Source organism: Janthinobacterium sp. AD80, from assembly GCF_002878455.1.
Classification (GTDB): domain Bacteria; phylum Pseudomonadota; class Gammaproteobacteria; order Burkholderiales; family Burkholderiaceae_D; genus Janthinobacterium.
Window position 1 is genome coordinate 1 of record NZ_NRDQ01000097.1, and the last position, 47,846, is coordinate 47,846.

A 47,846-nucleotide genomic window follows, 5' to 3' on the forward strand; every position below is an offset into this window, starting at 1 on the left:
GCCCAGCATCACGTCGAGCGCATGCAGTGCCACCTCGCGCGCCGTGTCCAGGCCGGGCACGGCGGCGCGCGCCAGCGCCAGCGACGCTTCGGCCTGCCGCAGCGCCGGCTCGTTCAGCAACCCCTTGCCATGCAACAGCGTGGCGATCTCCAGCAGCGCCGCGTCGGTGTCGACCTGGCGGCGCGCCAGATCGAGCCGCGCCTGCAGGCCCTGGATGGCCAGGTACAGGTCGGCCGTTTGCGCCGCCACGGCCAGGCGCGTGGCGGCCCATGCCGCGTCGCTCGCTTCATAATCGGCACGCGCCGCTTCGCGCTCGCGCCGCAGGCCGCCGAACAGGTCGAGTTCCCACGATGCCTGCAGGTTCAGTTCGCGCGCGCTGCCGGCGCGCTGGTAGCCTGGCGTGGCATTCAAGACCTGGCCCAGCGGCGTTTGCACCGACTGGTAGGCGCGCGCCGCCTGGCCGTCCACGCTGGCCGACGGCAGCAGCGCGGCGTCGGCCGCACCGGTGGCCGCGCGCGCCTGCGTGACCCTGGCCTGTGCCTGCGCCAGGTCGAGGTTTTGCGCCAGCGCCACCGTCACCAGACGGGTCAGGCGCGGGTCGCCAAAGCTGGTCCACCATTGCCGCAGTTCGGCGGCGTCGCTGGCCTGGCGCGCGCCAAGCGCCGCCTGGTGCCGGTACTGCGCCGCTTGCGGCAGTTCGGGCCGGCGGTAGTCGGCACCGGCGGTGCAGCCAGCGGCAGCCAGGCTGGCGGCGATCAGAATGAAGGGGAGGCGCGGGCGGGGCAGTGGCATGATGGCTTTCCAGTTCAAAAGAGAATAAAGTGTGACTATAATACATTTTGGTCACTTATTGTGCATTCTGGCGCGGCGCGTTAAGCTGTCGCCATGAATTCCACCACACCTGCTACACCCAGCCCTGCGCGCGGCCCCGCCGGCCATGACGTGCGCGACCAGATTGTGGCCGCCGCCACCGAGTATTTCAGCCTCTACGGCTATGAGAAGACGACCGTTTCCGACCTGGCCAGGGCGATCGGCTTTTCCAAGGCCTATATCTACAAGTTTTTCGAATCCAAGCAAGCCATCGGCGAGCATATCTGCGGCAACTGCCTGCGCCAGATCGAAACCGAGGTGAGGGCGGCGGTGGCGGCGGCCGGCCAGCCGCCCGAGCAGCTGAGGCGCATGTTCAGGGCCAGCGTCGAGTCCAGCCTGCGGCTATTTTTTCAGGACCGCAAGCTGTACGACATCGCCGCCTCGGCCGCCACCGAACGCTGGCCCGCCGTGCTGGCCTATGAGCTGGCAATGGGCGCCTTGCTGCAGGATATCTTGCAGCAGGGGCGCAAGACAGGCGACTTCGAACGCAAGACGCCGCTCGACGAGACCGCCAGCGCCATCTACCTGGTGATGCGCCCCTACGTCAATCCCTTGCTGCTGCAACATGGCGTCGACAGCAGCGATACGGCCGTGGTGCAGCTGTCCAGCCTGGTGTTGCGCAGTTTGTCGCCATAGCCGCTTGCATGATAAGTGACGATTGACTTAATTGGTCACTAGTACCAGAATGAGAACCCTGATCACTCGTTCATGGGATTCTTATGCGCTGGCGCCGCCTCGCTTCATCTGTTGTTATCTCCTCTTTACCCCTGGTATTGGGCGCTTGCGCCGACAAGACGCAGGCCGATCCGCGCACGGCGACGCCGCTGGTGCGGGCCGTCGCGGTGCAGGGCGCCGAATCTGGCGCGCGCAGCTTTACGGGCGTGGTCACGCCGCGCGTGCAGAGCGATCTCGGTTTTCGCGTGGCCGGCAAGGTCAGCGAACGCCTGGTCGACGCTGGCCAGGCCGTGCGCCGTGGCCAGCCCTTGCTGCGCCTGGACGCCGACGATCTGCAACTGCTGGCGCAGGCGCGCCAGGAGGCCGTCACGGCCGACAGCGCCCGCGCGCGTCAGGCGGCGGACGAAGAAGCGCGCTACCGCGACCTGCGCGGCACGGGCGCCATCTCGGCATCCGGTTACGACCAGGTGAAGGCAGCCGCTGACGCGGCAGCCGCCCGGCTCAAGGCCTCGGAAGCCGAGGCGGCGGTGGCGCGCAATGCGCTGCGCTACTCGGTGCTGCTGGCCGATGCCGACGGCGTCGTGATGGAGACGCTGGCCGAACCTGGCCAGGTGGTCGCGGCCGGGCAGTCGGTGGTGCGCCTGGCCCATGACGGCCGGCGCGAAGCGGCCATCCAGCTGCCGGAAACCTTGCGTCCGGCGCTCGGTTCCACCGCCCAGGCTACCTTGTTCGGCAGGCCGGGAGCCAGCGTGCCGGCCACCTTGCGCCAGCTGTCGCAGACGGCGGACCGGCAAACGCGCACTTTCGAGGCGCGCTATGTGCTCGACGCGGCGCTGTCAAGCGCGCCGCTGGGCGCCACCGTCACCTTGCGCCTGGCCGGCGCCCAAGCCGCCGGCGACAGCGTGCAAGTGCCGCTGGCGGCGCTGCATGATGCAGGCAAGGGGCAGGGCGTGTGGGTGATCGCCGGAGAGCCGGCGCAGGTCAGCTGGCGGCCCGTCAAGGTCAGCCGGCTGCACGAGGACGGCGCCGACGTCAGCGGCCTGAAGGCGGGCGAGCGCATCGTCGCGCTGGGCGCCCACCTGCTGCATCAGGACGAGCGGGTCAGGGTTGAAACGGCGCCGGTCGTGCCGCTGGCCGCCGGCGCGGGAGCGCGTCCATGAGCGCGGCCCGCTTCAACCTGTCCGCGCTGGCCGTGCGCGAACGTTCCGTCACCCTGTTCCTGATCTGCCTCATTTCCCTGGCCGGCCTGCTGTCGTTCTTCAAGCTGGGGCGCGCGGAAGACCCGGCATTCACGGTCAAGGTGATGACGATAGTCACCGCCTGGCCCGGCGCCAGCGCGCGCGAAATGCAGGACCAGGTGGCCGAAAAAATTGAAAAGCGGCTGCAGGAACTGCGCTGGTATGAGCGCGCCGAAACCTACACCACGCCTGGCCTGGCCTTTACCACCCTGACCCTGCTCGACAGCACGCCACCGGACCAGGTGCAGGCCGAGTTTTACCAGGCACGCAAGAAGGCGGGCGACGAGGCGGCCAATTTGCCGGCCGGCGTGATCGGTCCGATGATCAACGACGAATACGCCGACGTCACGTTTGCCCTGTATGCGCTGAAAGCCAAGGGCGAGCCGCAGCGCCTGCTGGTGCGCGAGGCGGAAACGCTGCGCCAGCGGCTGCTGCACGTGCCGGGCGTAAAAAAGGTCAATATCATCGGCGAGCAGGCCGAACGCATCTACGTCGAGTTTTCGCAGGAGCGCCTGGCCACCTTGGGCGTGCGGGCGCAGGACGTGTTCGCCGCGCTGAACGGCCAGAACGCCTTGACGCCGGCCGGCTCGGTCGACACGCGCGGGCCGCAGGTGTTCATCCGCCTTGACGGCGCGCTCGACGCGCTGCAAAAGATCCGCGACACGCCCGTGGCGGCGCAGGGGCGCACCCTGGCCCTGTCCGATATCGCCACCGTGCGCCGTGGCCAGGAAGACCCGGCCAGTTTCCTGGTGCGCAATGGCGGCGAGCCGGCGCTGCTCCTGGGCGTGGTCATGCGCGACGGCTGGAACGGGCTGGACCTGGGCAAGGCGCTGGACCGCGAAGTGACGGCCATCGGCACCGCCATGCCGCTGGGCATGAGCCTGGCCAAGGTCACCGACCAGGCCGTCAATATCGGCGCGGCCGTCGACGAATTCATGCTCAAGTTCCTCGCCGCGCTGCTGGTGGTGATGCTGGTGTGCTTTGTCAGCATGGGCTGGCGGGTCGGCATCGTGGTGGCCGCCGCCGTGCCATTGACCCTGGCCGCGATGTTCATCGTGATGGCGGCCACCGGCAAGAACTTCGACCGCATCACCCTTGGTTCATTGATCCTGGGCCTGGGCCTGCTGGTGGACGACGCCATCATCGCCATTGAAATGATGGTGGTGAAAATGGAAGAGGGCTACAGCCGCATCGCCGCCTCCGCCCATGCCTGGAGCCACACGGCCGCGCCCATGCTGGCCGGCACCCTGGTGACGGCCGTCGGCTTCATGCCCAACGGCTTTGCCCGCTCCAGCGCCGGCGAGTACACCAGCAATATGTTCTGGATCGTCGGCATCGCGCTGATCGCCTCGTGGGTGGTGGCGGTGGTGTTCACTCCCTACCTGGGCGTGAAACTGCTGCCGGAACTGAAACACGTCGCCGGCGGCCACGCTGCGCTGTACGACACGCCGCGCTACCAGCGTTTTCGCCGCTTGCTGGGACGTGTGATCGCCCGCAAATGGCTGGTGTTTTCCACCGTGATCGGCCTGTTCGTGCTGGCCGTGCTGGGCATGGCCGTCGTCAAGAAGCAGTTTTTCCCCATCTCCGACCGTCCTGAAGTGCTGGTCGAAGTGCAGCTGCCGTATGGCAGCGCGATCGGCCAGACCAGCGGCGCGGCGGCCAGGGTGGAAGCGTGGCTGGCGCGCCAGCCCGAGGCGAAGATCGTCACGGCCTATGTGGGCCAGGGCGCGCCGCGCTTTTACCTGGCGATGGGGCCGGAATTGCCCGACCCGTCGTTCGCCAAGATCGTCGTGCGCACCGACAGCCAGCAGGCGCGCGACGCCTTGAAGCAGCGTTTGCGCGTGGCGGTGGCCGCCGGACTGGCGCCCGAAGCGCGCGTGCGCGTGACGCAGCTGGTGTTCGGCCCGTACTCGCCGTTTCCCGTCGCCTACCGGGTCAGCGGCCCGGATTCCGAGGTATTGCGCGGCATCGCCGGCCAGGTGCAAGCCGTGATGCAGGCCAGCCCGCTGATGCGTACGGTCAATACCGACTGGGGCACGCGCACGCCTACCCTGCATTTCAGCCTGCAGCAGGAGCGCCTGCAGGCGATGGGCCTGACGTCCGCCGCCGTGGCGCAGCAACTGCAGTTCCTGCTGCGCGGCGTGCCTGTCACCGCCATGCGCGAAGATATCCGCACGGTGCAGGTGGTGGCGCGCGCGGCCGGTGACGTGCGGCTGGACCCGGCGCGCATCGCCGACCTGACCCTGGCCGGCGCGAATGGCGAGCGCATCGCGCTGTCGCAGGTGGGCAGCGTGGAAGTGCGTTCGGAAGAACCGGTGCTGCGCCGGCGCGACCGCCAGCCGACCATCACCGTGCGCGGCGATATCGCCGACGGCCTGCAGCCACCGGACGTCTCGGGCGCCATTACGGCGCAGCTGCAAGCCATCATCGACAAGCTGCCGGCCGGCTACCGCATCGAGCAGGCCGGCTCCATCGAGGAATCGGCGAAGGCGACGCAAGCCATGCTGCCGCTGTTCCCCATCATGCTGGCGCTGACCCTGCTGATGATCATCCTGCAGGTACGGTCGATCTCGGCGATGGTGATGGTGTTCCTGACCAGCCCGTTGGGCCTGATCGGCGTGGTGCCCACCTTGCTGCTGTTCCAGCAGCCGTTCGGCATCAATGCGCTGGTCGGCCTGATCGCGCTGTCGGGCATTTTGATGCGCAACACGCTGATCCTGATCGGCCAGATCCATCAGAACGAGGCGGCCGGGCTGGCGCCGTTCGACGCCGTGCTGGAAGCGACCGTGCAGCGCGCGCGGCCCGTGATCCTCACGGCGCTGGCGGCCATGCTGGCCTTCATCCCGCTGACCCATTCGGTTTTCTGGGGTACCCTGGCCTACACCCTGATCGGCGGCACGTTTGCCGGCACGGTGCTGACTTTGGTCTTTCTACCGGCCATGTATGCGATCTGGTTCCGCATACGGCCGCAGGCAAGGGCTGTGCCGCTGGTTTAATCTGGTGCGGCAGGGTCGGCAGCGGCGTGCGCCAGGCGTGCGCGCCGCAGTTCGGCCCACTCGATCAGCGCCTGCATCGACGGCCCCAGTGCATGGCCGATCTCGCTCAATGCATATTCCACCCTGGGCGGCACCTGCGCGTAGACCTTGCGCACGACGATGCCGTCCTTTTCCAGCTGCTTGAGCTGCTGGATCAGCATTTTCTGGTTGACTTCCTCGATCAGCCGCTCCAGGTCGGAAAAGCGCAAGGGCGCCTTGGCCGCAAACAGCTGGCACAGGATGATGATCTTCCATTTGCCTTCGAGTACGCGCAGGGTCTCGGTGGTAGCGTCGGCCCAGTCGCGGCGATTCTGCGGATCGCTACAATTCCATTCCCGTTGTTCTGCCATGATATGTGGGTTACTTACTTTTCGGTGGGTACTTCCCATTATTGCATAAGGCTCCTAAAATCGCAGCATAGTGCACAACGCGGAGGTCATGAATATGAAGATAGGTATTATTGGAACGGGAAATATCGGTGCAACCCTGGCGCGCAAGCTGCTGGCCGCCGGCCATGAGGTGAGGGTGGCCAATTCCGGCGGCGTCAAAGGCGTGCAAAGTCTGGCCGACGACATCGGCGCGGTACCGGCCGATGTGCATGGCGCCGTCGACGGCGTGGACGTGGTGGTGCTGGCCATACCACTGCCGGCCATGGCCAGCCTGCCTGCTGGCCTGTTCGACGCCGTGCCGCCGCAGGTCACGGTGATCGACACCAGCAATTACTATCCAGGCATGCGTGACGCGGCGATTGCGCAGATCGATGCGGGAATGGCCGAAAGTGCCTGGGTGTCGGCCCAGCTGGGGCGTCCGGTGGTCAAGGCCTTCAACAATGTGCTGGCGCATACGCTGGCCGCGCTGGGCCAGCCTGCAGGCACGCCGGGCCGCCTCTCGGTTGCCGTCGCCGGAGATGACGCGATGGCCGTGCAGACGGCGAGGACTTTGGTGGAGCAGGCCGGATTTGACGCGGTCGACGGTGGCACCCTGGCGCAGTCCTGGCGTCAGCAACCTTGCACGCCAGCCTACTGCTGCGACCTTGATGCGCCCGCCATGGCCAGGGCGCTTGCCGCGGCGGTCCCGGGCAAGGCGGCGGCGATCCGCGAGCAGATGCCGGCGCAGTTCGCCAAGCTGGGCGCGCATGCCAGCCATGACGACATCGTCGCCATGAACCGGCGACTGAACGTCGTCTAGGCCCCGGTCGCATCCTGCCGGTAGCGTGCCGGCGGCAGTTCGAACTGGTTCTTGAAGAAGCGGGTGAACGCGCTTTGCGAGGAAAAGCCCAGGCGGTCGCCGATTTCCGCCACGCTCATGCTGGTTTCGCGCAGCAGGCGGCGCGATTCGCGGCTCTTGGCGCGCAGTTCCAGCGCGCGGAACGAGGTCTGCTCCTGCTGCAGCTGGCGCTGCAAGGTCCAGCGGTTCATCGCCAGGCCGTCGCACAGGGCCGGCAGCAGCGAAGCGCCGTCCGCGTCCGCCTGCTGGCCCAGCAAATCGATGATGGCCTGCTCGACGCGGGCGGAAAACAGCTGCGCCCCCTGCAGCTTTTGCAATTGCCCTTGCGCGTGGCGCAGCGCGTGCGGCGCCAGCATGGCGTTGAACTGGGCGAAGGGCAGGTCCAGTCCCGGCGCGTCAAACACCAGGGTGTTGCGCGCCTGGCCAAATTCGGCGGCGGCGCCGAAGCATTCCGAAATGGCCGGCGCAAAGCGCGGCGCCTTGCCGCGGAAACTGGCGCGAAAAGCCGTCGGCGTGCCCGCGTCATAGGCGCGCGTCACCAATGACAGCATGCGGAAATTGGCCAGCGCCTGCATGGCGCCGCCCAGCGGGCAGAACTCGGACAGGTATTCGATCTCGACGCGCGTGCCGCTTTCACTCATCAGCATGAAATCAAATTCGCCGATCAGGCCGCGCAAGTGCAGCAGCTCGTGCAGGGCGCTGCGCAGCGTCGGACGGTTGAAGCAGACGTGGGCGATGCCGGAAAAATGCGCGAACCAGTGAGTCACGTCGAGGTCGAGGATGCCGCGGTGCGGCGGCAGATGCTGGGCGTAGACCGTCATGCGGCGGTGCCGCTCGGCGTTGATGCGCCCGCCGGGTTCCGTGAGCTGCGCCGGCGTGATGCCCGTGTGGCGGAAAAAGTCGGCGGGATCGTGCCCATCGGCCTGCATGGCGCGCGCGTAGTTTTGCGCGATCCGGTTCGAAACCGTGCGCGTATCGGGTTTGTGCAAGGTGTGTCTCCTGCTTGTTGTAGTAATTTTTCACAAATATTAGCACTTTGTAGGAAAGTGTTGGTTGTCGTGCCGTCTAACCAAAAATTGTTTTCGCGGGTATAAAACGCGTGCTGCGCAGTCAAGAAACTCACGCATTCTCACGCTATATTGATTTCGGGCTGGCCCTGATGCCACCCGGATACCTACAAAAACAGTCTTGGAGATCATGATGAATTGCACAATGAAACCGATGGCCCGCGTGGTCGCGGGCTGCGTCGCCACGCTTGCCCTGGCCGCCTGCGGCAACGACACCGTCAGCGTGGATTACACGCAGCCCGTGTTCGGCGCCACCACTTACAGCCAGCTCAAGGTCGACGGCTATACTTTCAAGGACATGAACCGCAACGGCAAGATCGACCCGTATGAGGATTGGCGTTTGTCCGCCGAAGCGCGCGCCGACGATCTGCTGTCGCGCATGAGCCTGGACGAAAAAGCCGGCCTGATGATGCATGGCACGGCGCCCACCGTGGCCGATCCCACCGGCATCGGCCAGGGCGGCGCGTATGATCTGGCGGCCCTGCAGGACCTGATCGTCAAGCAGTACGTCAACACTTTCATTACCCGCATGGCGGGCGACGCGGCCAATATGGCGGCGCAGTACAACAAGGTGCAGGCTCTGAGTGAGACGTCGCGCCATGGCATCCCCGTGTCCATCAGCACGGATCCGCGCCACCATTTCCAGTACACGGTGGGCGCCAGCGCCGGTACCCAGGGCTTTTCGCAGTGGCCGGAAACCCTGGGCCTGGCGGCCATCGGCGACGATGCGCTGGTGCGACGCTTCGGCGACATCGCGCGCCAGGAATACCTGGCCGTCGGCATCACGCAGGCGCTGTCGCCTCAGGCGGATCTCGCCACCGAGCCGCGCTGGTCGCGCATCAACGGCACCTTCGGCGAGGACGCGGACCTGACCAAGCGCATGGTGCAGCACTATATCGAGGGCTTCCAGGATGGCAACACGGGCCTGCATGACGGCAGCGTGGTGGCCGTCGTCAAGCACTGGGTCGGCTACGGCGCGACGAAAGAAGGTTACGATGGCCACAATTACTATGGCCGCTACATGACTTACCCGGGCAACAACTTCGCCTACCACGTCAAACCGTTCGAAGGCGCGTTCACGGCCAAGGCGGCCTCCGTCATGCCGACCTATGCGCTGCCGGACGGGAACATCACCATCGACGGCATCACCCTGGAGCAAGTGGCGGCCGGCTTCAGCAAGACCATGCTGACGGATCTGCTGCGCGGCAAATACGGGTTTGAGGGCGTTATCCTGTCCGACTGGGGCATCACCTCCGACTGCGATGCCAACTGCCGCAACGGCACCGCACCTGGTGTCGCGCCGTCCTTCATGGGCTTTGGTACGCCGTGGGGCATGGAAGACGCCACCAAGGCCGAGCGTTATGTCAAGGCCGTCACGGCGGGGATGGACCAGTTTGGCGGCGTGACGGAAGCGCCCTACCTGACGCAAGCCGTGCAGCGCGGCCAGCTGACGGAAGCGCGCATCAACGCTTCGGCGCGGCGCATCCTGGTGCAGAAATTCAAGCAGGGCCTGTTCGAACATCCGTTTGTCGATACGGCCAAGGCGGCGGCCACCGTGGGCAAGGCGGAATTCGTCGAGGCGGGCCTGGATGCGCAGCGTCGTTCGCTGGTCCTGCTGGAGAACAAGGACAAGGTCTTGCCGCTGGCGGCCAGCGTCAAGAAGGTCTACCTGTACGGTATCGATCCTGCCGTGGCCAAGCAATACGGCTACACCGTGGTGGCGACGCCGCAGGAAGCCGACGTGGCCCTGCTGCGCGTGGCGGCGCCTTTCGAGATCCTGCACCCGAACTACATCTTCGGCAGCATGCAGCATGAAGGTCGCCTGAACTATGTCGACGGCGACGCCGACTACGAGGCAATCAAGAACGCGGCGAAATTCGCGCCGAAGACGGTGGTTACCGTCTACCTGGACCGCCCGGCCATCCTCGGCAACGTGCAGGACAAGGCCAGCGCCATCGTCGCCAACTTTGGCGTCAGCGACGGCGCGCTGTTCGATGTCCTGACGGGCAAGGCCAAGCCGCAAGGCAAGCTGCCGTTCGAACTGCCGTCGTCAATGGCCGAAGTGCAGGTGCAGAAATCGGACGTGCCGTATGACACGGCGCATCCGCTGTACAAGTTCGGTTACGGCTTGGGGTACTAAGCCGTCCCTGCCATCAACGCAGGGAAATCCAGCTGCGCTCCTGCGCGGAGCGCAGCGCCGCATCGATCAGCCGGTCGACTTCGTAGCCGTCGCGGAAGGTGGGCCAGACCGGTTCGCCGCTGGCGATCGCGTGCAGAAAATCGCGTGCCTCGATGACGATCTGCTCGTTGTAGCCAGTGCCGTGCCCCGCGCCCTGGGAAAATGCCAGGTAGTCGGGGTGGGCAGGGCCCATCAGCAGGCGCTGGAAGCCCTGGCGCTGCGCGGGGCGGCCGGCGTCGTACAGCCATAATGCATTCTGCTCTTCCTGGTCGAAGGCAATCGCGCCTTTGGTTCCCGTGATGCGGTAGGTATAGCCCATCTTGCGCCCGGCCGCCACGCGGCTGAAGGTCAGGGCACCCAGCGCGCCGCTGGCAAAGCGCAGCATCAGATTCCCTTGGTCGTCATTTTCCACCGCTTCCATGCCGTGCCGGCCCTGGCGCTGCGCATGCACCGTGTTCATGTCCGCCACCAGCGCATCGACGGGGCCGCCCAGGCGCAGGGCCAGATTGAGCAGGTGCGAGCCGACGTCGGCCAGCGCGCCGGCGCGCGTTGCCGTGGCTTCCCGCGTGCGCCACGAAGCGGGCGCGCGCGGGTCGTGCAGATAGTCTTCCACGTGTTCGGCGGCGACGTGGATGATCTCGCCGATTTCGCCCGAGGCGATGATTTGCCTGGCCAGCTGGCTGGCCGGCGTGCGGATGTAGTTGTAGCCGACCATATTGGCCACGCCCGCCGCTTCCGCCGCCTGCGCCAGCAGCAAGGATTCGGCGGCCGTCATGCCCAGCGGCTTTTCGCAGAAGACGGGCTTGCCCAGGGCCAGGGCGGCCAGCACGATGTCCTTGTGCGTGGCAGGCGGCGTGGCGACGATGACGGCGCCAATGGCGCGATCATTGACCAGCGCGCGCCAGTCGCCGGTGGAGCGCTGCCAGCCCAGTTCCTGCGCGCTGCGCGCCGCGCCTTCGGCGCTGCTGGTGCTGATGCAGGCGCACACGGGATTGAGGGCCGTAGGGAAAATGCTGCGCACGGCCTTGTAGGCGATGGTGTGGGCCTTGCCCATGTAGCCGGCGCCGATCAGGCCGATGTTGATGTCTTGCATGTGGAGTCTCCGGGAGTGTGCGGGATGGAATCAGGCTTGCTGGCGCCAGGCGTGGCTGTCCAGCGCATCGGCCAGGCGCGCGGCAGGCCATTGCTGCTCCAGCGCCTGCAGCATGCGCTGCTGCTGCGTGGGCGGCGCCATGCCGTCAATGGGCTGGTCGCGGTCCAGGTTGCTGGGGAAGGCATAGCCTTCGGCGCAGGCGGCCACCGCGTGCGCCATGCCTTCGGCTGACAGCGATCCCTGTGCGCGCAAGGCTTGGAGCGCGGGATACAGGGCGGCGCTCATGGCGCGGCGGTCCAGCGCTTCCATGGCGCGGCCGAACGGCGACGACACTTGCAGCAGGTTGGCCATGCGGCGGATATCGGACGAGCGGTTATGCCCGGCCGCATGGAACAGGGCGGGGTTGAAGAACACGGCGTCGCCCTTGGACAGCGGCAGCTGCACGCAATGCTGTGCGAAATAGTCGCGGAAGGGGCGCTGCTGCCAGGCCAGGAAGCCGGCCCGGTAGCGCTGTGAACCTGGCAGGTAGAGCGTCGGGCCTGATTCCAGCGGCATGTCGCAGTGGGCGACGGCGCCCTGCAGGGTGAGCATGGCGGACATCTGGTGCACGGGCGCCGGGTAGGCGGCACAGGCGGCGGCGTTCTGGAAGCCCAGGTGGTAGTCGCGGTGCGGCGCCTGGGCCGCTCCGCCCGGATTGACGACATTGACTTGCGCCGTCATCTGGTAGGCCGGTCCCAGCCACGCCTGCGCTATCCAGGCGAAGACGGGATTGCTGTAATAGCGCGCGAAAACTTCCGGGGCACGCAGGCAGAGCTTTTGCTGGGCGTTCCAGATGCGGTCATTCGCGCCCGGCTTGGCGAAATGGTCGCCGCCCGCCTGGCCGCTGGCATGCTGCTCGGCGATCAGGGCGCGAAACACGCCGCTTGCCTGTTCCAGCGTCGCGAGATCATCGACGGCGCCTTGCAATACGATGACGCCGGGGCCGTCCATCAGGGCCTTGCCCCATTCGGCCTGCAGCAAGCGCAGCGCGGCGGGGCTGGCGGCCAGCGCGCGTACGGCGCCGCAGTCGTACACGAGGATATTTTCCTGCACCGCGGCGGCGTGCGGATAATCGGCCAGCGCGGTGCGCTGGCTGACTGTGGCGATGAAGTCTGGCAGGTCGCAGCTTTCCGGTGTCAGCCAATAAGGGGCAGGCGGCGCTGTGCCGGCGTCGGTGGTGTGCATGCGGTGTCTCCTGATGTGGATGTTTTTCATGAATGATGTTGTAGAATCAGTATAAGCATGAAAAGCCGCATTTTTCATCAGAAAAACCATCAGAAAACCATCAATTCCATGCCCGTAAAGGGGACACCCAATGACCCATCCCTTTCCCGTCAAGGTCGTGGCGCTGCAGGCCGGCGTCAGCGTGGCCACCGTCGACCGCGTCATCAAACAGCGCGGCGGCGTGCATGCGAACACGGTGCGCCGCGTCACGCAGGCGCTCGACGAACTGGCGCGGCAAAGCACCCAGGTGGGCCTGTCCGGCAAAAAATTCATGTTCGACGTGCTGATGGTGGCGCCGCGCCGGTTTACGGACGCCGTGCGCGCCGCGCTGGAAGCGCAACTGCCATCGTTGCAGCCGGCCGTGCTGCGTTCGCGCTTTCACCTGCACGAAACGCTGGAAGTGCAGGGCATCGTGGAACAGCTGGAACGCATCCGCAAGAACGGCAGCCACGGCGTGCTGCTGAAAGCGCCCGACTTGCCGCCGGTGGCCGAGGCGGTGAACAGGCTGGCGGCGGCCGGCATTCCCGTGGTGACCCTGGTGACGGATTTGCCCGCTTGCGCGCGGCGCGCCTACGTGGGCATGGACAACCGCGCGGCGGGCGAGACGGCCGCCTACCTGCTTGGCCAGTGGCTGGGCGCTACGCGAAAAAAACAGCAGGTGCTGGTGACCCTGAGCAGCAACCGCTTTCACGGTGAAGAAGAGCGCGAGATCGGCTTTCGCCGCGCGCTGCGCGAACGGTACCGGCATGTGAGCATCGTCGAAGTGAGCGAAGGCCATGGCATCGACGGCGCCACAGGCGCGCTGGTGCGCCAGGCCCTGGCCGCCCATCCGGGCATCGCCGCCGTGTATTCCATCGGCGGCGGCAATGCCGCCATCGTGCAGGCGTTCGCCGGCGCGGGGCGCCACTGCCAGGTCTTCATCGGCCATGACCTCGATGCGGACAACCTGGCCCTGCTCACCTCGGGCGCCATACACGCCGTGCTGCACCATGACCTGGGCCAGGACATGCGCCGCGCATGCCAGGAATTGCTGCGCGCGCAGGGCGCGCTGCCGCCACTGGCGCAGCCCGCGCCGCTGTCGGCCATCCAGGTCGTCACGCCCTGGAATCTGCCGCCGCTGAACTGAGTGAATTGACAGTCGGGCAAGGCTGGCCGATACTCGTCGCTTCGCTCATCGCTCACCTCAGGAAGGAATCCCCCCGATGTCCGTCATCCCGAAATTGCATCAGACCGTGCTTGCCGCCTTGCTCTCCACCGCGTTTGCCATGCCCGCCATGGCTGTTGCTCCCGCCGTCCCGTCCACCGCCAGCGCAGCGTCCGCCTGGGTCGAGGCGAGCAACCGCAACGCGGCCATCGTGCTGGCGGCGCAGGCGCAGTTTTCGCCTGAAGACGCTTCCGACACGGGCCTGGCGCAATACGATGGCCTGGCCGCCGACCTGGGGCCGAAGATCACCGAGCGCCATGTGGCGGCCATGCAGAAGGCGCGCGCGCAATTGCAGCAAAAGCTGGAACTGGAACGCGACGAACGCATACGCCAGGACCTGGAAATCCTGATCGGCGCCGTCGACCAGGAAATCATGGGCACGCAGCTGGAAGCCAAATACACGCTGCCGTGGGTCGATGTGCCGCAAATGGTCTTTGGCAGCATGCAAAGCCTGCTGCAGGAGCAGCGCCCGGCCGCGCGCCGCGCCAAGGCGCTGGAACGCCTGCAGCGCTACGTGGGCCAGTACCCCGGCAGCACGCCGATCACGCAGCAGGCCAAGGCGCGCTTCACGGAAAAGATCGGCAAGCCTGGCCTGGCGGGACCCGTGCGGCTGCGGGTGGAGCAGTCGCTGGAAAATGTGCCGACGTATATCGCCGGCATCCGCAAGCTGTTTGCCGACATGAAGATCACGGGTGCGGAAAGCGCGCTGGCGGCCATGGAACAGCAATTGAACGAGTACGCGGCGTGGGAAAAGCAGGTGGTGCTGCCGCTGTCGCGCACGGATTTCCGCATGGCCCCCGAGCTGTACGCGTTCCGCCTGAAGCAGGTGGGCATTGACATCGAGCCGCGCGCGCTGGTGGAACGGGCGGAAGTGGCCTACCTGGAAACGCGCGCCGCCATGCAGGCGCTGGCGCCCGTGGTGGCGGCCAAGCTGGCGCTGAAGGGCGTCGACGGCACGGACTACCGCCAGGTGCTGCGCGCGCTGAAAAGTGATTCCATTCCCAACGAGCAGCTCGAGGCGCACTACAAGGGCGTCAACACGCAGCTCGAAGAGCGCATCCGCGCGCAGCGCGTGGTCGACGTGCCGCAGCGCGCCATGACCATGCGCCTGGCCTCGGCGGCCGAATCGGCGGCCCAGCCGGCGCCGCATATGCGTCCGCCTCCGCTGATCGGCAACACGGGAGAGCACGGCCAGTTCGTCCTCCCCGTCAGCAATCCGACCAGCAGCGGCAAGGGCGAGGCATATGACGATTTCAATTTCGCCGGCGCCGCCTGGACCCTGAGCGCGCACGAGGGCCGTCCCGGCCACGAACTGCAGTTCAGCGCCATGGTGGAGCGGGGCGTGTCGCAGGCGCGCAGCCTGTATGCGTTCAACAGCGTCAACGTGGAAGGCTGGGCCCTGTACGCGGAAGCGGAAATGATTCCGTACGAGCCGGCCGAAGGCCAGTTCATCGCGCTGCAGTTCCGCATGCTGCGCGCGGCGCGCGCCATGCTCGATCCGATGCTGAACCTGGGGCAGGTCACGCGCGAAGAGGCGGGACGCATCCTGACGGATGAAGTGATGCTGTCGAAGCCGATGGCGCGCCAGGAACTGGACCGCTACACCTTCAACATGCCGGGCCAGGCGGGCAGCTATTTCTATGGCTACACGCGCATCCTGCAGCTGCGCGCGGAAACGGAGCTGGCGCTGGGCGACAAATTCGACCGCCTGGCGTTCAACAACTTCCTGCTGGGCCAGGGCTTGCTGCCGCCGGAACTGCTGGCCAAGGCCGTGCGCGAGCATTTCATCCCCGAGCAGAAAAAAGCCAGGGGCTGATTGACGCCACGCCACGCCACGCCACGCCGCAGCCATGGCCGCGCCGTTGACGCGACAGCGTGAACGTGGCGGCCAGGCGGTGCGGGATCGCCCTTGACTGGCGGGCCGGTGCCTTGCGCGGCGCCGTTTGCATGTCGCGCCACGGCTGCCTGCCATTTCACCCCGGCGAGCCGTATAATTACGCTAATTTTCTGGCCACTCCGGGAGTTCCGCTTGCAGTTACCGATCCGTTATCCGAACATGCCGCAACTGCTGCTGAAGGCCCGCGAGAACCTGCTGCAGCATTTTCGGCCCATCCTCAATCACTTCGGCGTGACGGAGCAGCAGTGGCGCATCATGCGCGCGCTCAATGAAAGCCCCACCCTGGAACCGCGCGAACTGTGCGACATCTGCCAGATCTCCAGCCCCAGCATGAGCGGCATCCTGGCGCGCATGGAAGAAATCGGCCTGATCGGGCGCAGCAAGTTCGAGGGCGACCAGCGCCGCCGCAAGGTGCACCTGTCGGAAGCGGGCGCCAGCCTGCTTTTGCAGATGGGCAAGCTGATCGACTTGCAGTACGCCAGCCTGGAAGAAGCCTACGGCAAGCAGGTATTCGACGACATGCGCCGCGCGCTCGACGCCTTTATCGCCCTGGAAACCCTGCCGGTGGCGCCCGCCATCCTGCGCTGAGCGGCCGTTCCCGCTTACCTTATACCTACCGTCCCGCCCGCCATGCGCGTGTTTTTTTGACACGTGCCGCGGCCGATTTTTTCACGCCTGTTTTTCTTCTTGCCGCGTCCTGCGGGGCTTGTGCGCACACGCCTGCAAGTTTTGCTATAAGACCAAGGGATGTTTTGCTATAAGACTATGCTTGCCAGTAACTCACTTACATGTGAGTAAATAAGCGTATAATTCACCTCACTTGATCTAAATCAAGAAGAAAAGCGGAAGCACCGGTCCTTGCACCGGGCGGCACCGCGGCGCCCCAGCCGGTATTTTGCCTTCCTGGTGGAAATACATGCCGGGCGTACAATAAAACAGGAAAGTCAGGAAAAAAATGAAAATTACTTGCATGCGCGCCGTCGCGCTGGCCGTCTCCACGCTCATCGGCGCAAACGTTTGCGCCCAAAGCAATGTCACCATTTACGGCGTTGTCGACGCGGCCACGGCCTACGCCAGCAATCAGGGCGGCAACTCGAATACCTATATGCGCAGCGGCAGCTTGTCTGCCAGTAAAATCGGTTTCCAGGGCGTGGAAGACCTGGGCGGCGACCTGAAGGCGTTGTTCCTGCTGGAAAACGGCTTTGAAAGTGACACGGGCGCGATGAGCTCGGCAGGTTCCCTGTTCAACCGCCAGGCTTATGTGGGCCTGCAATCGAACGCCTACGGCACCCTGACGGCCGGCCGCCAGTACACGCCGTACTACCTGCTGGTCGGTTCCCTCGCGTCGAGCAACATCCTGACGGGCGCCACCGGTGCCCACCCTGGCGATATCGATGGCCTGGACACGACTGTGCGCATCAGCAATTCCCTGACCTACAGCATGCCCGCATGGCGCGGCCTGCAGGCGAGCGCGCAGTACGGCTTTGGCGAAGCGGCTGACGGCAATGCCGTCGGCAGCAGCTTCAGCGCCGCTGTCAAGTACAGTGCCGCGCCGGCCGAATTCGCGCTCGGCTACCTGAAACTGAAAAACGGCGAAAACAATACCAGCATGATGGCTTGCTGCAGCCAGGGCGGCTGGAACAGCAAGGCTTCGGGCAGCTTCGGCATCTCCGCCATCAACCAGGGCTATGCCTCGGCCGAGAGCGTGCAGTTCATTGCCGCCAGCGCGCGCTACACCATGGGCAAGTGGATGGTGGGCGCCAATGCCAGCAACGTGCAGTACCAGGCCGGTACCCGCTCGTCGTTCCGTGACACGGCCATCTTCAACACGGCCGGCCTGATCTCCAGCTACCAGCTGACGCCGCAATGGTTCCTGGCAGCCGGCTACAGCGACACCTTCGCCAGCCACGCCAACGGCATTACCGACCGCGCGCGCTACCGCCAGCTGTCGTTCGAGCAGAACTACGCGCTGTCCAAGCGCACGGCGATCTACCTGATCGAAGCGCGCCAGCTGGCGCGCGGCCAGACCCTGGGCCAGGACGGCGGCATCGTCGGCGCCGTTGCCTCGGTCGGCGATTCGCAGAACGGCACGCCGTCGTCGAACGGCGGCCAGACGGTGGTGATGGTCGGTCTCAAGCACTCTTTCTGAACGGTTGCTGAACTCACGGGAGCTTCAATTGGACGCTACACATAACAAGGCGGGCCGCGGCCCTCTGAACCCCGGCCGCCGCATGGTGCTGGCCGGCTTGCTGTCGGCTTCGGCCGCGGCGCTGATCCCCTGGGCACTGGCCGAGCCGGTCGCCGATGCGGAGCAGGGCGCCTTTTTGGGCGTGTCGGCCATGCTGGTCGGACGTCAGGTGCTCGACCCGGCGCTGGCCAAGCGCCTGTACGACGCACTGGTGGCGCAGGACGCCGCCTTCCCGGCGAATGTGCGTGCGCTGCTGTCGCTGATCAATGCGCAGGGCTTGCAGGCCGCCGGCCTGCAGCAGGCACTGGACGCGCTCGATCCGGCCCAGTCGCCGCTGGCGGCCTTGCCGCGCCAGATCGCCAGCGCCTGGTACCTGGGCATCGTCGGCACGGGCGAGGCGGCCGTCTGCGTCGCCTACGAGCAGGCGCTGAACGCGGCCGTCGTGGCCGACGTGCTGAAGCCTCCCACGTATTCCTACGGCGCCTACGGCAGCTGGGCCAGAAAACCAATTTAAGGAGCCATCATGGCTGAACAACTCTCCGCCGATTACCTGGTGATCGGCTCCGGCATCATTGGCTCCCTGGCCGCGCGCAAGCTGGCGCTGGCCGGTGCCTCGGTGCTGATCCTGGAAGCGGGACCGCGCGTCTCGCGCGGTGAAATCGTCTCGCGCTTCCGCAACACGACGCGCCGCAGCGACTGGATGTCGCCGTATCCGTCCATCGCCACGGCGCCGCACCCGATCTACCAGCCGAAGGACAATGGCTACCTGGTGCAGGCCGGCCCGTATCCGTACCCGGCCGAATACATCCGCCAGTTCGGCGGCACCTCGTGGCACTGGGCCGCGCAGGCGTGGCGCAACGTGCCCAACGATTTCCGCATCCATACCCTGTATGGCGTGGGTGTCGACTGGCCGATCAGCTATGAAGACCTGGAGCCGTTCTACCAGGAAGCGGAAGAAATCATGGGCGTCTCGGGTGCCGAGAACACCGGGTCGCCGCGCAAGCAGCCATTCCCGATGGAACCCGTGACGGAGCCGTACGCCATGCGCCGCATCCGCGAACGCCTCGATCCCTCGTATAAAGTGGTGGGCAACACGGTGGCCCGCAACAGTGTCAGCTACGCCGGCCGCCCGGCTTGCTGCGGCAACAACAGCTGCCAGCCGATCTGCCCCATCGACGCGCAATACCACGGCGGCATCGCCGCGCTGCAGGCGGAAGAGGCGGGCGTCAAGATCGTCTGCAATGCCAACGTCTACAAGCTGGAACACGACGCGCAGGGCCGCATCACGGCCGCGCTGTACTATGACGTCGACAAGAAGAGCCACCGCGTCACGGCCAAGACCTTTATTCTGGCGGCCAACGGCATCGAAAGCCCGCGCTTGCTGCTCGTTTCCGCTTCGGAGAAATACCCGAACGGCCTGGCCAACAGCAGCGACATGGTGGGCCGCAACCTGATGGACCACCCGAGCACCTCGATTACCTTCGACGCCGATGAAGACCTGTGGCTGGGCCGCGGCCCGCAAAGCCCCAACTCCATCAACACCATGCGCGACGGCGATTTCCGCAGCCAGCATTCGCCGTACCGTCTGGACTTCACGAACATTTCGCGCGTCGATGGCGCCACCAGGGAACTGATTGGCAAGGGCGTGTTTGGCGAAGAGTTCGAACAGCAGCTGCGTTTCCGCTCGGCCCGTGAAATGAGCCTGAAAAACGTGCTGGAAGTGCTGCCGAACCCGGAAAACCGCATTGCCCTGAGCAGCGAAAAGGATGCCATGGGCATCCCCAAGCCGCAGGCGCATTATGCGATCGACGAGTACACCAAGCGTGGCCACGAGCGCTCGAAGCAGGATTTCGAGCAGATCGCCAAACTGATGGGCGGCACCAATCTGCGCCACAGCAAGGAAGGCGTGTTCGCCAACAACCAGCATATCTGCGGCACCCTGTCGATGGGTTCCGACCCGGCCAAGGCCGTGTGCGACCAGTGGGGCCGTACCTTCGACCACGCCAACCTGTTCCTGTGCAGCACCGGCGTGCTGCCCACGTCCGGCACTTGCAATTCGACGGAAAACGGCCTGGCCGTGGCGCTGCGCACCGTCAAGCACATCCTCGACGAACAACAGGGAGGAACAGCATGATGACAAGCTTCAGAATGGCGGCGGGCGCCGCCTTGCTGTCCCTGGCCTTGCCAGTGCTCGCTGCCGGCGCATCCACCCCGGACGCGGCGGCGATCCAGCGTGGCCGCTACCTGGCCACGGCCGGCGACTGCATCGCCTGCCACAGCGTGCCTGGCGGCAAACCGATGGCCGGCGGCCTGGCCCTGGCCACGCCGCTGGGCGCCGTCGTCGCCACCAACATCACGCCGTCGAAAACGCATGGCATCGGCAACTACACGCTCAAGCAGTTTTCCGACGCCGTGCGCCATGGCGTGCGCGCCGACGGCGCCAACCTGTACCCGGCCATGCCTTACACGGCCTATGCCAAGGTGACGGACGAGGATACGGCGGCCCTGTATGACTACTTCATGCATGGCGTGGCGGCCGTCGACGCGGCTCCGGCCAAGCAGACTGACTTGCCATTCCCGTTCAACATCCGCCTGTCGATGTCGGGCTGGAACATGCTCTTCCTCGACAAGAAGCCTTTCGTGGCCGATGCCAGCAAGAGCATGGAATGGAACCGCGGCGCCTACCTGGCGCAAGGCCTGGCGCACTGCACCACCTGCCATACGCCGCGCAATGCGCTGATGGCCGAGCAGTTGTCGAAGGAACTGGGCGGCGCCGACCTGGGCACCTGGCATGCGCCGAACATCACGTCGGACATCAACAGCGGCGTGGGCGGCTGGAGCCAGCAGGAACTGGTCGACTACCTGCGCACGGGCCGTACCGCCAACAAGGCGCAGGCGGCGGGACCGATGGCCGAAGCCATCGACCATAGCCTGAAGCACCTGAGCGACGCCGATTTGAACGCCATCGCCCACTACGTCAAGGGCGTGCCGGCCATCCGCGACAAGGCCGACACGAAACCGGTGACGCAATGGGGCAAGGCGGGCGAAGAGCTGAGCAGCATCCGCGGCGTGCCGCTGCCGCAGAACCTGAACAAGATGTCGGGTGCGCAGCTGTACGATGCGCAGTGCGCCAGCTGCCACCAGGCCAAGGGCGAGGGCAGTTTCGACGGCAGCCTGCCGCCGCTGTTCCATAACTCGGTGACGGGCCGCAGCAACAGCAATAACCTGGTGATGGCCATCCTCGACGGCGTGGAACGGCAGGATGGGGGCAGCGGGCACCTGATGCCGGCCTTCCGCCAGACCTTGTCGGACGAGCAGATCGTCACCCTCGGCAATTACGTGCAGAAGATGTACGGCAATCCCGCAATCAAGGTGACGGCGGAACAGGTGACGACCCTGCGCAACGGCGGTCCTGCCTCGAACCTGATCGGCCTGGCCCGCGCCGGTATCATCGTCGGCGTGCTGGTGCTGCTGGCATTGCTGCTGTGGTGGCGCGGACGGCGGCGCAAGGCAGCGTAAGCAACTTGGCAACAAAGCCCTGAAGCAAAGGCTGGGGTCAGACCCGACAGGGTCTGACCCTTTTTTTATGCGGCGAAGCCGCCGTCGATCTTCAGCCCGGCGCCCGTGACGAAGGCCGCTTCCGCGCTGGCCAGGTAAGCCACCATGCCGGCGATTTCATCTGCCGTGCCATGGCGGGGCAGGGCCATCAGGCCGTGCATCAGGTCGGCGAAGTCGCCCGTGGGCGGGTTCATGTCGGTGGCGACGGGGCCCGGTTCCACGTTGTTGATGGTGATGCCGCGTGGGCCCAGGTCGCGCGACAGCCCTTGCGTCAGGCCGCTCAGCGCCGACTTGCTCATGGCGTAGGCGGCAGCGCCGCCAAACGGCATGCGGTGCGCATTCGTGCTGCCGATGTTGATGATGCGTCCGCCCGTCCCCATGTGTGCCACAGCGGCCTTGATGCCGACGAACACGGCGCGCACGTTGACGGCCAGGGTCTTGTCGAAGTCCGCCAGCGAAAAATCGTCGATGGCGCCGGGCAGGAACACGCCCGCGTTGTTGACGAGGATATCGATGCGGCCAAACTGCGCCGCCACCTTGTCGATGGCCGCCGTCAGGGCGCTGGCGTCGGCCGCATCGGCCTGCACGCCCAGGGATTTTCCGCCGTCCGCCTCCACCGTGGCGGCCAGCGCCTGCGCTTCGGCAGCGGAGCTTTGATAGGTGAAGACGACGTTGGCGCCCTGGCTGGCAAGGCGGCGCACGATGGCGGCGCCGATGCCGCGCGAGCCGCCCGTCACAAAGGCGATCTTGTCTTGCAGTGGCAGGGAAGTGCTGGTGTTGGCTTGGGTTTGCATGATGGGCTTTCTGTGTGATGAGTCGAGAAGCTCAGTATCTGCCTTTCATTCCTGCTGCGCTAGCCGTGAATCGCTACAATCACTTTCAACCATTCATATCAAATGAGCGGGTAGAATAGGCGCATGGATGCATTCAATCACTTGCCATCATTCGTGCTGTCGGCCGAGCTGGGCAGTTTTTCCGCCGCCGCGCGCCGCCTGGGCCTGACGCCCGCCGCCGTCAGCAAGAACGTGGCGCGCCTGGAAGCGGGCCTGGGACTGCGGCTGTTCCAGCGCAGCACGCGCAAACTGACCCTGACGGAAGGGGGCGAGCGCTTCCTGCAGCAGATCGGTGGCGCCCTGGCCACCTTGCAGGAAGCGATCGCCGGCGTGGCGGAAGAGGGCGGCCAGCCGGCGGGCATCCTGAAAATCAGCATGGCGCCATCGTTCGGGCGCAGCTATGTGGTGCCCTTGCTGGGCGACTTCATCGCGCGCCATCCGGGTGTGATCCCCGACTGCCATTTCGATAACCGGCAGGTGGATTTGATCGGCGAAGGTTTCGATGTCGCCATCGGCGGCGGCATCGAGCTGACGCCGGGCGTGGTGGCGCGCGAACTGGGCCATGTGCGCATCGTCGCCACGGCGTCGCCCGCCTTCATGCAGGGCAAGGCCATGCCCGCGCATCCGTCGGACCTGGCGCACTTCGACGGCGTGGCGCGCCGCTCGGCCGGCAGCGGCAGATTGCGCAGCTGGATACTGCGCAACGGCCAGGGCGGTGAAGGCGTGGCCGAATGCCGGCCGCGCGCCATCTTCGACGATCCGGAAGCGATGGCGCAGGCGGCCATCATGGGCGTCGGCGTGGCGCTGCTGCCGATGCCGCACGCGCTGGCCCACTTGCGCAGCGGCGTCCTGGTGCGCCTGCTGCCCGGCTGGCATGCCGATTCCGGCCCCTTGTCCGTGTACTATCCCAGCAAGAAGCTGCTGCCCGCGAAGACGCGCGTCTTCGTCGATTTTTTGCTGGAGCAGTTCCGCCAGCGCGATTTCGCCGCGCAGATGCGGCCCGATTAAACGACAAAATTTTCCATGACGAGCAACTACAGCCTGTTTTACACCTTTGATGGCGATGTACCCGCCCGCTTCCGCGAGGCGCGCGTGTTTGGCGCGAACCTCTGGTCGGCCGGCGGCGCGGCCATGACCTGGGGCGAGGAGGCGCGCAGCGGATACGCCAGCGAGGCGCTGGCGCGCGCTGCCTACGTGGCGCATTGCCAGGCCGCCCTCGACGAAGGCTATACGCTGGCGCGCGCCATGCTGATCGACCCGGCCGTGTTCGATTTCGCGCTGCTGCAAAGCCTGGTGACGGACGCCACGCGCCTGGCTGTCGATGCCGTGCGCCGCGCCCATCCCGGCCAGCATATCGACGCTTTCGCGCTGGTCAGCGACGACAGCGCCATGACCATCGGCCCGATGGCGAACAGCCGCGAAGCGCTGGCCGCCTCGGAATACGGCGAAGAGATGCTGTGGAATCCGGCCGAATGGGCGTTTGACGATGGCGGCGCGTATTTCGACAGCGCCTACCGCCTGCTCCTGCAGGCGCATCGCCACTTGCCGTTCGACGTGGATTTCACCACCTTTCGCGCTGGCGTGTTCGAGGCCTGTATCGCGGCCCTGGCGCGGCTGGACGCAGAAGGGGTATTTGGCGCGGGCGCGCAGCGCGATGATTTCGTGTTGCTGTTCGAGGTCAGCGACAGCGCAGCGGTGGAAGGCGCGATGGCGCGATTGAATCCACCCGAGGTGATGGCGCGTTTCGTGCGCTGGATGGCGGACGCTGCATGAGCGGCCAGGTACTGACCGCCGCGCTGCTGCAAGGCGGTGGCAGCAGTCTCCATGGCGGCCGATATGCGATCGCGGGGATGCTCGTTGTGGGGGAGAGTGCAAACCTGGAACTGGCCGATGGGCATTGCCCTGTGCGCCTTGCCATCCACGATGCGGAACTTGCCGGACGCTTGCTGGACCACGTCCCCTGCCATATGGGCGGCGCCTATCTCTATCACGACCCGGTGCGGCTCGTGGCAATCCTGGCGGCCGGTACGGACGGCTGCGTGGCCATCGCGCAGGTCGAATCGGGCATGCTTGAACGTGACGGCCGGTTTTTCCCTTTCTGACCTCGCCCCCTGGCTACACCGCCACCAGCCTCAATAGCGTAATCTCCGCCGGCGCCCCGATGCGTTTCGGCGGGCCCCAGTAACCGGTGCCGCGGCTCACATAAATCCACAGCCGGCCTTGCCGGTGCAGGCCCGCCACATAGGGCTGCTGCAGCGGCACGAAGAGGTTCCAGGGCCAGAATTGGCCGCCGTGCGTGTGGCCGGACAGTTGCAAATCGTAGCCTGCCGCTTCCGCTTCCGGCGCGCTGCGTGGCTGGTGCGCCAGCAGGATGCGGGGAATGCCGGCGGGAGCGCCGGCGATGGCGGCGTGCGGATCGCTCTTCTGGGCCGGGTCGAAACCGGCCGCGTTGAAATCGGTGACGCCGGCCAGGGCCAGGCGCGCGCCGCCGTGTTCCAGCAGCGCGTGTTCGTTCATCAGCACGCGCAAGCCCAGGCGGCGAAATTCCGCCACCCACGGCGCGGCGCCCGAATAATATTCATGGTTGCCCGTGACGAGAAACACGCCGTGGCGCGCGCGCAGCTCGCCCAGCGGCGCCGTATGGCTGGCCAGCTGCGCCACCGTGCCGTCGACCACATCGCCCGTGATGGCGATGATGTCGGCCTGCAGGCTGTTGGCGCGCGCGACGATGGCTTCCACATACGCGCGCTTGATGGTGGCGCCCACGTGGATGTCGCTCAATTGCACGATGCTCAAGCCTTGCAGCGCGGCCGGCAGGCCGGCGATGGGGACCGTCACTTCGCGCACGCGCGCCACGCGGCGGGCGTTGATGAAGCCAACAACGGTCGCCAGCAGGGCCAGAACCAGGACGGCCACGGCGGATGCCTGTGCATGCTGGCGCGCGGCGGGAATCAGCATCAGCAGGGCGCGCAGCACGGTAAGCACGAACAGCGAGGAAAAAAATCCCATGCACAGCGAGCCGGCCCAGCTCAGGCGGTCGGCCAGGCGCGCATCGTTGGTAACGGCGCGGGCGAAGATGGTCATCGGCATCAGCATGGTCGAGGCGAGCAAGACCAGGCCGCCCAGCAGCCAGCCGGCCAGGCCGACAGGCAGCGCCGGCAGCAGGAGCCAGCCCAGCAGGGCGTGCAGGGCGCCCAGTATCATGGTGATGCGCAGCAGGGGCGTGCGGGTTTTCATGTGATCGTTCCAGTGAGGGGGCGCGGCGGCGCAGGCGCTGCGCGGCCAGGGTCGTGTGCCGGACAAGCCGGACGGGCCGGCACTGTTGCCTCGGCCATCTTCCGATTATAGACGACGGCAGGTCAAGCAGCAGGCCCTCGCAGCCCGGCTCACTGCCCGATGTGCAGTCCCAGCGCGGCCAGCTTGCCGAAGTCGACAGGCTTGGCAAAGTGTTCATTGAAGCCCGCCGCCAAAGCCGCCTGGCGGTCGTGTTCCTGGCCATAGCCGGTCAGCGCCACCAGCTGAAATTGCTGCGGGATCGGCAACTGGCGCAGCTTGACCGCCACTTCGTAGCCGCTCATGTCGGGCAGGCCGATGTCGAGGAAGACGATGTCGGGCTTGAATTCCAGGGTGCGCTCGGCCGCCTGCGCGCCCGTGTAGGCCGTGCGTACCGCGTGGCCATACATCTCCAGCAGTTCTGCCAGGGTGTCGGCCGCATCGCGATTGTCGTCGACGACGAGGATGCGCTGGCTGCTGCCGGCCACTGCCGCTTCCGGCACGGTGGCCGGCATCGGCACGTTGGCGACCAGCGGCAGCCGGACTTCGAAGGTGCTGCCCAGGCCCACGCCGGGACTGCTGACGCTGACCTGGCCGCCGTGCAGTTCCACCAGCGTGCGCACCAGCGACAGGCCGATGCCCAGGCCATCCTGCACCCGATCCGGCGAATGGCCGCTTTGCGCGAACAGGCCGAAGATGCTGTCGATGCTGGCGGCGGCGATGCCGATGCCGTTGTCGCTCAGGCGTATGCGCACATTGTCGCCGTCGCGCGCGGCGGCGATGGCAATGCGCCCGCCGGGCGAGGTGAACTTGGCCGCGTTGAGCAGCAGGTTGGCGACAATTTGCGACAGGCGCACGGCGTCGCCGCGAACCCACAGTTCTTCCTTGGGCAAGTCGATGTCGATCGCATGGCCGCGCGCCTCGATGCTGTGCGAACTGGTTTCCAGCGCGCTGCGCACCACGCCTGCCAGGTTCACGCTGTCCCACTGCAGCGAGATCTTGCCTTGCGAAATACGCGACACGTCGAGCAGGTCGTCCACCAGGCGCACCAGGTGGTCCGTGTGGCGCCCGATGGTGCGGCGCGCATTGTCCTGCATGGCCGGCACCACGGGATCGAGCTTGCACAGCAGGGCCAGCGCCGTGCGGATGGGGCCCAGCGGATTGCGCAGCTCGTGCGCCAGGGTGGCGAGGAATTCGTCCTTGCGGCGGTCGACTTCGCGCAGTTCGCGCTCCACCTGGCCCAGGCGCAGCAGCGCCCGCACATTGGCGATCAATTCGTCCGCCTCGATCGGTTCGACCAGGTAGTTGTCGGCGCCGCCGTCAAGGGCGCGGATCTTGTCGGCCGTACCGATGCACGACGCCGACGTCTGCAGCACCAGGATGGTATTCGTTTCGGCGCCGCCCTTGAGCTGGCGGCACACTTCCAGGCCATTGATGTCGGGCAGCTTGACATCGAGCAGGATCAGGTTCGGGCGTTCCTGGCGTGCGCGCAGCAGCGCGTCGCCGCCGTTCGACGCTTCGATCACCTTGAAGCCGGCGCGTTTGAGGATGCGCGACTTGGCGTAGCGTGCGCCGTCGCTGTCATCGACGTTGAGGATCAGAGCATCGCTGTTGTTATCCGGTAGCATGCGCATCATCCCAGTTGGTGGTGCCTTGCGGCGGAGCCGGCTCTTGCCGGTGGTGTGTATTGCCGATCAGCGCGCGCAGGGTGGCCAGCAGTTGCTGGCGCAGCAGGGGCTTGACGTAGTAGGCGTCCGCGCCCAGCGCCAGGCCCTTGCGCTTGTCGTCGATTTCGGTGGCGACGATGATCGGTACCTGGCGCCGCAGCGGATCGTTTTTCAATTCGGCCAGCCAGTGCCAGGCATTTTCGCCATGCAGCAGGATGTCGAGGATGACGGCGGCGGGGCGCTGCTGTTCCCAGCGCTCCTGCGCCTCGCGCACGCTGCGCGCCGCCACCACGCGGAACTCGCTGCCGGCCAAAAATTTTTCATACAGCAGGCGGATGGGCGGATTGTCTTCCACCACCAGCACGGGGATGCGCTGGTCGTTGCCATTGTCGTTGGCCGGCGCGCACGGCGGCAGGCTGCCTTCCGGCGCGTGGTAGCTGGTGGGCAGGACGACGGAAAACAGCGAACCCTGGCCCAGGGTGCTTTCCACCGCCACCGTGCCATTGAGCAGGGTCGCCAGGTTGCGGCACAGGGGCAGGCCCAGGCCCGTTCCCTTGACCTTGCGCTGCATGTGGTTTTCCACCTGGCTGAATTCCTCAAAAATCACCTGCACGTCCTCGGCGGCTATGCCCAGCCCCGTGTCGGACACGGAAAAACGGATCGCATCGCGCTCCGGCAGCGGCGTGGCGCTGACGATGATGGCGCCCGCTTCCGTGAACTTGAGGGCGTTGGAAATGAAGTTGCGCAGGATTTGCGACAGCTTGCCTTCGTCCGTGTGGATGTGCAGCGCCGGGTTGGGGTCGATGAAGGTGAGCGTGAGCGACTCGGACACCAGGAGCGGGCGCAGCATGCCGCGCAGGGCGCTGAACAGGTCTGCCACCTGGAAGCTGTTGGCGTGCACGTCGACCTTGCCCGCCTCGATCTTGGCCAGGTCCAGCAGGTCGTTCACCAGGTCGTTCAGGCTGACGGCGCTTTGCAGGATGAACAGTACCTGTTTTTCCTGCTCCTCCGACAGATCGCCGTCGATGCGGTCAAGCAGCAGCTTGGACAGGGCGCGGATGGAGCTCAGGGGCGTGCGGAATTCATGGCTCATGTTCGACAGGAAGCGCGATTTCATCTGGTCGGCGCGGCGCAGGTGGTCGGCCTTTTCATCGAGTTCCGCGTACAGGGCCACCACGCCGCGGTTGGTGTCTTCCAGTTCGCGCGTCAGCTGCAGCAGGTCGTCCTGGCGCGTTTTCAGTTCGGCCAGGGTGGCCAGCAGCTCGCGGTTCTGCTGCTGCACTTCGGCCAGCGTGATGTCCGATGGCAGCGCCTGCAGGCTGCCGGAGAGGGCGCCGATCTTGCGCCCGTCGAGCAGCGGCGCGTCGCGGGGGAACAGCTTTTGCAGGGTGATGGCCGTGCCTATGCCCGGCACGCTGTGGATATGGCAGCGATCCATCAGGCGCTGTGCGCCGAGGATGCCCAGGCCCATGCCCGTGGGCGAACGGTAGCTGCCGGCCAGTATCTGCTCGAGCTGCGCGATGCCGGGGCCCTGGTCCTCGATGCGGATGCTGAACAGCTGCGGCGCCGTCTGGCCGTCGATGGCGAAATGGATCTTGCCGCTGCCCGCATAGTTGTAGACATTGCGCGCCAGTTCCGACACGGCCGTGGCGATGCGCACCTGGTCCTGCACGCCGAAGCCGCACAGGGCGGAGATCTGCCGCGCGCGCTGGCGCGCCCCCACCACATCGAGTTCGCTGGCGATATTCGCCGTCAATATGCGTTGAGTCATGCTCTTCCTTTCCTCATGCCGTTTCTTGTCCCGTCACGGCTTCGTGTTCTTCATGCTCGCGCAGCACCACCACCGTGATGTCGTCGCGGCCGCGCGCAAAGTCGCGGTACAGCACGGCGGCCACCAGGCTGGGGTGGCATTGCGCCAGGCCCGGATACTGTTCCAGGTCCCAGCGCGTGTGCAGGCCGTCGGTATGCATGACCAGCATGGTGCCCAGCTGCCATGGATAGCGGAATTCCTGCACCTTGCGCAGATTGCTGCCAACGATGCCATTATGCGACAGCAGGTGGCGCCGCTGATGCGCATCGAAGGCGCAGGCGGCGATATTGCCCACGCCGGCGTAGCGCAGTTCGCGGCGCGCGCTATCGATATGCGCCACCGCCATGGCCGCGCCGCGCGTGCCGCGCAGGGCGCCATGGGCCAGTTCGATGAAGGGCGCGGGCAGGGGCGGCAGGCCTGGCGTGCTGTTTTCCAGCAGCGCGCTGGCCGTTTCCGACGCCCTGGCTGCCAGCGGACCGTGGCCCAGGCCATCGGCCACCATCAGGCTCAGTTCATGGCCTTCGCAGACGATATTCCAGGCGTCGCCGCAGACCTGTTCCGATGCCAGCGGCAGGCAGACGGCGCCGATCTGCCAGTTCGGACTGGCGGGAATGCTGCTGCTGGCGTGCGGCCCCCATACCACCATCATCAGCGCCGCGCCCTTGCCGGGCGCCGTGTACAGGTCGAATTCCTGGCTTAGCCGGCGTATCGCGCCCAGCCCCACGCCATACGTGCCCGTGGTCGACTGGCCATCCTGCATGTGCTGGCGCACGTTGCCCATGCCCGGACCCTGGTCGATGGCCAGCACTTCGATGCCGCTGGTGCCGCCGCGCAGCACCTTGCGCAGCAGGATCTCGCCGCGCCGCGCGTGCTTGATGATGTTGGTGGCCGCTTCGCTGATGACGATGGCCAGCTGGCCCGCGCGTACATCGTCGAAGCCGACAAGGCGCGCCAGCTCGTTGCCGGCGCGGCGGGCCGCGGCGATCTCGCTCGGTTCGCCGATGGAAAAACTTCTTTGCCTGAGTATGTCGGGCTGCGGCTCCAGGTGGTTCAAAACAGTTTCCATTTCGCGATGATGACCGTGGTGCCCATGCCGGGCGCCGTGTCGATGTGAAATGCGTCGGCCAGGCGCTTGGCGCCACCCAGCCCCAGTCCCAGTCCGCCGCCGCTGGTGTAGCCATCGGTCAGCGCCAGGGGTATATCCTCGATGCCAGGTCCCTGGTCGACAAAGCGCAGTTCCAGTCCCTGGCGCGCGCCTTCGCTGACGCGCGCGATGCGCGCTTCGCCGCCGCCGCCGTAGCGCAGGGTATTGCGCGCCAGCTCGCTGGCAGCCGTGATGATCTTGGTCTGCTCGATCAGGCTGAAGCCCATGGCGACCATGCTGTCGCGTACCTGCTTGCGCAGGCGCACGACATCCTCGTCGCTATGCAGGGGCAGGATCTGCGGCGCCCCTGGCTGCGCGCGTTCCTGTGTCTGCGCGCCTAGCACGGCGCCCCCGTCATTCCCATTCGCCGCTCCGTTCCAGCAGCTTGATGCCCAGCTCGACGTTCAGCGCCGTGCTCACGCCCTCCAGCGCCAGGCCCAGCTCCACCAGCGTGATGGCGACGGCCGGCTGCATGCCGACGACCACCGTGCGCGCGTCGAGGATCTTGGCCATCGCCGCCGTGTTGCTGATCATGCGGCCGATGAAGGAGTCGACGATGTCGAGCGCGGAAATGTCGATCAGCACGCCCGTGGCGCGGTCCTTGACGATGCGTGTTGTCAGGTCGTCCTGCAAGGTCATGGCCAGGCGGTCATGCATGTCCACCTGGATGGTCACCAGCAGCAGCCGGCCCATGCGTAAAATGGGGATTCTTTCCATAGGCGCCTCAGTGCTGGTGCTGCTGGTAGGTGATGGTGGAACCCGTGCGTTTCAGGGCCACGACAAAGGCGTCGGCCAGGGTGGCCTTGGTAAGCACGTCTTCCAGGTTGACGCCCAGGTGCACGATGGTTTGCGCGATCTGCGGGCGGATGCCGCTGATGATGCAGTCGGCGCCCATCAGGCGCGCCGCCGCGATGGTTTTCAGCAGGTGCTGCGCCACCAGGGTGTCGACGGTGGGCACACCCGTGATGTCGATGATGGCGATCAGCGCGCCCGTATCGACGATCTTTTGCAGCAGGCTTTCCATCACCACCTGCGTGCGTGCGCTGTCGAGCGTGCCGATCAGGGGCAGGGCCAGCACGTTTTGCCACAGTTGCACCACCGGCGTGGACAGTTCCAGCAATTCCTGCTGCTGGCGCATGATGACCTGTTCGCGCGCCTTTTGATAGATGGCGATGGTCAGCAGGCCCAGTTCGTCGAACAGCTTGCTGGTGCTGACGATGGCGTCGCCAAGCTGCTGCGGCTGCTCGGCGAGTGCCTGGCGCAGGTAGGTATACAGCGGTTCCTTGAGGGAAAACACGAAGCTGGCAGTGTCGATCGGCGCATAGCCCTGGCGCACGCGCGACTGCGATATTTCGCCGAGCAGCTGGCGCGCGTCGTCCCAGGCGCCAGCGTCGATATCGAAGGAATCGCTGTTTTCCAGCGCGCGCACCAGCAGGGGCAAAAATTGCGACGCCTGCTGGCGCAGCTCGTTTTCCGCGATTTTGTCGCGCCGCACCAGACGGGCGATCAGGCCGGCCATCCAGCCGTCCAGCAGTTCCGTGTGGTGTTCGCTGATGATGGCGGCCAGTTGCTGCGCCTGGCCCGTGCCTGTCTTGATTTTCATGCTCATCCTTGGCTGGAGTAAAAGTTGCGCCGCGGCCTGCATTGGAAAGGGGGCCGTGCTGTCATGGACAAGTATAGGCAGGCGCGGCTTATTGTTGTGTTCTGTGCCGCACATAGTGGGCATGTCGATGCCTGTTTCGTGCAAAAACACCGCCTTTAAAGATGTAGATGATTTGAATGTTTAAGTGAATTCCGCTACACTGGCCACACTCAATAAGAGAGAAACACCATGAATATCGACAAATTCAAGCAGCAGCACCTGGCCATCCTGGCCGCCATCGATGACTTGCGCCAGCTGGCGCGCGGCGGCGTGGCCGCCCAGGCCCAGGCGATCGCCGGCCAGATCGTTGCCATGAGCGGCTTGATCAAGCTGCACCTGGCCGTCGAACAGCGCTATCTGTATCCGGCCGCGCAAGCGTCGGGCGTGGCAACAGTCGCCCGGATGGGACGCGCGTATGAAAACGAGATGCACGGCATCGCTGGCGCCTACCTGGAATTTGCCGGCCGCTGGAACACGCCCGTGCGCCTGGAAGCGGAGCCGGATGCCTTCCGCAGCGAAGCCAACAGCGTGCTGCATGCGCTGTACCAGCGTATGCGGCGCGAAGACAGCGAGCTGTATCCGGCCATTGAGACGCTTTAGGCAGCCGCTCATGCGTGCTGCGCGGCGTGCTTTGCGACCTGCGCTGCCCGACCACAAATCATTGCCGCTCGCTACGTTTTTTCGGCTGCCTTGCTTTCCGAATTGCCCATTTCAACCAATCCCACTGGAGTATCCATGCTGACCCAAGCACAACGCGCCATCATCACCGCCACCGTCCCCATCCTCGAGCAGGGCGGCGAGACGCTGACCCGCCATTTCTACCAGAATCTGTTCCGCGACCATCCCGAAGTGCTGCCGTACTTTAACCAGGCGCACCAGCACAGCGGCGAGCAGCAGCGCGCACTGGCCAATGGCGTGCTGATGTATGCCAAACATATCGACCAGCTCGACGCGCTCGGTAGCCTGGTATCGACCATCGTCAACAAGCATGTGGCCTTGCAGATCCGCGCCGAACACTATCCGCTGGTGGGCGCCAGCCTGCTGCAAGCCATCCGCGAAGTGCTGGGAGAAGAGGTCGCCAGCGACGCCGTTATCGATGCCTGGGGCGCGGCCTACGGCCAACTGGCCGACATCCTGGCCGGCGAGGAGGGGCGCATCTATCGACAGAAGGCTGCGGCGCCCGGCGGCTGGAGCGGCGCGCGCGATTTCCTAGTGCAAAGCAAGACCGCGGAAAGCGCCGAGATCACGTCGTTCCTGATGGCGCCCGCCGATGGCCTGCCCGTGCTGGACTTCGCGCCGGGTCAGTATATCGGCGTGGTGGCCGATGTTGATGGCGTGCCCATGCGCCGCCAGTATTCCCTGTCGGCCGCCAGCAATGGCCAGACCTACCGCATCAGCGTCAAGCGCGAGCAGGGCGGCAAGGTGTCGAATTTCTTCCATGACCGCGTGCAGGTCGGCGATACCGTCCAGCTGACGCCGCCGTCGGGCGACTTCGTGCTGACGGACAGCGACAAGCCGCTGGTGCTGATCAGCGGCGGCGTGGGCATCACGCCGACCCTGGCCATGCTGACGGCGGCGCTGCGCGGCAAGCGCCCCGTGCACTTCATCCACGCGGCGCGCCACCACGGCGTGCATGCGTTCCGCCAGCAGATCGACGCGCTGGCCGCGCAGCACCCGCAGCTGAAACGCTATTACTGCTACGCGCAACATGCCGGCGAACAGGACGCGCCGGACGCGGTCGGCTTGCTGAGCAAAGAGCGCCTCGATCATTGGCTGCCTGTATCGCGCGACGTCGATGCGTATTTCCTGGGACCGCAACCGTTCATGCGCGCCGTCAAGCAATACCTGCGCGAACTGGGCGTGCCGGAACAGCAGACGCATCATGAATTCTTCGGCCCGGCCGCCGCGCTGAACTGACTGTTTGTCGCTACGGTGTTGCCCTGGCGTGAAAAAATTTCCGCCGTAAGGGGCGGGTAAGCCTCGGCCTGTACTGTGAATCCAAGCTCGCACAAAAGAGCAGGCATTCACATAACAGGAGGCAACACAATGCATGACGATCTGGTTCAAAAAATCAAGCGCGACCCCAGCTACCATGAGCTGGTCAGGGTACGCTCCCGCTTCGGCTGGGCGCTGACGGGCGTGATGCTGGTGGTGTACTACGGCTACATCCTGCTCATCGCTTTCAATAAGGAATTTCTTGCCACCAAAACCGGTGTCGGCGTCATGACGTGGGGCATGCCGATCGGCCTGTTCGTCATCCTGTTTACCGTGCTGGTGACGGGCATTTATGTGCGCCGCGCCAACAAGCAATTCGACGACCTGACCAGCGCCATCCAGGCACGGGTGCAGGCATGAGCGGCGCCGTCACGATGCAGCGCAAACTGTCCTGCCTGGCAGCTCTGAGCTTGCTGGGTGCCACGGCCAGCAACAGCGTGCTGGCGGCCGGCGCCGACCTGGGCCAGGCGCAACAGCAACCGACCAACTGGACGGCGATCATCATGTTTGCCGCCTTCGTCATTTTCACCCTGTTCATCACCAAGTGGGCGGCCGCGAAAACCAAGTCGGCCTCCGACTTCTACACGGCAGGCGGCGGCATCACGGGCTTTCAAAATGGCCTGGCGATCGCCGGCGACTATATGTCGGCCGCGTCCTTCCTCGGCATTTCCGCCGCCGTCTTTTTGAACGGCTACGATGGCCTGATCTATGCCATCGGCTTTCTCGTCGGCTGGCCCATCATCACCTTCCTGATGGCCGAGCGCCTGCGCAACCTGGGCCGCTTCACCTTTGCCGACGTGGCCGCCTACCGCTTCAAGCAGGCGCCGATCCGCATTTTCTCGGCCTCCGGCACCCTGGTGGTCGTGGCCTTTTACCTGATCGCGCAGATGGTGGGCGCGGGCCAGCTGATCAAGCTGCTGTTCGGCCTGGAATACTGGATTGCCGTCGTGCTGGTCGGTACCCTGATGATGATCTACGTGCTGTTCGGCGGCATGACAGCCACCACCTGGGTGCAAATCATCAAGGCGGTGATGCTGCTGGGCGGCGCCAGTTTCATGGCCATCGCCGTGCTGGCCCAATTCAATTTCAGCCCGGAAGCCCTGTTCGCCAAGTCCGTCGAAGTGCACGCCACCAAGGAAGCCATCATGGGCCCTGGCAGCTTCATCAAGGACCCGATCTCCGCCATCTCGTTCGGCATGGCGCTGATGTTCGGCACGGCCGGCCTGCCGCACATCCTCATGCGCTTCTTCACGGTGCCGAGCGCCAAGGAAGCGCGCAAATCCGTGTTCTGGGCTACCACCTGGATCGCCTATTTCTACATCCTGACCTTCATCATCGGCTTTGGCGCCATCGTGCTGGTGAGCACCAATCCTGACTTCAAGGATGCTGCTGGTAAATTGTTGGGCGGTAATAACATGGCGGCCGTGCATCTGGCCAAGGCCGTGGGCGGCGACGTCTTCCTCGGCTTCATGTCGGCCGTGGCATTTGCCACCATCCTGGCGGTGGTGGCGGGCCTGACCCTGTCGGGCGCCTCGGCCGTGTCGCATGACCTGTACGCCACCGTGTTCAAGAAGGGCAAGGCCACGGGCGCCAACGAACTGAAGGTATCGCGCCTGACCACCATTGCCCTGGGCATCATCGCCGTGGTGCTGGGCATCGTGTTCGAGAAGCAGAATATCGCTTTCATGGTGTCGCTGGCCTTCGCCATCGCCGCTTCCGCCAACTTCCCCGTGCTGTTCATGTCGGTGCTGTGGAAAGACTGCACCACGCGGGGCGCCACCATCGGCGGCTTCATCGGCCTGATCACGGCCGTGGGCCTGACGGTGGTATCGAAGTCCGTGTGGGTCGACGTGCTGGGCTACGGCGAAGCGCTGTTCCCGTATGCTTCGCCCGCCATCTTCTCGATGACGGCCGGCTTTGTCGGCATCTGGCTGTTCTCGGTGCTCGACAAGAGCCCGCGCGCGCGCATCGACCGTGCCGGCTACGAAGCGCAACAAATGCGTTCGGAAACAGGCATCGGCGCGGCAGGTGCCAGCGCGCATTGATATTGCTGATGTAGTTGCTGAAACAAACAATGCCCGGTTCGCCGGGCATTGTTGTTTCTGACGCGGCTTTTTACCTGGCCACGCGCAGCGGTATCACGCCCGGCGCCAGTGCGGGCGCGCCTGGCGTTTCCGCCAGTATCGAGGCCAGGGTCACGGTGTCGAGCACGGCCAGGAAGGCGGCCGTGGCCTGGCCCAGCTTGGCCTTCAGCTGACAGTCTGGTGTCAGCGGACAGGTGTTGTTGTCCTTGTTGAAGCACTCGGCCATGAAGAAGTCGCTTTCCGTCTCGCGCACGACGGTGCCGATATTGATCTCGGCCGGCTCGCGCGCCAGGCGCAGGCCGCCATTTCTGCCGCGCACGGTTTCCACGATGCCGGACAAGCCCAGCTGATGCACCACCTTCATCAGGTGATTCTTCGAGATGGAGTGCAGGTCGGCAATATCCTGGATGGTCACGAGGCGGTCGCGGTGCACGCCCAGGTACATCAGGGTGCGCAGGGTGTAGTCGGTGTAGGCAGTCAGTCGCATCGTCGGTGGCGTTGATAAAGATGTGGATTACATCCTTCTTTCTGGCTGCCAGCATACAGGAAAAGTGTCTGGCCAGTGCCGGGCCGCTGCGCATTTTCACGTCACATTTCCGCCTCGAAAGGCAAAAGTTGGTTGCCTTTCGCTCAAATGCGTAGTAAATTTTCATATTGTTGCCTTGGCAAACAGCTTGTACGCCCGTAAAAGCCCTTTGAGCATGGATTTTGTTGATGGAAATCAAGAGGATGGTGAAACAATAAGGTAAATTTACTACAAATTGGACGATGGGCGTTTCCCGGCCGGGAAGCGCGTACTACGCAATCTGTGCGGTGCCGGCAAGGCGGCCGCCCCAGGAAATACATACCATGCAAATGAATGAAGTGAAAGACGAGCTGCTGAGCAGCGATATCCGCCAGCTGGGCCGTCTCTTGGGCGACGCCATCCGCAATCACCTGGGCGACCCTGCCTTTGAACGCATCGAACATGTACGCCAGCTGGCCATCCGTTTCCGCCGCGACAATGACGCAGTGGCAGGCACGCAACTGTCGGATGCGCTGCAAGCGCTGTCGCAGGAAGAAACCACCCAATTGACACGTGCCTTCAGCTACTTCTCGCTGCTGGCTAATATTGCCGAAGATCAGCATCACATTCGCCGCACGCGCGCCCATTTGATCGCCGGCTCGCCGCCGCGCCAGGGTAGTCTCAGCCATGCCGTCGGCAATGTGCTGGACGCGGGCCAGGCCGATGCCCTGGAAACTTTCTTTGAAGACGCCTTTGTCAGCCCCGTGTTCACGGCGCACCCGACGGAAGTGCAGCGCAAGAGTATCCAGAATTGCCAGATGGCCATCGCGCGCCTGTTGAACGAACGCGACCGTGTGCAGATGACGCCGGAAGAGGTGGAGCAGAACGAAGAAGCGCTGGGCCGCGGCATCGTCACCCTGTGGCAAACGCGCTTGCTGCGGACGAGCAAGCTGTCCGTCATGGATGAAGTGGCCAATGGCCTGTCGTTCTACGACCACACGATTTTGCGCGAACTGCCGAAGTTGTATTCTTCGCTGGAAAGCATGCTGGCCCAGCGCGATGCCCGCTGGGAAGATGTGGAATTGCCCAATTTCATGAAGGTCGGCAGCTGGATCGGCGGCGACCGCGACGGCAACCCGTTTGTCACGGCCGACATCCTGCGCAGCACCCTGCAAACCCAGGCTGACAAGGTGCTCGATTTCTACCTCGGCGAGTTGCGCAAGCTGGCGTCGCAACTGTCGCTGGCGCAAATATTGAATTCCTGCAGCGAACCGCTGCGCGCGCTGGCTGAACGTTCGGCCGATGCCTCGCCGCACCGCGTGGACGAGCCGTATCGCCGCGCCCTGCACGGCATCCACGCGCGCCTGGAAGCCACGCGCGTCGTGCTCACTGGCAAGGGCAGGCAGGCCGACGGCGTGCAGTCGTACGCTTCCGCTGCCGAGCTGCTGGCCGACCTGGACGTGGTGCAGCATTCGCTGGTCAGCAATGGCTTGCGTTCGCTGGCCCGAGGCCGCCTGCGCCAGCTGCGCCGCGCCGTCAAGGTGTTTGGTTTCTCGCTGGCACCGCTGGATTTGCGCCAGAATTCCGACGTGCACGAGCGCGTGGTGGGCGAACTGTTTGCTGGCGTCAAGCCTGGCCTCGTCTACCTGGACCTGGACGAAGAGCAGCGCATCGCCTTGCTGCTGGCCGAGCTGGACTCGCCACGCCTGCTGACCTCGCCTTATGCGCAATACTCGGAAGAAACCACGTCCGAGCTTGACATCTTCCGCGCCGTGCGCGAAGCGCATGTCAAATATGGCAAGGAATCTGTGCCGAATTGCATCATCTCGAAGGCGGCCAGCGTCTCGGACTTGCTGGAAGTGGCCTTGCTGCTCAAGGAAGTGGGCTTGCTGCGCCAGGACAGCCGCGAAGTGGACGTCAACATCATCCCGCTGTTCGAAACCATCGACGACTTGCGCGCCGGCCCCGCCATCATGGCGCGCGCGTTCGGCCTGCCGTTCTACCGCGGCTTGCTGGCCTCGCGCGGCGACCAGCAGGAAGTCATGCTTGGCTATTCGGACAGCAACAAGGATGGCGGTTTCCTCACTTCCGGCTGGGAACTCTACAAGGCCGAGATCGAGCTGGTGAATGTCTTCAAGCAATACCAGATCAAGCTGCGACTGTTCCATGGCCGCGGCGGTTCCGTGGGCCGTGGCGGCGGACCCAGCTACGAAGCCATCCTGGCCCAGCCGGCCGGTGCCGTGCAAGGCCAGATCCGCCTGACGGAGCAGGGCGAAGTCATCACGGCCAAATATGCGAACCCGGAAGTAGGGCGCCGCAACCTGGAAGTGCTGGTGGCCGCCACCATCCAGTCGACCCTGCTGCCGCAGGCGCAGCTGCAACCGAAGGCTTCGGCTGGCGCCGGCCATTTGGCCGCCATGGAAGAATTGTCTGGCACAGCCCTGAACGCCTACCGCGACCTGGTCTACGGCACCGAGGGCTTTGAACAGTATTTCTGGGAATCGACCGTGATCGCCGAGATTGCCGCGCTGAACATCGGCAGCCGTCCCGCCTCGCGCAAGAAATCCACGTCCATCGAGGATTTGCGCGCCATTCCGTGGGTCTTGAGCTGGGCGCAATGCCGCTTGATGCTGCCGGGCTGGTTCGGTTTCGGTTCCGCCGTGCAAGCTTACCTGGCCGCCCATCCGGCCGATGGCGCGGACGTGCTGCGCGGCATGTACACGGACTGGCCCTTCTTCACGTCCTTGCTGTCGAACATGGATATGGTGCTGGCCAAGAGCGACATCGCCATCGCCGGCAAGTATGCGGAACTGGTCAAGGACAAGGCCTTGCGCGATGCCATCTTTACCCGCATCCGCGCCGAATATGCGGCCACCCTGGACGCCTTGAAACTGATCACGGGCCAGGAAGAGCTGCAGCAAGCCAATCCGCTGATGCAGCGCTCGATCCGCAACCGTTTCCCCTACATTGATCCGCTGAACCACGTGCAGGTCGAGTTGCTGCAGCGTTTCCGCGAAGGCAAGCAGGATGCGGCGGCGCGTACGGGCATTCATTTGTCGATCAATGGCATCGCGGCGGGGCTGAGGAATAGTGGTTGATTCTTTTTAACCCAAGGGCAAATGCCGGGGTCAGACCTTAAGGTCTGACCCCAGCTTTGTACTTGGGCTAGTTTTAATTAAAAAACAACAAGGAGACAGCATGACCATCAAAGTTGCCATCAATGGCTATGGCCGCATCGGCCGCAATGTCTTGCGCGCGTTTTATGAAGGCGGCAAGCAGCAGGATATCGAAATCGTCGCCATCAATGACCTGGGCGACGCCAAGTCGAATGCGCATTTGACGCGCTATGACACGGTGCACGGCAAGTTTCCCGGCGTTGTCACCATCGATGGCGAGAACATGCTCGTCAATGGCGACCGCATCCGCGTCTTCGCGCAACGCGACCCGGCCCTGATTCCCTGGGGCGAGCTGGGTGTCGACGTGGTGCTCGAATGCACGGGTTTCTTCACCACCAAGGAAAAAGCCTCGGCCCACCTGAAGGGCGGCGCGAAAAAAGTCATCATTTCCGCGCCGGGCGGCAAGGACGTGGACGCCACCATCGTCTTTGGCGTGAACCAGCATGTGCTGAAAGCCACAGACACCGTGATTTCCAACGCCTCGTGCACGACGAATTGCCTGGCGCCACTGGTCAAGCCGCTCAACGACGCCATCGGCATCGAATCGGGCCTGATGACCACCGTGCACGCCTACACGAATGACCAGGTGCTGTCCGACGTGATGCATGAAGACTTGCGCCGCGCCCGCTCGGCCACGCATTCGATGATCCCCACCAAGACGGGCGCGGCTGCCGCTGTCGGCCTCGTCTTGCCGGAACTGAACGGCAAACTGGACGGCTTTGCCGTGCGCGTGCCGACAATCAACGTTTCTCTGGTCGACCTGTCCTTCATCGCCAAGCGCGACACGACGGTGGTCGAAGTCAATGCCTTGCTGAAAGCGGCGTCGGAAGGCGCACTGAAAGGCATCCTCACATACCAGACGGAGCCGCTCGTTTCCATCGATTTCAACCACAACCCGGCTTCGTCGAATTTCGATTCGACCCTGACCAAGGTTTCGGGCCGCCTCGTGAAAGTGTCGTCGTGGTATGACAACGAGTGGGGCTTCTCGAACCGCATGCTCGACACCACGGTCGCCCTGATGGCGGCCAAGTAAGAACACAGTACCAGCGCTGATCCAGCGCACCAGGACGGCCGGCCCACAAGGCTGGCCCTTGTAGCAACACGACTCATTAATAGAAAGCAGCACACCATGACCATGCAAGTACAGCAACGCGCCACCAAGATCGTTTCCACCATCGGCCCCGCTTCGAACGATATCGATACCCTGGTCCGCATGTTCAAGGCCGGCGTCGACGTCGTGCGCCTGAACTTCTCGCATGGCAAGGCGCAAGACCATATCGACCGCGCCCGCATGGTGCGCGAAGCAGCAGCCCTGTGCGGCCGCGAAGTGGCCATCATGGCCGACTTGCAAGGCCCGAAGATTCGCGTGGGCAAGTTTGAAGAAGGCAAGATTTTCCTCGTCAACGGCGCCAAGTTCATCCTCGACGCCAAGTGGGGCGAGAACGGCGAACTGGGCAACATCGAGCGCTGCGGCCTCGACTACAAGGAATTGCCGCGCGACTTGCGTGCTGCCGACGTATTGCTGCTCAACGACGGCCTGATCGTGCTGACGGTCGATAAAGTCGTCGGCAGCGAAATCCACACCACCGTCAAGATCGGCGGCGAGTTGTCGAACAACAAGGGCATCAACCGCCAGGGTGGCGGCTTGTCCGCGCCTGCCCTGACGGCGAAAGACATGGAAGACGTGAAAACGGCGATGAGCTTCCAGGCCGACTACGTGGCCGTCTCGTTCCCGAAAAACGCCACCGACATGGTCATGGCGCGCCAACTGGCGAATATCGCCGGCGAAGCGTGGGACCACAAGCCGATGATGATCGCCAAGATCGAGCGTGCGGAAGCCATTCCCGCCCTGCAAGAAATTCTCGATGCGTCCGACGGCATCATGGTGGCGCGCGGCGACCTGGCCGTGGAAGTGGGCAACGCGGCCGTGCCGGCCCTGCAAAAGCGCATGATCAAGATGGCGCGCGCGTCAAATAAACTGGCGATCACGGCCACGCAGATGATGGAATCGATGATCGTCAACGCCGTGCCGACCCGCGCGGAAGTGTCGGACGTGGCCAATGCCGTGCTGGACGGCACGGACGCCGTCATGACCTCGGCGGAAACGGCCTCGGGCCGCTATCCGATCGAAACGGTGGAAGCCATGGCCGCCATCTGCCTGGATGCGGAAAAGTGGGACACCTGCAAGCTGGACGCCGATTTCCTCAACGCCACGTTCTCGCGCATCGACCAGTCGATTGCCTACGGCGCCCTGTTTACGGCCCACCATTTGCGCGTGAAGGCGATTGCCACCCTCACGGAATCGGGCTCCACGGCACTGTGGATGAGCCGCTGCAACATCGACATCCCCATCGTCGCCCTGACCCCAAGCGTGGGCACGCGCCGCAAGCTGGCCCTGTACCGCAATGTCAGCACCCTGGAACTGACCTCCGGCACGGACCGCGACAAGGTCTTGCAGCAGGCGGAAGACTTGCTGGTGGAACATAAAGTCGTGGCCAAGGGCGACACCGTCGTGCTGACCTGGGGCGAGCCGATGGGCAAGGTCGGCGGCACGAATGCGCTGAAAATCATGAAAATCGGGCAGCACTGAGCGGCGCTTGCCGGTTGATCAGCCTGCAAATACGTCGGCACAGGCCGGCGTAGGCAGGCGTAGGTCGGCTTAGCGCTGCGCGCGTAAGCCGACTATAGCCACCGAAGTCATCAAGGTCAGCAGCGCCACCCATATCGGTGCATGGCAAGCTGCCCCGTCAGGCATGGCGCTCATATGCTTGTCTTTCAGCCGGACCTGCACAGTCCCGCATGCCGCGCGCTTATCCCCTCAATTTTCCATATGTGCGTAAGCGCATATAAGAACCTTCGCTACAATCTTACTATCCAGGCATCCCCACGATTCGTCATGAAGGGTTTGCCATGGATACCCGCTTAGCTACCTCACCGCCTGCCGCCCGGCAGGCCGCGCCGCCCGTTCCCCTGTATCCGCTCAGCCTGGGGATCAATGGCCAGCGGCATCACTTGTATGTGGAAGCGTGGGTCAGTCTGCTTGACCTGCTGCGCGAACGCCTGGACCTGACGGGCACGAAGAAGGGCTGCGACCATGGCCAGTGCGGCGCCTGCACGGTGCTGGTGGACGGCAAGCGCATCAATTCCTGCCTGACCCTGGCGCTGATGCAGGAAGGGCGCGACGTCACGACGATCGAGGGCATGGCCGACGGTGCGCAGCTGCATCCGCTGCAGCAGGCCTTCATCGCGCATGACGCTTTTCAATGCGGTTACTGCACCCCGGGCCAGCTGTGTTCCGCCATGGGGCTGATCAACGAGGGGCAGGCGCACACGCGGGCGCAAGTGCGCGAGCTAATGAGCGGCAACATCTGCCGCTGCGGCGCCTATCCGCAAATCGTCGACGCGCTGGCCGAGGTGATGCAACTGCCTGCTGAGCCACAGGACGGCGGCGCCGGTGCGCCGGCCGGCGTGGTGCCAGCATGAACCCGCTCTCGTTCGTGGTGCCGTTCGACGTGCCCGCCGCGCTGGCGCAGATCCGCGCGGAAGGCGCGCGCTTTGTTGCCGGCGGCACCAACCTGATCGACCTGATGAAAGAGCGCGTGATGCTGCCGCAACGGCTGATCGACATCAACCGCCTCGCGCTCGATACCATCGAAGACGATGGGCATGGCGGTTTGCTGCTGGGCGCGCTGGCACGCAATGCGGCCACGGCCTACCACCCGCTGGTGCTGGAGCGCTATCCGCTGCTCAGCGCCGCCATCCTGGCCGGTGCTTCGCCGCAGATCCGCAACATGGCCAGCAATGGCGGCAACCTGCTGCAGCGTACGCGCTGCCATTATTTCTATGACGTGGGCGTGCCATGCAACAAGCGTGCGCCTGGCAGCGGCTGCCCGGCCATCGACGGCCTGTCGCGCCAGCATGCCATCCTGGGCGCCAGCCCATCGTGCATCGCCACGCATCCCTCCGACATGTGCGTGGCCTTGCGCGTCCTCGACGCCGTGGTGCACGTGGCCACGCAGGAGGGCGAGCGCACCATCGCCTTTGGCGATTTTCACCGCCTGCCCGGCGAGCAGCCGCACATCGACACCACCCTGGCGCCCGATGAGCTGATCACGCACATCGCGCTGCCGGCGGCGCCGCGGTTTGCCGCCCACTCCATTTATCTGAAGCTGCGCGAGCGCACTTCCTACGCGTTCGCGCTGGTGTCGGTGGCCGCCATGCTCGATATCGGCGAGGACGGGCTGATACGCGAAGGACGGGTGGCGCTGGGCGGCGTGGCGCACAAGCCGTGGCGCGTGCCGCAAGCGGAAGCGCTGCTGCAGGGTGCGCCCGATGCGGCGCGCTTTGCCGCCTTTGCCGACCGCCTGCTGGAGGGAGCGCAGGGGCAGGGCGGCAACGATTTTAAAATTCTCATGGCGCGGCGCTCCATCGTGCGGGCATTGGCGATGGCGGTGGCGGGTACCCACAACAACACCGGCCATGGCAGCACCGTGATGACAAGGGGAGCGGCATGAGCGCATCGACGACAGGCTTGATTGCGGAACTGCGCACCCCCGTGGCCGAGCCGGGCACCGGCCATGTGAAGACGGGCATGCCCGTCGCGCGCGTGGATGGCCGCGACAAGGTCACGGGCGCGGCGCGCTATGCGGCGGAAATGCCCGCCGGCGATTTGCTGTACGGCGTGGTGGTCAACAGCACCATCACGCGGGGCCGCATCGTCTCGTTCGACACCAGCGCGGCGCTGGCCCAGCCTGGCGTGGTGGACGTCATCACGTTCCAGAACCGGCCGAAGATGCGCAGTTACGACCTGTTCTACAAGGACATGACGGCCCCCGGCGGCGCGCCGTTCCGGCCCCTGTACGATGAACACATCGTCAGCAACGGCCAGCCCGTGGCGCTGGTGCTGGCCGACACCTTCGAGGCGGCGCGCCATGCGGCGGCGCTGGTGCAGGTGGAGTATGCACAGCAGCCGCATGCAACGGGCTTGCTGCCCCACCTGGCGCGGATGCACCAGCCGAAAGGGCTGAAAGCCGGCTACACGCCGCCGCCTGACGAAAAAGGCCATGCCGAGCAAGCCTGGCAGGCCGCCGATTGCCGCATCGATGCCGAATTTTACAGCGGCGTCGAGCACCATAATCCCATGGAGCTGTTTGCCTCCACCGTGATCCGTTCCGCCGACGGCCACCTGACTATCTACGACAAGACGCAAAGTTCGCAAAACAGCCGCTGGTACGTGTCGCGCGTGTTCGGCCTGCCGAAATCGAAAGTCACCGTGCGCAATCCCTATGTGGGCGGCGCCTTCGGTGCCGGCTTGCGGCCCCAGTACCAGCTGCCGCTGGCCGTGATGGCGGCATTGAAATGGCAGCGCTCCGTGCGCGTGGCGATGACGCGCCAGCAGATGTTCACCTTTGGCCACCGCCCCGAGACCTGGCAGCGCGTGAAACTGGCGGCCAGCCGCGACGGCGTCCTGCAAGCCATCTGGCACGAGGCAGTGGCGGAAACGTCGCGTTTTGAAGACTATGTGGAAGCGGTGGTCAACTGGTCCGGGCAGCTGTATGCGTGCGAAAATATCCGCCTGGGCTACCAGCTGGTGGCGCTCGACCAGTTCAGCCCCATGGACATGCGCGCGCCCGGTGCGGCGCACGGCGTGCACGCGCTGGAGGTGGCGATGGACGAATTGTCGTATGCCGTGGGCATGGACCCGCTGGCCTTGCGCCTGAAAAATTACGCGGAGTCGAATCCCGTCGACGGCTTGCCATATTCGAGCAAGGAGCTGCGCGCCTGCTATGCGCAAGGTGCCGCGCGCTTTGGCTGGAGCACCCGCCCGCTGGCGCCGCGCAGCCGCCGGGAAGGCACGGAATGGGTGGGCTGGGGCATGGCCACCGGCATCTGGGATGCGATGCAGATGTTCGCGCGCGCCAGCGCCGTGCTGCACGATGATGGGCGTCTGCTGGTCAGCAGCGCGGCCACCGATATTGGCACCGGCACGTACACCGTCATGGCCACCATCGCCGCCGAGGCACTGGGCCTGCCGCTGGAAATGGTCGCCTTCCAGCTGGGCGACTCGACCCTGTCGGTGGCGCCCGTCGAGGGCGGTTCCTCGCATGTGGCAACGGTAGGTTCGGCCGTGCAGGGCGCCTGCGAGAAACTGAAAAAATCCCTGTTCAAGCTGGCCAGCCAGCTGCCAGATTCACCGTTTTCCGGCGCGCGCCTGGCCGACGTGGAGTTCGCGGAAGGGCGCATGCGCCTGCGCCGCGCGCACGAAACGGGCATGGCACTGACGGACGTGCTGCGGGCGGCCGAGGTCAGCCAGATCGCGGAAAAATACCTGCTGCTGCCGAATATGCTCAAGCAGCGCAAATACACGCGCGCCGTGCATTCGGCCGTGTTTTGCGAAGTGCGCGTGGACGAGGAACTGGGCACGGTGAAAGTCACGCGCGTCGTCAGCGCCGTGGCGGCGGGACGCATCATGAATCCCCGCACGGCCGCCAGCCAGGTCAGCGGCGCCGTGGTATGGGGCATCAGCCAGGCCCTGCACGAGGAAACCCTGATGGACCATGGGCTGGGGCGCTTCATGAACCACAACCTGGCCGAATACCACGTGGCCGTGAATGCCGACATCCACGCCATCGAGGTTATCTTCGTGCAGGAAGATGACCGCATCGTCAGCCGCCTGGGCGCCAAGGGCGTGGGCGAAATCGGCATCGTTGGCGTGGCTGCGGCCGTTTCAAATGCCATCTACCACGCCACGGGCCGCCGCCTGCGCAGCACGCCGATGACGCCCGACAAGGTGATGCGGCACTGAGCGTATCGTGCGGCGGGCGCACGCCGCCGTTTGCTATATTCAGCATTTTTGCCGAAAGAGACTGCCTCATGACGCGTAGCGCGCCCCTGATATTGATGGCCATTCTATCCCTGTGCGCCGCCACGGCCGCCATTGCCGCTTCGGCGGCGGAGCCGGCGCAGCGTTTGCAACGCGCGTCCGGGCTGTGGAAGGTGACGCCGGCCACGTCGCCGTTTTCCTGGGAGATCTGCGTCGACCACGAACGCGACCGCCTGATCGACGATGATTTGTGGAGCGACTTCGAGCAGGAATGCACGATTGAATCACAACACCGCGATGGCGATAGTTACGTTTTTCAATCCAGTTGTCCTGGCGCCAGGCTGGCGGGCAGCTTCAACGGTGACCTGAACAAGGCATACACGCTGACTGCCGATACCACCATGGAACTGAACGGCAAGAGCGAAGTGCAGCGCATGGCACTGACCGGGGAATTCCAGGGTGCATGCCCGGCCGGGCTGGCGCCCGGTGCAAAGAAGATGCGCAGTGGCATGGTGATGAAAAGTATCTATAGCAAGCGCTAGACGCTGCGCGAAACAACAGTTTCCAGGCGCGAAACGGCGCCGGCATTGACGCCGGGCGTGATGATTTGTGATAATGAGAACTATTATCAATTGAGTCGGCGGATTTTCAGCCGGCCATCATCCAGGCCGCGCCTCGCATCGGGCGCAACGGAGTCCCCAGTGAGTATTGCGCAGTCCAGCGAGTCGATAGCCGTCATCTACAGCAACCATCACGGCTGGCTGATGCGCTGGCTGCGCGCCAAGCTGCAGTGCGCCGACCATGCGGCCGACCTGGCGCAAGATACCTTCGTGCGCCTGCTGACGGCGCCGCACGACGGCCGCCAGACCTTGCGTGAGCCGCGCGCCTACCTCACCACCGTGGCGCAGCGCCTGCTGATCGACCATTACCGGCGCCTGTCGCTGGAGCAAGCATGGCTGGAAACCCTGGCGCAGCAGCCTGATCTGCTGATGCAGTCGCCCGAGGAGCGCTTGATCGTGCTGCAAGCCTTGCAGCGCATCGATGCCATGCTCGACGGCTTGCCGCCGCTTGTGCGCAGCGCTTTTCTGCTGGCGCATGTCGATGGCCTCGGCTATGCGGAGATTGCTCAGCGCCTTGGCGTGAGCGAGCGCAGCATCAAACGCTACATGGTGCAGGCCTTCGAGCGCTGCATCCTGCTGATCCTGTGAGCGCCAGCATGGCGGCCGCGACAGCCATTGCGCCGCGTGTCGCGCGCGAAGCGGCGCAGTGGCTGGTGCGCCTGCATGCGGGCGCCTTGCAGCCGGATGAGCAACTGGCCTTCCAGGCCTGGCGCGCCAGCGACCCCGCGCATGAAGCGGCGTGGCAGCGGGCCGAGCTGGTGTGCAGCACCCTGGCCAGCG

Annotated in this window: 42 protein-coding genes; 28 read left to right on the forward strand and 14 right to left on the reverse strand. The window is 65.1% G+C overall.

The features are described from left to right. The coding region (locus JaAD80_RS18630; protein WP_180979473.1) for a TolC family protein at nt 1-792 on the reverse strand (792 nt) is incomplete at its 3' end. Between the two features lie 93 nt (nt 793-885). Between JaAD80_RS18630 and JaAD80_RS18635 the strand changes: the two genes are divergently transcribed. The 3 genes from JaAD80_RS18635 to JaAD80_RS18645 all read left to right on the forward strand — a co-directional run bounded on the left by JaAD80_RS18635 (nt 886) and on the right by JaAD80_RS18645 (nt 5,779). Beyond that, the gene (locus tag JaAD80_RS18635; protein WP_102296221.1) at nt 886-1,506 is read left to right on the forward strand and encodes a TetR/AcrR family transcriptional regulator; all 621 of its coding nucleotides are present in this window, start codon (nt 886-888) and stop codon (nt 1,504-1,506) included. An 83-nt stretch (nt 1,507-1,589) separates the two neighbouring features. Further along, nucleotides 1,590-2,705, forward strand: coding sequence for an efflux RND transporter periplasmic adaptor subunit (locus JaAD80_RS18640; protein ID WP_102296223.1), 1,116 nt, complete (start codon nt 1,590-1,592; stop codon nt 2,703-2,705). Continuing rightward, on the forward strand, nt 2,702-5,779 hold the full coding sequence (locus tag JaAD80_RS18645; protein WP_102296225.1) for an efflux RND transporter permease subunit: 3,078 nt from the start codon (nt 2,702-2,704) through the stop codon (nt 5,777-5,779). The genes JaAD80_RS18640 and JaAD80_RS18645 overlap by 4 nt, the downstream gene beginning before the upstream one ends. On the opposite strand, the gene JaAD80_RS18650 is transcribed toward JaAD80_RS18645, so the two are convergent. Beyond that, nucleotides 5,776-6,168 (reverse strand): helix-turn-helix domain-containing protein, encoded by a 393-nt coding sequence (locus JaAD80_RS18650; RefSeq protein ID WP_102296227.1) that lies wholly within the window; start codon nt 6,166-6,168, stop codon nt 5,776-5,778. The two genes, JaAD80_RS18645 and JaAD80_RS18650, sit on opposite strands and share 4 nt — an antisense overlap. An 88-nt stretch (nt 6,169-6,256) precedes the next feature. On the opposite strand from JaAD80_RS18650, the gene JaAD80_RS18655 reads away from it, so the two are divergent. Continuing rightward, the gene (locus JaAD80_RS18655) at nt 6,257-7,006 is read left to right on the forward strand and encodes an NAD(P)-binding domain-containing protein (protein ID WP_102296279.1); all 750 of its coding nucleotides are present in this window, start codon (nt 6,257-6,259) and stop codon (nt 7,004-7,006) included. Here JaAD80_RS18655 and JaAD80_RS18660 read toward each other — a convergent pair. Continuing rightward, nucleotides 7,003-8,034: an AraC family transcriptional regulator gene (locus tag JaAD80_RS18660; protein WP_102296229.1), complete on the reverse strand. Its 1,032-nt coding sequence runs from the start codon at nt 8,032-8,034 to the stop codon at nt 7,003-7,005. The genes JaAD80_RS18655 and JaAD80_RS18660 overlap by 4 nt on opposite strands. Before the next feature lie 223 nt (nt 8,035-8,257). On the opposite strand from JaAD80_RS18660, the gene JaAD80_RS18665 reads away from it, so the two are divergent. After that, a complete protein-coding gene (locus JaAD80_RS18665; protein WP_102296231.1) occupies nt 8,258-10,252 on the forward strand; it encodes a glycoside hydrolase family 3 protein in 1,995 nt (664 codons plus the stop codon). A gap of 13 nt (nt 10,253-10,265) precedes the next feature. Here JaAD80_RS18665 and JaAD80_RS18670 read toward each other — a convergent pair whose 3' ends face one another. Together JaAD80_RS18670 and JaAD80_RS18675 are read right to left on the reverse strand one after the other, a co-directional pair. Further along, complete coding sequence (locus tag JaAD80_RS18670; RefSeq protein ID WP_102296232.1) at nt 10,266-11,384, reverse strand: Gfo/Idh/MocA family protein; 1,119 nt, start codon at nt 11,382-11,384, stop codon at nt 10,266-10,268. 30 nt (nt 11,385-11,414) lie between these two features. Further along, nucleotides 11,415-12,608 (reverse strand): phytanoyl-CoA dioxygenase family protein, encoded by a 1,194-nt coding sequence (locus JaAD80_RS18675; protein WP_102296234.1) that lies wholly within the window; start codon nt 12,606-12,608, stop codon nt 11,415-11,417. A 130-nt stretch (nt 12,609-12,738) separates the two neighbouring features. Between JaAD80_RS18675 and JaAD80_RS18680 the strand changes: the two genes are divergently transcribed. The 7 genes from JaAD80_RS18680 to JaAD80_RS18710 all read left to right on the forward strand — a co-directional run bounded on the left by JaAD80_RS18680 (nt 12,739) and on the right by JaAD80_RS18710 (nt 21,455). Next, nucleotides 12,739-13,773, forward strand: a complete 1,035-nt coding sequence (locus tag JaAD80_RS18680; protein WP_102296235.1) for a LacI family DNA-binding transcriptional regulator — start codon at nt 12,739-12,741, stop codon at nt 13,771-13,773. 76 nt (nt 13,774-13,849) lie between these two features. Continuing rightward, nucleotides 13,850-15,667 carry a DUF885 domain-containing protein gene (locus tag JaAD80_RS18685; RefSeq protein ID WP_102296236.1) on the forward strand — a complete coding sequence of 606 codons (1,818 nt, stop codon included), beginning with the start codon at nt 13,850-13,852 and terminating at the stop codon, nt 15,665-15,667. Nucleotides 15,668-15,880: 213 nt separating this feature from the next. Further along, nucleotides 15,881-16,336, forward strand: a complete 456-nt coding sequence (gene hpaR / locus JaAD80_RS18690; RefSeq protein ID WP_258003080.1) for a homoprotocatechuate degradation operon regulator HpaR — start codon at nt 15,881-15,883, stop codon at nt 16,334-16,336. Between the two features lie 367 nt (nt 16,337-16,703). After that, nucleotides 16,704-17,897 (forward strand): porin, encoded by a 1,194-nt coding sequence (locus JaAD80_RS18695; protein WP_258003081.1) that lies wholly within the window; start codon nt 16,704-16,706, stop codon nt 17,895-17,897. A 28-nt stretch (nt 17,898-17,925) separates the two neighbouring features. Next, nucleotides 17,926-18,450 carry a sorbitol dehydrogenase family protein gene (locus JaAD80_RS18700; protein WP_258003082.1) on the forward strand — a complete coding sequence of 175 codons (525 nt, stop codon included), beginning with the start codon at nt 17,926-17,928 and terminating at the stop codon, nt 18,448-18,450. 9 nt (nt 18,451-18,459) lie between these two features. Next, nucleotides 18,460-20,070 (forward strand): GMC family oxidoreductase, encoded by a 1,611-nt coding sequence (locus tag JaAD80_RS18705; RefSeq protein WP_102296242.1) that lies wholly within the window; start codon nt 18,460-18,462, stop codon nt 20,068-20,070. After that, nucleotides 20,067-21,455: a cytochrome c gene (locus JaAD80_RS18710; RefSeq protein ID WP_102296244.1), complete on the forward strand. Its 1,389-nt coding sequence runs from the start codon at nt 20,067-20,069 to the stop codon at nt 21,453-21,455. Before JaAD80_RS18705 ends, JaAD80_RS18710 begins: the two co-directional genes overlap by 4 nt. A gap of 65 nt (nt 21,456-21,520) precedes the next feature. Here the strand turns inward: JaAD80_RS18710 and JaAD80_RS18715 are convergent, their stop codons facing one another. Continuing rightward, nucleotides 21,521-22,288, reverse strand: a complete 768-nt coding sequence (locus JaAD80_RS18715; protein ID WP_102296246.1) for an SDR family oxidoreductase — start codon at nt 22,286-22,288, stop codon at nt 21,521-21,523. A 123-nt stretch (nt 22,289-22,411) separates the two neighbouring features. Here JaAD80_RS18715 and JaAD80_RS18720 point away from each other — a divergent pair, with 123 nt between their 5' ends. From JaAD80_RS18720 to JaAD80_RS18730, 3 genes are read left to right on the forward strand one after another with little or no spacing between them, the layout of a single operon-like run. Next, nucleotides 22,412-23,335 carry a LysR family transcriptional regulator gene (locus JaAD80_RS18720; RefSeq protein ID WP_102296248.1) on the forward strand — a complete coding sequence of 308 codons (924 nt, stop codon included), beginning with the start codon at nt 22,412-22,414 and terminating at the stop codon, nt 23,333-23,335. Between the two features lie 15 nt (nt 23,336-23,350). Then, a complete protein-coding gene (locus JaAD80_RS18725) occupies nt 23,351-24,100 on the forward strand; it encodes a DUF4303 domain-containing protein (protein WP_102296249.1) in 750 nt (249 codons plus the stop codon). Continuing rightward, nucleotides 24,097-24,429, forward strand: a complete 333-nt coding sequence (locus JaAD80_RS18730) for a hypothetical protein (RefSeq protein WP_102296251.1) — start codon at nt 24,097-24,099, stop codon at nt 24,427-24,429. Before JaAD80_RS18725 ends, JaAD80_RS18730 begins: the two co-directional genes overlap by 4 nt. A gap of 13 nt (nt 24,430-24,442) precedes the next feature. Here JaAD80_RS18730 and JaAD80_RS18735 read toward each other — a convergent pair whose 3' ends face one another. The 7 genes from JaAD80_RS18735 to JaAD80_RS18765 all read right to left on the reverse strand — a co-directional run bounded on the left by JaAD80_RS18735 (nt 24,443) and on the right by JaAD80_RS18765 (nt 31,824). Continuing rightward, the gene (locus JaAD80_RS18735; protein WP_102296252.1) at nt 24,443-25,564 is read right to left on the reverse strand and encodes a metallophosphoesterase; all 1,122 of its coding nucleotides are present in this window, start codon (nt 25,562-25,564) and stop codon (nt 24,443-24,445) included. Nucleotides 25,565-25,713: 149 nt separating this feature from the next. After that, nucleotides 25,714-27,228 (reverse strand): response regulator, encoded by a 1,515-nt coding sequence (locus JaAD80_RS18740; RefSeq protein WP_102296280.1) that lies wholly within the window; start codon nt 27,226-27,228, stop codon nt 25,714-25,716. After that, nucleotides 27,215-29,038, reverse strand: a complete 1,824-nt coding sequence (locus tag JaAD80_RS18745; protein ID WP_102296254.1) for an ATP-binding protein — start codon at nt 29,036-29,038, stop codon at nt 27,215-27,217. The genes JaAD80_RS18740 and JaAD80_RS18745 overlap by 14 nt, the downstream gene beginning before the upstream one ends. Nucleotides 29,039-29,051: 13 nt before the next feature. Next, the gene (locus JaAD80_RS18750) at nt 29,052-30,143 is read right to left on the reverse strand and encodes an ATP-binding SpoIIE family protein phosphatase (protein WP_102296256.1); all 1,092 of its coding nucleotides are present in this window, start codon (nt 30,141-30,143) and stop codon (nt 29,052-29,054) included. Beyond that, nucleotides 30,128-30,565 (reverse strand): anti-sigma regulatory factor, encoded by a 438-nt coding sequence (locus JaAD80_RS18755; RefSeq protein WP_180979474.1) that lies wholly within the window; start codon nt 30,563-30,565, stop codon nt 30,128-30,130. Before JaAD80_RS18755 ends, JaAD80_RS18750 begins: the two co-directional genes overlap by 16 nt. Nucleotides 30,566-30,575: 10 nt before the next feature. Then, on the reverse strand, nt 30,576-30,938 hold the full coding sequence (locus JaAD80_RS18760; RefSeq protein WP_102296258.1) for an STAS domain-containing protein: 363 nt from the start codon (nt 30,936-30,938) through the stop codon (nt 30,576-30,578). 7 nt (nt 30,939-30,945) lie between these two features. After that, the gene (locus JaAD80_RS18765; RefSeq protein WP_102296284.1) at nt 30,946-31,824 is read right to left on the reverse strand and encodes an STAS domain-containing protein; all 879 of its coding nucleotides are present in this window, start codon (nt 31,822-31,824) and stop codon (nt 30,946-30,948) included. A gap of 228 nt (nt 31,825-32,052) precedes the next feature. Between JaAD80_RS18765 and JaAD80_RS18770 the strand changes: the two genes are divergently transcribed. The 4 genes from JaAD80_RS18770 (at nt 32,053) to JaAD80_RS18785 (ending at nt 35,903) form a co-directional block, all read left to right on the forward strand. Beyond that, on the forward strand, nt 32,053-32,463 hold the full coding sequence (locus JaAD80_RS18770; RefSeq protein WP_102296260.1) for a hemerythrin domain-containing protein: 411 nt from the start codon (nt 32,053-32,055) through the stop codon (nt 32,461-32,463). 135 nt (nt 32,464-32,598) lie between these two features. Then, nucleotides 32,599-33,780, forward strand: a complete 1,182-nt coding sequence (gene hmpA, locus JaAD80_RS18775; protein WP_102296261.1) for an NO-inducible flavohemoprotein — start codon at nt 32,599-32,601, stop codon at nt 33,778-33,780. A gap of 129 nt (nt 33,781-33,909) precedes the next feature. Next, entirely contained in the window at nt 33,910-34,218 is a 309-nt protein-coding gene (locus JaAD80_RS18780; protein ID WP_102296263.1) for a DUF485 domain-containing protein, read from the forward strand. Nucleotides 34,219-34,232: 14 nt separating this feature from the next. Continuing rightward, nucleotides 34,233-35,903: a cation acetate symporter gene (locus tag JaAD80_RS18785; protein ID WP_102296286.1), complete on the forward strand. Its 1,671-nt coding sequence runs from the start codon at nt 34,233-34,235 to the stop codon at nt 35,901-35,903. A 70-nt stretch (nt 35,904-35,973) separates the two neighbouring features. Here the strand turns inward: JaAD80_RS18785 and JaAD80_RS18790 are convergent, their stop codons facing one another. Then, on the reverse strand, nt 35,974-36,429 hold the full coding sequence (locus JaAD80_RS18790) for an Rrf2 family transcriptional regulator (RefSeq protein WP_102296265.1): 456 nt from the start codon (nt 36,427-36,429) through the stop codon (nt 35,974-35,976). Nucleotides 36,430-36,791: 362 nt separating this feature from the next. Between JaAD80_RS18790 and ppc the strand changes: the two genes are divergently transcribed. From ppc to JaAD80_RS18835, 9 genes are all read left to right on the forward strand, one after another. Beyond that, the gene (gene ppc / locus JaAD80_RS18795) at nt 36,792-39,545 is read left to right on the forward strand and encodes a phosphoenolpyruvate carboxylase (protein WP_219726853.1); all 2,754 of its coding nucleotides are present in this window, start codon (nt 36,792-36,794) and stop codon (nt 39,543-39,545) included. A gap of 100 nt (nt 39,546-39,645) precedes the next feature. Further along, on the forward strand, nt 39,646-40,656 hold the full coding sequence (gap, locus tag JaAD80_RS18800; protein ID WP_102296267.1) for a type I glyceraldehyde-3-phosphate dehydrogenase: 1,011 nt from the start codon (nt 39,646-39,648) through the stop codon (nt 40,654-40,656). A 96-nt stretch (nt 40,657-40,752) separates the two neighbouring features. Beyond that, the gene (gene pyk / locus JaAD80_RS18805) at nt 40,753-42,213 is read left to right on the forward strand and encodes a pyruvate kinase (RefSeq protein WP_102296269.1); all 1,461 of its coding nucleotides are present in this window, start codon (nt 40,753-40,755) and stop codon (nt 42,211-42,213) included. A 320-nt stretch (nt 42,214-42,533) separates the two neighbouring features. Further along, nucleotides 42,534-43,106 carry a (2Fe-2S)-binding protein gene (locus JaAD80_RS18810; RefSeq protein WP_102296271.1) on the forward strand — a complete coding sequence of 191 codons (573 nt, stop codon included), beginning with the start codon at nt 42,534-42,536 and terminating at the stop codon, nt 43,104-43,106. Then, the gene (locus tag JaAD80_RS18815) at nt 43,103-44,137 is read left to right on the forward strand and encodes a xanthine dehydrogenase family protein subunit M (RefSeq protein WP_102296273.1); all 1,035 of its coding nucleotides are present in this window, start codon (nt 43,103-43,105) and stop codon (nt 44,135-44,137) included. The genes JaAD80_RS18810 and JaAD80_RS18815 overlap by 4 nt, the downstream gene beginning before the upstream one ends. Then, a complete protein-coding gene (locus JaAD80_RS18820; RefSeq protein ID WP_102296275.1) occupies nt 44,134-46,428 on the forward strand; it encodes a xanthine dehydrogenase family protein molybdopterin-binding subunit in 2,295 nt (764 codons plus the stop codon). Before JaAD80_RS18815 ends, JaAD80_RS18820 begins: the two co-directional genes overlap by 4 nt. A gap of 68 nt (nt 46,429-46,496) precedes the next feature. Continuing rightward, nucleotides 46,497-46,988 (forward strand): DUF3617 family protein, encoded by a 492-nt coding sequence (locus JaAD80_RS18825; protein WP_102296277.1) that lies wholly within the window; start codon nt 46,497-46,499, stop codon nt 46,986-46,988. A gap of 159 nt (nt 46,989-47,147) precedes the next feature. Next, on the forward strand, nt 47,148-47,654 hold the full coding sequence (locus tag JaAD80_RS18830) for a sigma-70 family RNA polymerase sigma factor (protein WP_258003084.1): 507 nt from the start codon (nt 47,148-47,150) through the stop codon (nt 47,652-47,654). 8 nt (nt 47,655-47,662) lie between these two features. After that, on the forward strand, nt 47,663-47,846 hold a 184-nt coding region (locus JaAD80_RS18835; protein WP_146012423.1), incomplete at its 3' end, for a DUF4880 domain-containing protein.

What these genes read in the sequence shown, in the direction of transcription:
- JaAD80_RS18635 (WP_102296221.1), top strand. Translation starts at nt 886, where the DNA reads ATGAATTCCACCACACCTGCTACACCCAGCCCTGCGCGCGGCCCCGCC.
- JaAD80_RS18640 (WP_102296223.1), top strand. Translation starts at nt 1,590, where the DNA reads ATGCGCTGGCGCCGCCTCGCTTCATCTGTTGTTATCTCCTCTTTACCC.
- JaAD80_RS18645 (WP_102296225.1), top strand. Translation starts at nt 2,702, where the DNA reads ATGAGCGCGGCCCGCTTCAACCTGTCCGCGCTGGCCGTGCGCGAACGT.
- JaAD80_RS18650 (WP_102296227.1), bottom strand. Translation starts at nt 6,168, where the DNA reads ATGGCAGAACAACGGGAATGGAATTGTAGCGATCCGCAGAATCGCCGC.
- JaAD80_RS18655 (WP_102296279.1), top strand. Translation starts at nt 6,257, where the DNA reads ATGAATATGAAGATAGGTATTATTGGAACGGGAAATATCGGTGCAACC.
- JaAD80_RS18665 (WP_102296231.1), top strand. Translation starts at nt 8,258, where the DNA reads ATGAAACCGATGGCCCGCGTGGTCGCGGGCTGCGTCGCCACGCTTGCC.
- JaAD80_RS18670 (WP_102296232.1), bottom strand. Translation starts at nt 11,384, where the DNA reads ATGCAAGACATCAACATCGGCCTGATCGGCGCCGGCTACATGGGCAAG.
- JaAD80_RS18675 (WP_102296234.1), bottom strand. Translation starts at nt 12,608, where the DNA reads ATGCACACCACCGACGCCGGCACAGCGCCGCCTGCCCCTTATTGGCTG.
- JaAD80_RS18680 (WP_102296235.1), top strand. Translation starts at nt 12,739, where the DNA reads ATGACCCATCCCTTTCCCGTCAAGGTCGTGGCGCTGCAGGCCGGCGTC.
- JaAD80_RS18685 (WP_102296236.1), top strand. Translation starts at nt 13,850, where the DNA reads ATGTCCGTCATCCCGAAATTGCATCAGACCGTGCTTGCCGCCTTGCTC.
- JaAD80_RS18695 (WP_258003081.1), top strand. Translation starts at nt 16,704, where the DNA reads ATGAAAATTACTTGCATGCGCGCCGTCGCGCTGGCCGTCTCCACGCTC.
- JaAD80_RS18705 (WP_102296242.1), top strand. Translation starts at nt 18,460, where the DNA reads ATGGCTGAACAACTCTCCGCCGATTACCTGGTGATCGGCTCCGGCATC.
- JaAD80_RS18710 (WP_102296244.1), top strand. Translation starts at nt 20,067, where the DNA reads ATGATGACAAGCTTCAGAATGGCGGCGGGCGCCGCCTTGCTGTCCCTG.
- JaAD80_RS18715 (WP_102296246.1), bottom strand. Translation starts at nt 22,288, where the DNA reads ATGCAAACCCAAGCCAACACCAGCACTTCCCTGCCACTGCAAGACAAG.
- JaAD80_RS18720 (WP_102296248.1), top strand. Translation starts at nt 22,412, where the DNA reads ATGGATGCATTCAATCACTTGCCATCATTCGTGCTGTCGGCCGAGCTG.
- JaAD80_RS18725 (WP_102296249.1), top strand. Translation starts at nt 23,351, where the DNA reads ATGACGAGCAACTACAGCCTGTTTTACACCTTTGATGGCGATGTACCC.
- JaAD80_RS18730 (WP_102296251.1), top strand. Translation starts at nt 24,097, where the DNA reads ATGAGCGGCCAGGTACTGACCGCCGCGCTGCTGCAAGGCGGTGGCAGC.
- JaAD80_RS18735 (WP_102296252.1), bottom strand. Translation starts at nt 25,564, where the DNA reads ATGAAAACCCGCACGCCCCTGCTGCGCATCACCATGATACTGGGCGCC.
- JaAD80_RS18740 (WP_102296280.1), bottom strand. Translation starts at nt 27,228, where the DNA reads ATGCTACCGGATAACAACAGCGATGCTCTGATCCTCAACGTCGATGAC.
- JaAD80_RS18745 (WP_102296254.1), bottom strand. Translation starts at nt 29,038, where the DNA reads ATGACTCAACGCATATTGACGGCGAATATCGCCAGCGAACTCGATGTG.
- JaAD80_RS18750 (WP_102296256.1), bottom strand. Translation starts at nt 30,143, where the DNA reads ATGGAAACTGTTTTGAACCACCTGGAGCCGCAGCCCGACATACTCAGG.
- JaAD80_RS18760 (WP_102296258.1), bottom strand. Translation starts at nt 30,938, where the DNA reads ATGGAAAGAATCCCCATTTTACGCATGGGCCGGCTGCTGCTGGTGACC.
- JaAD80_RS18765 (WP_102296284.1), bottom strand. Translation starts at nt 31,824, where the DNA reads ATGAAAATCAAGACAGGCACGGGCCAGGCGCAGCAACTGGCCGCCATC.
- JaAD80_RS18770 (WP_102296260.1), top strand. Translation starts at nt 32,053, where the DNA reads ATGAATATCGACAAATTCAAGCAGCAGCACCTGGCCATCCTGGCCGCC.
- hmpA (WP_102296261.1), top strand. Translation starts at nt 32,599, where the DNA reads ATGCTGACCCAAGCACAACGCGCCATCATCACCGCCACCGTCCCCATC.
- JaAD80_RS18780 (WP_102296263.1), top strand. Translation starts at nt 33,910, where the DNA reads ATGCATGACGATCTGGTTCAAAAAATCAAGCGCGACCCCAGCTACCAT.
- JaAD80_RS18785 (WP_102296286.1), top strand. Translation starts at nt 34,233, where the DNA reads ATGCAGCGCAAACTGTCCTGCCTGGCAGCTCTGAGCTTGCTGGGTGCC.
- JaAD80_RS18790 (WP_102296265.1), bottom strand. Translation starts at nt 36,429, where the DNA reads ATGCGACTGACTGCCTACACCGACTACACCCTGCGCACCCTGATGTAC.
- ppc (WP_219726853.1), top strand. Translation starts at nt 36,792, where the DNA reads ATGCAAATGAATGAAGTGAAAGACGAGCTGCTGAGCAGCGATATCCGC.
- gap (WP_102296267.1), top strand. Translation starts at nt 39,646, where the DNA reads ATGACCATCAAAGTTGCCATCAATGGCTATGGCCGCATCGGCCGCAAT.
- pyk (WP_102296269.1), top strand. Translation starts at nt 40,753, where the DNA reads ATGACCATGCAAGTACAGCAACGCGCCACCAAGATCGTTTCCACCATC.
- JaAD80_RS18810 (WP_102296271.1), top strand. Translation starts at nt 42,534, where the DNA reads ATGGATACCCGCTTAGCTACCTCACCGCCTGCCGCCCGGCAGGCCGCG.
- JaAD80_RS18815 (WP_102296273.1), top strand. Translation starts at nt 43,103, where the DNA reads ATGAACCCGCTCTCGTTCGTGGTGCCGTTCGACGTGCCCGCCGCGCTG.
- JaAD80_RS18820 (WP_102296275.1), top strand. Translation starts at nt 44,134, where the DNA reads ATGAGCGCATCGACGACAGGCTTGATTGCGGAACTGCGCACCCCCGTG.
- JaAD80_RS18825 (WP_102296277.1), top strand. Translation starts at nt 46,497, where the DNA reads ATGACGCGTAGCGCGCCCCTGATATTGATGGCCATTCTATCCCTGTGC.